This is a genomic window from Ochrobactrum sp. PL_is483, assembly GCF_055816855.1.
The window spans coordinates 1-46111 of record NZ_JBVPGS010000023.1; the positions used below are offsets into that span (position 1 = coordinate 1).

A 46111-nucleotide genomic window follows, 5' to 3' on the forward strand; every position below is an offset into this window, starting at 1 on the left:
GCCGCCGCACAGAACATCAAGAAGATCGCCATGGTCCTGACAAAGACGCCAAAGGCAGCCAGCGCATGAGCGGCTGCAGCCGTTTGCAACGCCTCGCCAGTGCAGGCACAAAACGCGACCCCTCCCAAAAACAAAACCCGCCGAAAAATATCGACGGGTTTGTCAGCGGTCTGGGCCCCGGTAACAACCGGGGCTTTCTTGCTGGAGCAAACCGGAACGTTCTGCCAGCGGCTGATATGTGATAGCTGCAAAAACCGGGCTGAAGTGGCCCGCATCGGTTTGTTGCGGTGAATGCATCCAACAGTCGGCCAATATGTTAACTGTCTGCATGCTTGGCGGAATCTGGCCTGAATGAAGCGGGAATCGATAAAATTGTTCTTTTGAGAGAAAAGGCTAAAGCGCCGATTGGATCCGATCAACCGCGCTCGGATGGTTGTCTATTATTCCAAAAGGGAGCATAAACAGGCGATTTGTATTAAAGTAATTAATGATTTAATTATTAATAGTATACTGAAATTACTATATTTTTTACTTTACTTTGCTTCGTGATTTTGACATATATATATTATTTTAGTTTCGAGGTGGATTTTTATTTTCCAAATTTTCGTGTTATTGATCGCCTCATTAGAGATATGGGTATCAATATTAGTATATTATTGGACAATCTATAATTAATCATTTCTCTTGAAACGAAGGTTAAGTTCTCTCTTATCATTTAAGGAAGATGAGAGAAATTTCTCAAGAAGGGTATATAATAGTTATGCATGTTTACAATCATCGTCATTCTCTGATCGCAATCGCTGCGGCACTTTTGCTCTGCTCCACGAGTTCAGCCGTGCTGGCGCGCGATCTTTCCAGAGGCAGTGCTGACGTCGAGCCGGGAGATCCGGTTGAAAACTGGATTTTGACCAACGGTGCGACCTTGAATGTGCATCCAGGCGGCGAAACTGACAGAATTCATGCCAATGCGTCGACGGTCAACATTGATGGTGGTATAGTTGACACTGAAGGCGGCGTTCATGGCGGGGTAGATCTCGAAAATGGAAGTACCGCTAATATTTCTGGTGCGAGGATTTCCTCTATCGGTGGCTTAGGGACTGTGTCAGCCTGGCACGGGTCTGTCGCCAATATCGCCAACAGCAATATTTTCAACAGCACTGCGAACGCCGTCTACGTTACTTACGGAACCGTGAATCTTTCAAGCTCCACCGCGCAGGGGACGTCCAACCCTGGTGTGGTGTTCACGAACGGCAAATTGAATGTCACAGATAAGAGCAGCCTTAAGGGCACTCAAGGTCTTTGGATTTTAACAGATCTACGTAATCGCGACCCTCTCGATATTGGGCGGAAGGCCGTTATCGATAATTCTACGGTTCAGGGGCAAGACGGCAGCGCAATTTTAGTGGAATCTCGCTATATACGTTCCAACACCAGTGCTGACATTCTGGTCGCCAATGGGTCTAAGCTGCTTTCCAGCAACGGGATTGCGCTGGAGGTAATAGGAGGCCGATGGTCAGACGGGACTCTTCTTCATTCTACTGTCAATTTCACGGTAGACAATAGCGCCATCGATGGCGATGTCGTTGTTGATGAACTTAGTACTGCGGACGTTACCCTTCGCAATAATGCGAGCCTGAAGGGGAAACTGTCGGGTGTCGGCAACCTGACGCTGAATTCGGGTGGAACCTGGAAGATGGTTGCCGACGGCGGCGTGACCAATCTTGCCATGAATGGCGGCGTGGTGGAAATCAGCGACGGGTCGGGCGACGCATTCCACACACTGACTGTCGGTACGCTGTCAGGTACAGGCACTTTTGCGGCGGGCACCCATCTCGGCGTAGCTGAGGGCGACAAGCTCGTCGTCACTGAGGCGGGCGGTGCGAATGGTGATTTCACGTTGCGTATCACGAACAGTGGCGCGGAGCCGACAGTGGAAAATGCGCTGACCGTGGTCGAAACCAATGGCGGCAATGCCAGGTTTGCCGTCGAAGGCGGCGCGGTTGATTTTGGAGCCTACAAATATTACTTGAACAAGGTCGGTGATAACTGGCAACTATGGGGAAAGAGGGGCGAGGGACCGGTTGATCCTGTCGATCCAGTGCGCCCGGCAGAGCTGTCAGAAAGTGCGAAGACGGTCATAAGCCTGGATGCCGCGGCGGCCAACATCTGGTATGCAGAAACCGGGACGCTGCGCCAACGCCTTGGTGACGTGCGCATGGGCAAGGGCGAAAATGGCCTTTGGGGGCGTTCCTATGGTCGTGATCTCAACGGCAATGGTGCAGGCGGCACCGATTTCGATCAGTCTGTCTGGGGTCTGCAAGCCGGTGCCGAACGCGAAGTCAATCTTGGGGGCTTGCCACTCATCCTTGGTGTCTTTGGTGGTTACTCGAATTCCACCGTTGATCTGGACGGCGGCTCCAAGGGCGAAGTCGATTCCGGCTATGGCGGTCTTTATGCAACGTGGCTCGGTAATGACGGGCTCTATGTGGACGGTCTTTTCAAAGTCAATCGCTTCGCCAACGATGCGCGCGTGGTGATGAGCGATGGCGCGGGCGCGCAAGGCGATTACAGCGCCACTGGCGTCGGTGGTCAGATCGAGATTGGCAAGACCTATGAACTTGCCTCCGGCTGGTATGCCGAACCATTCGCCCAGTTGTCGGCACTGCGCATCGGCTCGTTCGATTATACCCTCGATAACGACATGTCGGCGCATGGCAACGCCTATGGTTCGGTGCAGGGCCGCATCGGCGCCACCTTCGGCCGAAATCTCAAGCTGGATAATGGCGGTATTTTCCAGCCCTATGTTCGTGTGGCCGTGGCGCAGGAATTCGTGGACTCCAACAAGCTGCGGATCAATACGGTCGACTTCAACAACGCTTTCAACGGCACGCGCGGTGAAGTTGGCGTGGGGTTTGCCTACCAGCTGCGTGATGCGCTGAGTGTGCATGCCGACATGGATTTCTCCGGCGGCAAGGATATTTCCCGCAATTGGGGCGGCAATATCGGCGTAAGCTACAAGTTCTGAAACCTGGCTCCCAAAGCGGGAGCCAATTCCATCCGCGCGGCTCCGGCGGGGCGGGGCGATATGCCGAAGCGCGGAGACTTCCGGCGGCCCTTAAGCCGCCGGCAGAGATTGTTCCTATTTCGGCTTGACGTCCATCGCCAAAGTGTCTTCATCGGAGCGTGGCGTATAGGAAATCTTGTCCTTTTTCACGCCCCATGCCGACATGTTCACGGCAAGCGGCAGGTCCGGCCTGTCTGTCGAAACAAGCAGATTGGCCTTTTCAAGGAGAGCACCGCGCTTGGCCTCGTCCATTTCACTGCCAGCATCTTCAATCAGTTTGTCCATTTCCGGGTTGGAATATCCACGCGTGTTGAATGCGCCCAGTGATTTTTCCGGATCATTGGTATGCATCAGTGAAGAAAGCATGTAGTTGGATTCGCCCGTCAGCGTGCCCCAGGAGGCCATGTAAAGCGAATAATCTCCACGCGTCTTGGCCGGATTGAACACTGCCGCAGGAACGCCGCTGACATCGACCTGAACATTGATCGCGGCCAACAACTGGGCGATTGTCGGTCCCAGTTCCATCGGCATACGGTCATTGGCATAGTTCAGCGACACTTTGAAACCGTCAGGATAACCGGCATCTGTCATCAACTTGGCAGCCTTCTCGACGTCATATGCAGCCGAGGCGATATCCTTGTTGTAGCCGAAGATATTGGACGCCACCATTTGCGTCGGAACCGAGCCCATGCCTTCCAGCGCGACTTCCGTGATTGTCTGGCGATCAATGGCCAGATCGAATGCCTCACGCACGCGCGGGTCGAGGAACGGATTCTTTTCCAGTTTCTTGCCGGTCTTGTCCCAGACCATTGGCGTTTCCTTGCGGAAATCGAACTCCAGATAGGGAATATAGACGGACTCGTCCTTCACGACTTCCAGCTTCGGATCGGATTCCAATGCCGCAAGATCGGTCGAGGGGACCTTGGATATCAGGTCAACCTGCCCGGCCTTCAGCTGTGCGACGCGGGCGGCATCATTTGGAATTTCCTTGCGTACCACCTGGTCCCACGGCTGGACGCCACCCCAATAACCGTCGAACTTTTCCAGCACCAGATCCTGCGTGGGAGCCCATTTGACAAACTTGTAAGGGCCGGTGCCAATTGTAGCCTTGCCTGAATTGAAGCCGTCGGCAGCCGTTTCCTTGGTCGAATAATCTGCCGCAGCCTTGTGGGAAACAATAAACAGACGCACGAAATCATTTGGCAAAGTCGGCGCGGGTCCAACTGTGGTCACACGGACAGTCAGCGGATCAACCACTTCCACACCCTTCACCCGGCGAACATAAATGGTGGAAGGATTTGGCCCGGTGACATTGGGAATGCGCTCAATCGAGAACTTCACGTCCTCGGCGGTGAAATCCGAACCATCATGGAATTTGACACCTTCACGCAGCTTGAATTCCCACGTCGTCTCATCGACTGGTTTCCAGCTCACCGCCAGTGATGGCTCCACTTCAAGCTTGTTGCCTGATTTCAAAAGCGTGTCGAAGACATGCTTGGTCGCTTCGGCGTTCGCGGAGGTTGCCGTAAAATGCGGGTCCATCGAAGCTGGCCCGGATTTCGTCGCAATGACGAGATCGGCTGCCATCGCAGACAGCGGCATCATCAGTGTTGATGCCAGCAAGGCGGTGTTGAATATCGCGCGAATGGTCATCCTATTCCCCTTTTCTCATTGTATTGATCATCAGTAAAATCCGCGGCCAGCGGGCTTGCCCTTATCGGTCGGTACAGGCTTTCTCAGCTATCTTCGCCCTCGACCGCTTCAAAATCGGCAGCGAGCTGTTGCGGCCAGTTTTCAGAGGCCACCACCAGCTTGGTCAGAATTTCGGACAGGTTTAAACGTTCGGCGGGCGAAAGGCATTCGAGCATGATCCGCTCGTGATCCATCATCCGGCCCTCGACAGCTTCAACGGCGGAGCGCCCTTTTTCTGTCAGCCTTAATGCAACGCGGCGCTGATCAATGGGGTCGAGATCGCGGCTGATCATACCCAGCGTGTCCAGCTTGTTCACGGCGCGGCTCAACGTATTTTTCGGAAAGCCGGACGAGCGCACGACTTCGGTCAGGGTCAGTTCGTCGCTCAAGTAGAGCGACCAGAGCACAACAAACTCCGGTCGCAACAGGCCGAGCTGCTGCTGGATCAATCCGTAGACAGGATTGTTGAACCGCAACGCCAGATAGTTCAATCGGAAGGAAAGCCAGCACGGATTTCGCCAAAGCTTGGGATAAAGGGGGTCGCCTTCCGAAAGACTCGACAGCCCCGGTTCCTCCCTCCCGGCGCGCCCTTCATAAAGGGCTGTACGCAACAGATCGTCCATCGGCAAATCCTCGAAGATTTTCCAATTAGTACTATTTGGAACGATATTTAAAAATAATCTTGCGTCAACTCTATTTTTTTGTTCCTAATGGAACCGAATTAAAAATTAAAATATGGGGACGCCGTCGTACAGCCCTCTTCGCGAGGGGTAAGCGCGCACTGGTTGCCAATCGGAAAATTGCAGGAGACGAAAATGCGTATTCAGGACATGCATTGGTCGCAGGTCGAAGCACGTGTGAAGGAGGATGATCGCTGTGTGATCCCGATCGGGTCCGTCGAGCAACACGCCTATCTGAGCCTTGCGACTGATATGATTCTGGCTGAACGGGTCGCCGTGGAGGCAGCCGAACCAACAGGCGTGCCGGTGTTTCCTTGCCTGCCCTATGGGATGGCCTCCGGCTTCGCTGATTTCCCCGGTACAATTACGTTGACGCTACGGACCTACATCAATGTGATCGAGGATATTCTGAACAGCGCTTACCATGCAGGTTTCCGCCGCATCCTGATCGTTAATGGCCATGGCGGCAATACGCCGATCAACCCGCTCCTCTCGGAATGGATGAACAGCCATCGGGATAGTTCGGTCAAGCTTCATGACTGGTGGCGCGCACCGAAAACCATGGCAAAAGTGTTGGAGATAGACCCTGCCGCCAGCCATGCCAGCTGGATGGAAAACTTTCCGTGGACCCGTCTGGAAGGTGCGCCGGTCCCCAATTTCAAGAAGGAGCGCATCGATTTTGCCGCGTCCGCACGGGTCGATGCAGGCAGAAAGCGCGAGCGTATTGCCGAGGGCAACTATCACGGCGTCTTTCAGCGGCCCGATCAGGACATGATGGAAATCTGGAAAGTGGCTGTTGAGGAAACCCGCCACGAGATCGAGCATGACTGGCATTAGGGCGCCATACGTCCATCTGGGTGCACGAATGTCGTTCCAGTTTTAAACCCACGCATCGGCTTTCCAAAATCGATCCCGATTTTGAGCCGGTGCGACAGATCGGTTCCGGTCACCACGAAATCGCCGGAACCGGTCTGACTATTTGTTCTCGCATTATCCTACGCAAAACCGCTTCGCACTTTTGCGGGAAATGCTCTAACCAGAGAAAAGCCAATGGCCTCATTCATTCTGCGCAGGTCAGGACAGGCGCTCATCGTCCTGGTAGTCATGTCCCTTCTCGTGTTCATTGGCGTTTACGTCATCGGCAATCCCATTGACGTGCTTATCTCGCCGGATGTGACGCAGGAAATCCGCCAGCGGGTTATCGAGGAATATGGTCTCAATCAACCGCTCTGGAAACAATATGCCGACTTCGTCGCCAAGACCGTCAGCGGAGATTTCGGCAGATCATTCGTGTTCAACATGCCGGTCAGCGAATTGATTGCCCAGCGGCTACCCGCCACGCTGGAACTTGCCGTTATCGCCGTTTTGCTGGCCTCCCTGATCGGCATTCCTTTAGGCGTTTATGCTGGCTACAAACCGGACGGCATTGTTTCAAAGCTGATCATGGCCGGCTCGATACTCGGCTTTTCCGTGCCCACCTTCTGGATCGGATTGATGCTGATCATGGTGTTTGCGGTTCAGCTCGGTCTGCTGCCCGCTGGCGGCCGGGGAGCGACCGCCGATATTTTCGGAATTCCGTTTTCGTTTCTGACCCGGGATGGCTGGTCGCATCTCCTGCTGCCGGTTTTCAATCTGGCATTGTTCAAGATGGCGATGATGTGCCGCCTGGCAGCAGCGGGCACCCGTGAAATCATGACCACCGACACGATTAAATTTGCCCGCGCCGCGGGCATCCCTGAACATGTAATTCTACGCCGGCATGTCTTGAAACTGATCTCCATTCCGCTCGTTACGGTGTTCGGTCTGGAACTCGGCTCGACGCTTGCATTTGCTCTCGTCACGGAAACCATTTTCAATTGGCCGGGACTTGGAAAGCTCATCGTCGACTCCATCGCGTCGCTCGATCGCCCTGTCATGGTCGCCTATCTGATGATGGTCGCCATACTTTTTGTCGTCATCAACCTGTGCGTCGATCTGGCTTATGCAGCCCTTGATCCGCGACTGCGCCAGAAAGGTCGCTGAGATGACTGAAACACTATCAACTCAACCCATCGCTGCAACAGTCGGCACATCTCCTGTGAGGGAGTTCTGGCGGGCTTTTTCAAGAAACAAGGTGGCGGTTATCGCGCTGGCGGTGGTCACCATCATTGCATTGCTGGCCATATTCGCACCGTGGATTGCGCCGCAAGATCCCTACGACCTCAAGTCGCTGGTGCTGCGCGATGCGCGCCGTCCTCCGGGTTATGTGGGCGCTGGCGGCATGCACTATCTGCTCGGTTCGGACAGCCAGGGACGCGACCTGTTGTCCGCTATCATCTACGGCTTGCGCATATCGCTCGAAATGGGGCTGATCGCAGGCGCTATCGCCTTCAGCCTCGGCGCGGTTGTCGGCTGCTTTGCTGCCTATCTTGGCGGAAGGACAGAGACGTTCATCATGCGTCTTGTCGATGTGCAATTGTCGTTTCCCGCGATCCTTTTGGCTTTCGTGGTTGCGGCTGTGCTCGGGCAGGGGAAATGGCAGCTTATTCTGGCCCTCGTCTTCGCCCAATATGCCTATTTCGTGCGCACTGCACACGGCGCTGCCTCTGCGGAACGGCAGAAGGATTACGTGCAGGCCGCGCTTTCGGTGCCAATGAGCGGCTGGCACGTGGTGACAAGACATATCCTGCCCAACTCCCTGCCGCCGCTTATTGTCGTAGCGACTGTGCAGGTCGCGTCAGCCATCTCGCTTGAAGCAACGCTCTCGTTTCTCGGCGTTGGCCTTCCTCCGACGGAACCATCCCTGGGCATGCTGATCGCCAACGGCTTCCAATATCTTCTGTCTGGCCGCTACTGGATTTCCATTTATCCGGGCGTTGCACTAATCGTTCTGATCATGGCCATCAATCTCATGGGCGACCAGATCAGGGATATATTGAACCCGAGGTTGCGCAAATGACCGCTCTGTTACATGTCGATAACCTGCGAACCTATTTCGAGACCGACCGCGGCATAGTGAAATCCGTCGATGGCATTTCGTTCGAGCTAGGCAGGGGCGAGATCCTCGGCCTGGTGGGAGAATCCGGTTCCGGCAAGTCGATCACCGGCTTCTCGCTTATCGGACTGATCGACAAGCCGGGCAAAATTCAATCCGGCAGCTCCATCCGGTTTGAAGGCAAGGAACTGGTCGGACTGCCGGAAAGCCAGTTGCGCCGCTTGCGTGGTCGGGAAATCTCGATGGTCTTTCAAGACCCGATGATGACCCTCAATCCGGTTCTCAAGGTGATTGACCAGATCGCTATGGCGATCCGTGCCCATGAAAAGGCCTCGGATACAGAAGTGCGCCGCAGAGCCGTTGAAGCACTGGCCCGCGTGCGCATCGTTGAGCCGGAAAAGAAGGTCGATCAGTATCCGCACGAATTTTCTGGCGGTATGCGTCAGCGAGTGGCGATTGCCATCGCTTTGCTTCACAATCCGAAACTGGTCATCGCAGACGAACCGACGACAGCGCTCGACGTGTCTGTACAGGCTGAAATCCTGAAAGAGGTTAAGGCGCTCGTTGCCGAACTCGGTATTTCGATGATCTGGATCAGCCACGATCTCGCGACAATTGCCTCGATTTCGCAAAAGATAGCCGTCATGCGGCTTGGCAAGATCGTCGAGAAAGGGAATGTTGCCGATGTTCTGGGATCACCCCAACATCCTTACACAAAGGGACTGCTGGACGCCCTGCCGTCGCGAAAGCAACCCGGAGAGCTCCTGACCTCAAACGCAACCGAGAGCGTTGGGCATTTTTCTGCCGCGCAAGCAAAGATCGACAAGCCGGCCGAACCCAATCCGAACTTCGTGACCGCCAAGGATGTCACAATGGTTTTCCAAAAGCCGGTCGGTTCGCTTGGCCGTTTCGCGCAGCGGCTCGGTCTGGCGAAACCGCCGCACGCGGTCCGTGCAGTCCAGTCGGCAAATCTAACGATTGCGCGCGGCGAAGTGCTGGGTCTTGTCGGCGAATCCGGTTCGGGAAAGTCGACGCTGGGCCGCATCATTTGCGGCATCTCCACGCCCACAACTGGAAATGTTCAGGTAGATGGTCGCAAACTACGGGAGAATGAGCGCAAGATCGGGACGTCCGTCCAAATGATCTTTCAGGACCCCTTTGCCTCTCTCGATCCGCGCCGCACCATATTCCAGTCGGTTGCCGAGGGACCCATCGCCCACGGGTTTTGCACCAAGAAAGACGCACGAGATTACGTCAATGGCTGGCTGAAATCGGTTGCCTTCGATCCTTCCTTGGCCGACCGTTATCCTCACCAGTTCTCCGGCGGGCAACGACAGCGCATCGCCATAGCACGGGCGCTGGCAATGCAGCCGGAACTGATCGTTTGCGACGAACCCGTGGCTTCGCTTGACGTTTCGATTCAGGCGCAGGTTATCAACCTGCTGCTTGAACTGCGGAAAAGCCTCAACCTGACTTTGCTTTTCATCAGCCATGATCTGTCCGTGGTGCGCCATCTTTGCGACCGGGTTGTCGTCATGCACCACGGCAAGATTGTCGAGGAAGGCGCTGTTTCTGATATATTCGCCGCGCCACGGCAACCATATACGCGCATGCTGTTGGACGCGGTGCCCAAGCTTGCCTGGTGACAAGCACACCGGGTCCAATGACTACGTTGTTTGGAAACCATCTGGGCCGATACGGGCTGTGTCGGTGGCGGCTCCGATATCGAGAAACAGATCCGTCATGATTAGCATGCCCTGTCGCGCGATCGAAAGTAGCGCATGTTCGTTTGGTCCGTGCTGACAGCATTCGGCATAACTGTGCGGAACCCATATGGTGGGCAAACCAAGAATATCGGTAAACATGTCATTTGGCAGTGAGCCGGCCAGATTGGGTAAAATATGCGGCCGTTGTCCGATGCTTCGCGCAATTGAGCTGCAGACGAAAGTCACCCAGGGGTGATCGAGCGCGGAACGCGTCGCCTTGAATGCTTCGCCACGGCACGAGACATCTACCCTGTTGAAGCCGTGTGCATCCAGATGACGTCTAAGCGCAGGCACGATGTCGTCCATGTCCGTTCCGACCACGAAACGCAACTGGCCGACAGCTCGCGCCGTTGTTGAAATTGCCGATTGGGGTGCATCGATCGTTCCCGAAGACAGGGCAAGAACCGCGAAGGAATTCCAGCCAAAGACCCGTTCTGAAGGGGTCAGGGCTTCTTCGCCCCATTCGGGATCGTGCTGACGATAGGGTAGGTCTGCCAACGCAGCGCGTACCTCGTTCGACAGGCTGCCTGGACGCCACTCGGGAATTTTTATCTGGCCCCGGCTGTCCGTAATGCTTGCCAGAGCATGCGCCAGAATGATCCCGGGATCAGCCAGAAGCCCGCCAAAGTTGCCGGAATGATGATCCTCGTCTCGTAGCCGCACCGTCAAGTCGATATCAACCGCTCCCCGGGAACCCATGAAAACAGTTGGAATAGCAGGTGAAAGGCGCGGTCCATCGGAAGCGATCAATACATCTGCCGCGAGTTCGCCGCGCTTCATTTCAAGGAACTCTCGCAAGCCGGGAGAGCCGGTTTCCTCGCCCATTTCCAATATGAACTTGACATTGAATCCAAGCTTCCCCTTCGCCTTGAGCAGCAGGCCAAGGGCAGTGATGTTGATCAGATGCTGGATCTTGTTGTCAGCAGTGCCGCGCCCGTAGAGGCGGTCATCTTCCTGCACCAACTCAAATGGATGCAGGCCCGCGCGCCAGCGATGTGCTTCGCCGTTGCAGACATCCCCATGGCCGTAAACAAGGATGGTTGGCAGAGCCGCGTCCTCAAGATATCGGGCGATCATCAGCGGGGGACCGTCAGGCAGCGGATTATCGTAGACCGTCGTATCGAAGCCATAGCCTCGAAGCAGCGGGCTGATGTCGTCTGTCAGATAGGCGCGCAATGCATCTGGGGTGCCTTCGGATTGGCTGATGGAGCGGCGGGCCACCAGGCGCCCGAGGTCGCCTGCCAGTTGACCGCTTTCGACATAATTCAGGGCTTGGGCATGGTAGGCTTTTCGGGACGTCATAGGAGATACTCGGTGCTGGTAATAGGATTTGTAAGAACACAACAGGCTCGCCGGATCAATCCGGCGAAGCGAAAGCTTGTACTCAATCCCGCTCACAGAGGGGTGATATCGAAGCCGAACCATTTTTCAGAGAGTGCCTTATGGTGCCGAAACGCAATCGTCCTGGACATGGCGCGGCAATAAAAGGCGGTGCTCGATCAGCTGGAAGGTGTGTACCTACAATCGCTGAGGTCTCTTGGGGGAACCTTTCATCGACTTCGCAGCATCCGCCCGCAAACTGGAATCGATTTTTGGGCCGATGCACCAAACAGTCGAAGAAGACTTCTTTCTCCGAGTACGACGCAGGCTCTTTTTAGCGGTCTCTTACGCGCAAGATATGCGAAAAGGCCCCCGCGCGAGGGCGCAGGGGCGAATGGGTGCACAGATTAAAGGGAGGAAGCATCCGAGGGGAGGCGCTTCCCTGAAAATTAAACAAATGCAAATATTACTTTTTAGCCGACCTTAGAGCCAAATGTTCTTCGTTCTAACAATAGAAATAGAAAGCATCTTTTGTCATTGCAAATCAATCGCAACAAGTAGATGGAGAAAAGTTGGGACCATGAAATTTGCGATGGCAACGTCCTGACGAGAAGCCATGGTCTGTTGCAAACAGTCAGGCCATTTGCCACCTGGGATGCGGAAAGAAAGGTCGTTTTAACCCTTTGCTTTACCGAACCTTTTCTGATCTGGAAGAGCTCTATTGTTCCATAGTGCGGCGCAGGAACAATGCTTCGGCTATTGTAGAGAGGTCCTTGTGGCGGGCACTCAGCACGAATCCGGCAAAGCGCTGGCTATCCAGTCTTGGGTTCTCCGGCAGTGCGAATATAAAGGGTATGGCATCCAGTTCCAGTTGGGCGATGAGCGGGAGCACTGCGTCCGGCTCCAGCGCGACATCCATAACGACAGCGTCTACCGCCCCGGTTTCCAGATAATTCAGTGCCTGATTGGCAGTACTGACCGGGCCAAGCACTATAGCTCCGGCATTCACCAGTCTGGCGGCTGCTTCTTCCGATAGCAGAAACCCGTCTTCAAAAATCAGAATGCGCTTTCCCGAGAATAGACGCATAATATCATCACTTGACTTATTCATTAAAAACAGTTGGCCATGTCCAGGACCAAATGACAAGATGCCTCGTGCTGAATCCACATCACGAGCCACAGTGCGAGAGCGCGGGATACTGTGCCTGAACAACACTATCTAGGCTCCCTCCATGATATCGTGCAGTTTGTGACGAGCGCGGTGCAGACGGCTTTTCACCGTGCCTATCGAGCAATCGCAAAGCTCCGCGGTACGCTCATAGCTCTTCCCTTCCAACACCACCATCGCCAATACCCGGCGATATTTGTGGGGCAGGGTCGCCATGGCTGTCTGCACATCATGGGCTTCAAGGGTCAGTTCCTGCGATGCTTCGACCGAGGCTATTGGAGAGACACACTCGACGGCACCTGGTGCTTCGCGTTTCTGAATACGAATCCGGGTGCAGAATGTGTTGCGCATGATCGTAAAAAGCCACGATTTAAGCGGTGAATAGGGCGTATATTTTTCCCGGTTGGCCAGTGCCTTCATCAAGGTTTCCTGAACGAGATCTTCAGCATCTTCCTTCTGGCTGTAGAATGTGCGGGAAAAAGCGCGAAGAGCCGGTATCATCTCAACAAGCTGATCCGGCTGAAGCATGTAGTCGGAATCTGGGGTGAACGACATCGGTGTGGCCTTTCCGGATCAATGTCCGGGTTGAAAATGGGGCGGCACAAGGCCGCCCCTTTGGTAAGTTACGAATTCTTATGGCTCTGCTGGCCTGCCTTCACATGCTGTTCGTGGGTTCCGCCACGAGAAGATGACTGCTGCTTGTCGCCGCCTCCGCTACTTGCTTGCTTGCCGTCGTTCTTGTGGCTCTGCTGGCCGGCCTTCACGTGTTGTTCGTGTGTGCCACCTTGCGTGTGATTCTGTGCCATTCTCTTTCCTTTCAGTGGTTCCAAACCAATGATTTTGGGAGTTGAGTTTGTCGCGCGTGACATAAACCTAACCTTGGGGCCTGAAGGATGTTCCAAGAAAAATCCTGTAATAAACTTCACGTTTGGGAGGAGCGCCCGAACTCAGCAACTTCAGCGAGGTCCTTCAGGAATATCGCCCGTTCGCGGTCAAAACCGCTTCTGCCGCGTAAACGCAGCAGATAGGATGGGTGGATGGTCACAAAGATGCGACGGTTTTCGTGCTGCATGGGACGACCGCGCGCGGCTGCGATCTTGACGGGCTTGCCAAAAACGGCGCGTGCGGCGACTGCGCCCAGCGCCACGATGATATGCGGTGACACAAGTTCAATTTCCTGCTCAAGCCACCAGCGACAGGCTTCTATGTGGCTGGTCGACGGGCGCTGGTGGAGGCGTCTTTTGCCACGCTGGATGTGGCGAAAATGTTTGACCGCGTTGGTAATGTAGCACCGCTCGCGCTGGATGCCGACTTCGGCGAGGCAGGCGTCAAAAACCTGGCCCGCGGGACCGATCAATGGTCGCCCGCCGATATCCTCCTTGTCGCCCGGCTGTTCGGCGATGAAGAAAATTCGCGCCCCGACAGGGCCTTCGCCGAAGACCGTCTGTGTCGCATCCTTGTAGAGCTCGCAACGCCGACAAGTCCGCGCTTCGGCGCAGACTTGCTCAAGGTCAGGCGGGTGATGTGTCGTTGCCGGGGCCGGGATCGTCATTGCCGCCCCGTGGCGGAAGGCGGCGGTTGCGATTCCGTGGATGCCGGTGGTTTGCTGTTGTCATCCATGAAACCACGTCCTGGACGCATCTTTCCGTAAAATTCCACCACGCCCCAGACAATCATTGCCAGCAACAGGCTCGAAAGGAGGATCGTCAGGATACGCCGTCCATTCAAACCCTGACGAGCCCTGCGCGGATCTACCTCTTTCATCGGACGCTCCGCCTAGCCCCAGCGCTGACGTTCGCGTTCGATCTCGTCCGCCGTGTAGGGCGCGGCTGACGCATTGAAATTCTCCCATCCCTCTTCGAGATAAGCGTCTCGTCTCTGGCCTATATTGACGCGGCCCCAGTCTTCCAGAATGGCTTCGACCTTCCCGCGCTCGGCTTCATCGCAACGAACCGCGACCAGAGTGCTGCCTCGGCGAACGGCTTCGCTGTAAGCCTGCGCTTCTTCTTCGGGTACGCCGGTGTCGACGAGAGCCCCAACGATACCGCCCGTAACGCCGCCAGCTGTGGCGCCGCCGACCAGCCCGACCAGTGTCGCGGTGAGCCAGCCGCCCGCCACGACCGGGCCGACGCCCGGAATAGACAGGAGACCCAGTCCCGTCAGCAGTCCGGCACCGCCGCCCGCGACCGCGCCGATACCAGCACCGGTTTCGACGCCGGTAACGGCGCCATCGTCGCCTTTCAGCGCATCGCCAGCATATCGGCCGTCTGTGTTGTTCGAAATCAGGCTGATATTTTCAGAAGAAATTCCCGCTTCCTCGAGGGCACGGACAGCATCGGCCGCTTCATCATAGTTGTCGAATAGACCTGTGATATAAGCCATTTTCATCTCCTTTAATTCGTTTGCCGGTTACAGCCGGGTCACTGCGTGGTGATGTTTCCCTGGAAATCGAAAAGAACCTTGACGGGCTGGCCGTTGCGCGCAGCGTCGGCGCGCCAGACGCCGTCCTCACCGAGCTGAAGGTGCATGATGTTGGTGTAGCCTTCTTCGGTAAGGCGGTCCTTCACCTGATCTTCGGTAAAGCTGTTCTGCCCCGGCACGGGCGCCTTCGGGTTTTTCTCTCCGGGTGTCGTAACAGCGGGCGTTTGCGGCTCTGCGGAAGGGGCGGTTTGGGCAAACGCTGCCGGCGTGACCAGCAGGAAAAACGCGCCTGCGACATATCGAATAGACTGTTTCATCGGTGGCTCCCTTGTTTCTGAGAGACTGTCCCAACCAACGAGCTTGATGAATGTTCCCTCGGGAATGTTACCGTGGAAATTCAACGGGCACCGAGAACCATTTCCCTGATCCAGCGGGTCAGGAGCTGGTTGTAGGTTTTTTGATGGCGCTCTTCGGAGAGTGCATGGTCAGCGCCGTCCAACATCCGAACGGTCAGCGAACGGGCATTGATGAAGGCGGTTTGATAGCTCGCTACTGTCGGGTGCGGGACGATGACGTCATGCTCGGACTCGACCAGCAGCACATCGCCGCGAAATTCCCGCGCCTGCCGCAAGGCCCGGTTGTCGTCATAACTAACCAGTGCCGAGCGATAGGATTGCAGGTCCCTGCGATCGAGCCTTGCCTTGGGAACCTGCCAGAGTTCGTCACGATAAAGGGCGGGAGCTCTGAGCGCCAGCCAGCGGACGGGACGAAACTCGGTCAGCAATGTCGCGAGATATCCGCCGTAACTGCTGCCTACGACGACAATCGAGTCGTCCTCAACCATTTTGAGGCTGGCCAGACTGTCATAGGCCGCGATTGCGTCATCCAGGTTTTCACCGCGCGTTACTGTTTTATTGCTGGAGAGTAAATCCCCGTGGCCGCGCATATCGAAGGTGAGGCAGACGCAGCCGAGGGCAGATATTGCATTCGCCCTCTCGATATCGCGTTTCTGGCTGCCGGCCCAGCCATGAAGAAAGAGAACGCCGGGAATGGTGGTGTCTGGAGAGATTACAGTTGCGGCCAGTTCATACTGGTCGACACTGACGGCGGTATCGTTACGGATCATGATAGATTTTCTCGATTCTCGCATATTTATGCAGGGGCTGCCCGAGATCATCCCCACCGGAATAAACGATGAAATCGTCCTCCCGGAATGTTGGTGCTTCGTCGCGGCTCTCGTGCAAAACGGCCTGCACGGCGATAACGGTTTCATCCTGCATCAGTTTTTCCATCGCCAGAAGTTCGGCGGGGGAAGCGCCCCCCACACGCCACGACTGTTCCAGTACTCCACAACGCACGCCGTTTTCGGTTATCGGCCCGACAAGAACGTCATAGTTCCGGCGTGAAGCAACGAGTCCAAGATGCTCCTGCGCAGCCTCGTCGTAGCGCCGGGCATTCTCCACGACCTTGCGTGCTGTTGGCGATTGCAGAAGTTGAAGGAGCGCATCCCAGTCGCCACGCACCACGCGCAAGCGGCTGCCGGCATAAAGCTCATTCCCGGCTTTGTCGCGGGACGTATACTGACGGCCTAGATAGGTTGCGATATGGTTTTCAAGCCGGATCTGTCCGACGGAATAGGTGGTGGAATTTTCCACATCCTCTTCCAGAACCAGTCCTTTCGCGATATCGCCCTCTGAAACCGCGGCCAGAAAACAGTCGAGCGAACGAACCGTGTCGATGACGTTTTGGCCTGCACCGCCGGACGCGAATGGGTTCTTGAAGCGCACTTTATGCTTCTTCAGCGAGGTAGTTGCCGCGTCGAGGGCGTGGCGGTGTGAAAACACCGAGAAGCCCGGTAGAACGCAATCCTGCAAACATGCCGCGAAATGCCCCGTCCATCCTTCCGGCAGGTTGTCGTGGTCGTGCCAGTGCGGATGGCTAACGAGCTTGGTTGCCATGAAACCGCGGTGGACAATGCCGCCATAGAAGCGGTCTACGGTCATTTCCGGGTTCCCGTCCTGCCGGACGAGGGCAAAGGTCGGGATGAAAAACGTTTCACCGTTTTCATCGAAGCTCTGCCGGGTGGGGAGTAATTGTCGATCCGTCAGGGTACAGAGACGCGTAGCCAGCGCTTCCGCGCTGGCTACGGTATGGGGGCTGTCCGAAGCCCCTAGACGACGCGAATTGTCCGCATGGGATCATGACCTCGCTGCAGACCTTGAAGGTCTCTCGTCAAGCCGCTTCCGCACGGAGATTGGCGGAGGACTCGGCAAGTTTCGTGAGGTCCTTGTCCGTCTGGCCTTCTTCCTGCAAGGTCTGGTCGAGGATTTTCGCGACGTCCTTGTATCCAAGGGTTTCAGCCCAGCGTTTCAAGGTGCCATAACGGGTGATTTCATAGTGTTCCACGGCCTGGGCTGCGGATATGAGTCCTGCGTCCAGCGCCGGGCTGTTCGAAAATTCTTCGATGATTTCCTCGCCCTCGGCGATGATGCCTTCAATGGCATCGCAGGTCTTGCCCTGCGCACGCTTGCCGAGAATCTCGAAGCATTGCTGCAGGCGTTCCACATGACCTTCGGTTTGTTCGCGATGTTTTTCGAATGCGTTCTTCAGCTTTTCATCGGCAGCGGCACGCGACATTTTCGGAAGCGTTTTCAGAATCTTGCGCTCCGCATAATAAATGTCCTTGAGGGTATCGTAGAAAAGGTCTTCGAGATTGCGTTGCTTGGTGCTGGCCATTTCAGGCTCCTCCTATTGTTCCGAAACTGTCCTTGTCGTGTGGCTGAAAATCCCCACGACGGCACATCTAACTCCGCAGCCCTCATTTTGTTTCGCACCTTGGACAAAAATCAAAACGTCAGGGCTGTGTGGGCGAGCCGACCGGTGGTGTGGGGCTGTCCGGTGATACATCTCCCTTGTCCGACGTGATGAACAAGCTGCCCAACCCGAGCAGCGCCACCACAAACATCACGACGGCAAGCCATTTCAGAGTAATCATCGTTACTTCCCGTCTGCGTTGTCAGGATTTGGATTTGTGCTCAGGCTTCCCTTTCTGCTTGGTGGAAGCCATTTTCTCCAACTCTTTTTCACTCATGGATTTGGCCATTTCCTTGGACGCTCCACGCAGTTCGCTTTTGGCCTTGTCTCCGCGCTTCGCGGCCAGAGCCGCGCCGGCAGCCTGTTGCTGCGCTTTGGATTTCGCAGGCATTTTCACCTCCTGTGGTAGTCAATTCTGTTCGGGTCCACGGCTTTCCCGCCGCAGTTCGCGCGCGCTGGGGTTAGCCAGATCATTCGGGCGCTCGCCGTTGGGGCTGTCGAAATCGAAGTTCCTTTGCGGGTCGTCCGGTTGCGGCTGGCGCGGGTTGCCCGGTGCGTTCGATTGCTCATGTGTCGGTCGCGCCTGATGGTCGCGTGGTTCGTGCTCGGACGGCTCGCCCGCTCCGACGCGATCCTTATCGAAAAAAGGATATTTGATGCTTGAGGCATCGTAGAACATCGCGGTTCCTCCAGTTGGATGCCATGACGGCTGAACAGGCTCTCGAACCGACTTGCGGGCTTTTTGTTCCGTCAAAGGTGACGAACCAGCCGACGTCGCGGACAGATGATAGGGAACATGGGCAGCCTTCGACAGTTATCGAAGCTCTGAAGAGAGGAGTTTTGATATGGCCCAGACAAAGAAATGGTCGGCTGACGTAACCGAACACAGCGACGCGCTGGATCTGGAGCCGCATGTGTTCGAACAGGACGATCCGAAGAAAATTGCAGCTTCCCTGAAGCGCTCAGCCGACAAGAGCCGTAAGCGCAAGGCAGAGCCGTTTCGCTCGGCTATGTCCATGCTGACTTTCTACATCAACCGCGCGGGCAAGAATCTGCCGGAAAAACGCAAGCATGTGCTGGAAGCAACCAAAGGCGAATTACGCAAGGCCTATGGCAAGCCGGATCACGCTTGATGTTAGCTACTGGCGCTACTGGCAAAGGGAGAATTCGAATGAAAATCCATCTTGATGAAAACCGCGAATGGTTGATGTTCGTTCTGTCCGGAAATCCCGAACCGCCGGAGATACCCGAAAAGGAGCCGGATGGTATTCCGGTCGATCCGCCGGAAACCATTCCGCAACCGGACAAGGGGCCATTCAGCCCCGATGAACCGGAGCAGGTCCCGCCGCTTCCCTTGCCCGAACATCCGTCCCCCGGCCCGGTCAGTCCGGACCAGCCGACAATGCACGCCTTGTGGTGAGGAAGCGACGGTTTCAGGTGTTTCACTTCACCCGTCGTCCCCTTTTCGTCCCGCGTGCTTCGGCTCGCTCAGCGCATCGGAAAGGTTCTTACGGTCGGGGTCAGACAGGTGATGCCCAGCGGCGTCGCGCTTTTTTGCCGGGTCGTCAACGGCAGGTTCATAGCCCCGCGGCCGGTTTTCCGGTGGGCCTTCCCATTTCGGTTTCTGGTCGGTGGTGCCTGCTTTCGGGTCGTGTTTCATCGGAGCCTCCGTTTGCTGAAACTGACGGCCCAACCGTTCAAACGCCGGATTGTTTCATTAGATGCAGCGTGTCGGAAGGCAAGCGGCGGGATTGGGCCGATAAGTTTTGGAACAATTGGCATGGCTCATGGTTGGACCCTGGAGGTCCAAAGCGATGAAACGAGTTTTAGCGGACAAAAGTATTGGCGCTCGCACAAGGGGCGCAATTCAACGGGGGGAGACCGGCGACAAGGTTCCCGGTTTCGATCCGGCGGCTGCTCCAATGGAAACGGATGCGGAGGCAGGCGGCAACTCCCAGCCTCACGACGAGTCCCAACCGCTGCCCGCAAAGGCTGATGACAGCAACGCTTCCAGCCATGCATCCGGCTTGCGGGAATGGCCCTCTGAAGGCAACGTGCGAACCGCAAGCGGAAACGCATCCAGGGGGGAAGGCCCAGCCTATCTCGTCTGGTGGTTCATCATCGCGATGGTCGTCATTGGCTATTTCATAATTTCATGGGTGTGGCGATGAATGTGCAATCGAAACCTGAGCAAGACAAAAGGGTCGAGCCTTCGCGAACGCTTGGATACTTCCCCCGCTTCGCCTTGGTTATATTGGCGGTTCTGCTGCTTTTATTCCTTGGATGGAGCCTGACCGGAGGCGGATTGGTATCGCAGCAGCAGGGAATACAGACGCCGCCGGCGACGGATTCCGGCGAACAGCCGGGACAAAATCCGCCGCTTGAAAACCAGCGGCCGCAGACGGGTACGGGAGGCGACCAGCCAGTCAATCCGTCAGAAGGTCAGAATGGAGGCCGATGATGAACGAGCAACCAATCACCCCGCTTACGGACGATGAAGACGTAAAGTTTCTCGCGGAGAATTCGGATATTTCCCCGTTGCAGGCACGCCAGTTGATCGAACGTTTCGGCAGGGACAGGCAAAAGCTGCTTGAAGAAGCGAAGAAGTTTAAAGCGGAAGGATAGAACAATGGCTCAGATCACGCGAGATCACGACAAGATCCGCCGGTGGGCGGAAGACCGCAACGGGCGCCCGGCCATCGTGGATACAGGCAACCAAAGCGGTATATTACGCATTGACTTCGCGGAGAAAGACGAAAATCTGGAAGAGATTGAATGGGACGATTTCTTTGCCATATTCGACGACCGAAAACTTGCCTTCCTCTATGAAGATGCAGGCGACAGCCGCTTTAACAAATTTGTGGATGCAGAGCAGAATGCTTGAGGCGACCGAAATCAGGGAGAGGGTTCTGAATCCGGCACGATGTTCAGGTTAGCGGCGGCGGGTGCCTCCAGATGGCGGTCCCGATATCTCTTGTGAGCAAGCCGGGACGCCAGTTCGGCAATGTAGTTCAGATCCCTCAGGCCGTTCTGGTAAAGCATTATGATTGCCGTCGAAAGATCCGTGGCAGCATACTCCCTGTCGCTTTCTTCAAGAATAATTGCGGCGTGGGAAAAACAGCTGCGCATGAAGGTCACTTCTTCCGGCTTGTAGATACGGCTCGCTTCGTTGAAGAGCGGCATGCGATCCTCCTTCAGGATACCTCAACAATACGCTTCTCAATTATTTAAGATAGGCGTGCTTGATCACTTCATATTTCGATATTGCTTCGGCTCATGGCACCCGACCGCTTCCGTGTTCCGGGTGGCGTTCAAGATTCTGGCGGTTAAGGCAATCGAAAACGCGCTTTGCCTCCTCCTCGGTCAGTGCGATCTGCAAGCGGCCCTCGAACGTGATGGGGTGGCCCTTGAAAGCATCTATCACAGACCATGTGCCATCGCCGTTTTGCTGAAGTTTGTACCCGTTTTCTACCATGGTCGTCTCCCGTCGCGGCGTGTCTCCGGCAAACTTGATGGTTCCCCATGGTCGAATTTCCTGAGGCAACTCGGGTTCTGATGAAACCGACCCACCATTCATATAGATGCCGGAGAAAGGAGATTAACGAAACAATGGTTCGAATGGTTCCGTCCATGTTTGAATGTGCATCTGGTACATATCCGAAACCTGTCCGCCCGCCGGTCCGTAAGGTTGAAGGCGTTGCTGCTGGCATGGACACAAGCGCGGGACGGAAGCCAAGAATGGAGCTGGCCGTGTTGGCGGCTCCGGCTCTATTTTTCTTCCGTGTCCGATAACAGTATGCAAATTGGGATCGATACTTTGATTTCCAACCCGGTTGGCAGCCAGTTCCGATAAACTGTGGCGTTCAGGGCAGATGAAAGACCGGCTTCCAGACGCGTTCCAAATCCTTCCGCGCTTATCTGGCCGACTTTCCCCTCAACGCTTTCAGTCCAGGATAATCTGACCATTCCGCTCGTCTCCTCGACAAAAATGTCGAGGCGCCCTGTCATTGATGAAAGCGCTCCATGTTTGGCCGCGTTCGTTGCAAATTCGTGCAACAGGAGAGACAAATTTGTCAGCGACTTCCCGGAAACAGACGGGTTGGCTCCCGCAAGGCTGATATTACAGCCCTGATATGGATCAAGGATTGTATGTATAAGGGTCTGGATGGGAATAGCGGCCGACATGTCGGGATTTTCATCCCAGGCAGGCATCGTCAATTCGTGCGCTCTTGCCAGCGAAGACAGTCTGGACTGTACGCTTTGGCGAAATTCATCGACATTTTTCGCATCCCGCCCACTCAGCGATACGATCCCGTTTGCCAGTGCAAACAGGTTTTTAACGCGATGGTGCATTTCGCCCAATAATAGAAACAATTTTTCCTGCGCTTTGCGGCGCTCGGTAATGTCGCGGGCTATTTTGGAGGCGCCAACGATTACGCCTTGAGCGTTGCGGATCGGAGAGATTGTTAGAGAAATATCCAGATGCGTGCCATCCTTCTTCTTGCGGACAGTTTCGAAATGTTCGACACGCATTCCATCTCGGATTTGCGCCAGTATGGCGGGCTCCTCGTTGAGACGGTCTTCCGGAATAAGAATGGTGATGGGTTTTCCTATAACCTCCTCGGGATCGTAGCCGAACAAACGCTGGGCTCCCCGATTCCAGGTCTTGATATTCCCCTGCAGGTCCTTGCTGATGATTGCATCATCTGATCCATCTACAATAGCCGCGAGCCAATCACGCAAATCCAGTTCGGTATCGTAGAAATTCGTCTGCCAGGCGTAAGATCCGGTATAGGAGACGACGGGTATCTCCACATCTCTGCGCTGTCGATCATTATTTTCATTACTCATAATCGTCACCCGCGGAATCTCATTGTGGAGAATCTACTCTAATAAACTCCCAAAACGCAGTCGACCAATATGTTGGATATTCTGGCTGTTGCAACAATCACTTTGATATTGGAAATAGCGCTGGTGATTTTCAGCGAGACTTTTAATGAGCGATTTCAAGTGGCCGCTATGGGATCAGCTGCCGCGACCTTGAGCAAATGATGGCGCGCGGGGTGTGCCTGTTGATCATTCGACGATCTACCGCCGGCTTCAAAGGTTCGCGCCGGAGATTGAAAAGCGGTTGCGCTGGAACTGGCGCCAGCTGCAGTCAACCAGCTGGCGCGTTGACCTCACAACTTATAGGGTCACCGGGGCTCTTACTTTATTTAAGATTGGCGCGTGTGCCGCAAAAGTCGAACCTTAGGTGACGATATTTGTGTTGCTAAACAGGAGGTTTCTTTCCAACTTTCCAGATCGCGTCAAACGCCGAGGAAGGGACCCAAGATCACTGGAAAGCTATGGACAGCGACGTGCTGACGATAGCTGTGAAGAAATATGCTCGATTGCCATCTCAAGGCGCTCCACGACTTCAACTGCGCTACTCCGACTTTATTTTCCAATTCCATCGGGCTGAGATATCCCAATGTCGAGTGGCGACGCTTCGGATTGTAGAAGCGCTCGATGTATTCGTCCGCCTTTGCATCGTCTCGTCGAGATGGCGCGCATTTTTCCTAGCGTCTTCGCCACTGAACTGGTCAAATGATTCGAAACAGGATCTGGCCGACAAAGATGTTTCCCATTCGGCCCCGCCAGATTTTGTAATGCGCAAGCTTATCTGAAGGCGCTTAAGTATCGCGTTCTGTGCGTCCGTCGGCTAATTTTCTTCGCCAGCCGCTAGCAAACATCAGTTCTTCGTCTTTGAAACTTGTGCACGGATGCCGGTGGAATATTGAAGAAAGTCCGGCCCATCTCTTCGGATATCAGACCAAGCTCCGCGAGCAGTTCCGTCTTGACTGGACAACGCATCGCATAGGTAAACTGGTAGAATGAACCGGATTGAGCCAGATAGTGAAAACTGCCGCGCAAGATAGCTTCCACTTGCATGGGGTTCATTGCAAGAAGGCCCAGTCCGCTGATGATGCTTTTACAGGATGCAGGCGGTAAAAGGTTGAGGCTCGTGAGCCGGGTCGCGTCTGCCTGGATGATCGTTGAACGCGGAAAGCGCTTGCGCAATATGCTTACGAAATCGGGGTTGAATTCGATCAGGATCAGATCGCGGGGATCGACGCCGCGTTTGAGGAGAGCATAAGTGAATACGCCGGTTCCTGGTCCCAATTCGATGATGGGCCCCGTGTCTGGTTTGATTTCGCGTGTGATCAAGCGCGAAATGGACGGTCCCGACGGGGCAATTGCGGCAGTCAGCAGCGGGTTGCGCAACCAGGCTGCGAAGAAGGGAACGAAATCGGCGATTGGCATTTCAGCGGCTCCTCCAAGGAAATTGTTCTCCGGTCTGCCCGGCAGAACCGCTGAAATTTCCAAGCGCCACCTGTCAAAAGCCTGTCGCTCCGGCTGTTTGCCACCAATAAATCAGGTTCAGAAATTCTACTGGGCTGGCTGATGCCAGTCTCATGCCAGCCACAAATGTTACGTTGAGCAAATCTTGGCAAGAAAAGGCACGTTGGATGCGAATTCTGGTGGTGGAGGATGAAAGCGAACTGGCATCGATATTGGAACAAGTTCTGACATCCCAAAACATGGTCGCGGATATCGTCGCCACCTGCGGCGAAGCTGAACATATGCTTTCAGAAGATTGCTACGATGCGGTTATTCTTGATCGTCGCCTGCCTGACGGGGATGGATTGTCCGTGCTGCGGAGCCTGCGTGGGCGCGGCAATTCGGTTCCGGTTCTTGTTCTGACAGCTCACGGCGACCTGCCCGATCGCATCCACGGCCTCGATAGCGGTGCAGACGACTATCTTGGCAAGCCCTTCGCCTTCGATGAGCTGATGGCTCGGTTGCGGGCCATTTTGCGTCGCAATGGCGATCTTCGTCCAGACATTGTCCGGCTTGGCCGTGTATCTTTCGATTTCACTGCGCGTCAGGCTTTTGTCGGCGATGTTCCACTCACCATGCCACGCCGCGAATTGCTCGTGCTTGAAGCCTTGATGCGACGAAAGGGGCGCATGGTGCAAAGGCCGGTTTTGATGGAGGCAGTTTTCGGGATGAACGATGAGGTGGAACCGAACGCACTCGACACACATGTTTCCCGGGTGCGCCGCAAGCTGGCAGCGGCGGCGGCAGGGGTCACACTGAACGGCGTACGCGGTGTCGGCTATCTCTTGCGTGAGACCCCCTAATTGAGAGAGACTCCTCTTTCCTTAAAGTGGCAGCTGATTACGCGTATCGTTCTCGCCCAGGCAGCGATCGTTCTATGCGCGCTGGCGCTCTTCGTTGCATTTCTCTGGCTGTCTGGCTTTGTTCACGAACGTTATGATCGAGGCATAATCGACGTCTTGAAGGAGGCAGTAGCCCGTGATCCGGAAGGGCATCTGGCCTTGAGCAACACGCCTGAACTGGCGGTATTGCGTCGAGAGGAAAAATCCCTCTGGTTTGTTATTCAGGATGTTTCTGGCAACCAGCTTGCGGAAGGCACTGTGCCCGACGCCTACCGGCCATTTCGTGCTGCCATGCCGGATGTGCTTGAAGCCCGGCTTGGCGACGATAAAGCTGGATCACTCCGGCCCTATGCCCTCATAAGATGGGAAGATACACCCGTGGGGCGCGTCCAGATCATGGCAGGTACGGGAGGCCGGCTGACCTTTGGACGGCTGGCGGAAACGGTCGGGGAAGGGTTCAAGGCGCTCATTCTTCCCGGCCTTCTTCTCGCCGCGCTGGGAGCGTTGCTGGTCATACCGCTGGTGGTGCGTATTACCTTGAGAGGAACATCCGAAGTTGCTCTCAAAGCTGCACAGATTGAGCCTGAGCGGCGTGGAATTCGCCTGTCCGCAAAGACTGTTCCAGTCGAGCTTTCGCCGTTGGTGGAGGCTTTCAACGGCGCTCTGGAGCGCCTCGATAAAGGATATTCCCGCCAACAGCGTTTTTTGGCGCAGGCAGCCCATGAGCTGAGAACTCCCATCGCTATCCTCTCTGCCCGACTGCATGCCCTACCGGAAAGCGAGTTGAAATCTGGCCTCATGCGTGACGTGTCCCGGCTGGGAACCCTGGCGGGCCAGCTTCTTGACCTCCAGCGTCTGGAGGGGCAGGCGAGCAGATTTCATACCGTGGATATAGTCTCCGCTGCGCGGCAGGTAATTTCTGATCTGGCGCCCCTTGCTTTCGCGGCTGGCTATGATGTGACTTTCGATAATGATGCTGAAGTTATCAACGTCCTCGGCGATAGCCAGTCGATCGAGCGCGCCATCACCAACCTGTTTCAAAACGCGATTGACCATGGGGATAAGAGAGGAACAATTGCGATAAGCGTCATGAAACCGGCTGTGATTGAAGTGACCGATGAGGGTAGCGGCATTCCTCCAGATATGCGCGAAAGCATATTCGAACCGTTCACCCGCCTTGAGGATCAAGGTCCTGGCGCTGGCCTTGGTCTTAATCTTGTGCAGCAGATCATGGTGCTTCACGGTGGAAGCGTTGAGGTGGGCGAAAGTCATTCGGGCGGAACACGGATGAGGCTTGTGTTCCACCCAATTGGTGCAATGCCGACAGATGGTCCGAACCTGTGAATTGGCCTGCACCCTTCAAACGTGGGATCGTTAAAAGGGCGCTAGAAGCAATCGCCCGGCACGGGTTGAGAGCCATCAGCTGGGCTGCCGATTATCACCCCGATGCATGATCAGTTTCGCCCCAATCTTCCAGAACGCGATTTTTGTGTTACTGCGGCGGCTGCCACAACTGTCATTGATTGCCGGATCCGCGGGAATTCGAAAGCCGAAAGGCGGAAACGGAACGCCGCCGCGATCCAGCCAATACGCATCCAGGTTCGGCAGTTTCATTTTACGCCGTTTGGAGGCACGGTAATTGATCACGTGGCTGGAATTGTCGACGGCAATCAAATAGGCGGTGGCGCTGTGCGCTATCAATCCTTTCAGAACCAGCATGACTGCATCTTTCGGCCGCAACCCGCCGAGATCGCGGGTCGCGGATATGACCGTACGTTTGGCGTCCGGATGAGCGGCCCCTTGCAATCCACCGACAATGAGACTGTATGAATCGCCGGGACGGCGCACAAATACGAAGCTCGCCATGCACAGCAGCGCCTGATCTGCCGCGTCCACCAGACGCACGGTAAAAACGCCTTCGTGCCGGCTGCCGCATTGATCGGAAAGCAATAGCTGGAGCCGATAACGATGATCCCTGCCGCAAATGGTTCCAAGTTCGATTATTTTCCCCTGCCACAGTGCCTGCAATACATGCGGGCACAATAGCTGGCGCGCCAGTTCGAAGTGCTGGGTCAGAATGTTGAGCCGGGTTCGCCATGCAAGCCGGTGCACGAGAAAGGATGACAGGGACTTCCGGATAAGATCATCGTGAGGCGGAGCGAAAGTGTGCTGTTCCGTGAACTCGTCGAGGAACCGGAGCCAGCGGAAGGTCAGCCACGGCGACAGCATGCTTCTCGACAGGAAAGCCAGGGTTTTGCGAAACTTCAGCCGTGAAGCAATGCCGATAGTCTGCCGCAACATCGAATGGGAAGCTGCCAGATGTTTCAGGGGCACATTCTGATGGTTTGTTTCCGCATGGCTGGCCGAACCCGGTTCTGGTTGCCTTTGGGTGGGCGCGGAATGGGAAATCTGTTCTGCAAGCATGATCATGGTCCGTTGCGGCTGGGAGGTAGCGGGCCGGACTTTTCGTCAGCTATGTCAAGATTTTGTGGAGAATTTCCGTGTGCTCGGCGAGCGCTACGCCGCATGGAAATTAGTGTGCCGAAATGGCTCACGCTGGCGTCTATCGCCTCCGCCTGGGTGGAGATCCTTCGCCAGAGCCACATCATCACACACAGGACCAGCCCCCATGCGACGATGACATCGGATAGGAAGTGGGCGCCGAAGACAACCCGGTTGAAGGACACAAAGAACAGGATCGGGACCGCAATAACGGTTGCGGTGGGTCGCCACCGCACAGGCACGAAGATGATTACCGACAGTGTTGCGGCTGCGACGGCGGCCTCGCCGGAAGGAAAGGAGCAACTATGCCTGCAGGCCGCAGCATATTGCCAAACGGGAGAAAAATCGGCTGTCCCGCCAAACTCGACAATATTGCGCGGCCGGGCCCTTCCGATGATGTTCTTCAGAGACTGTACTGCAATCAATGGGCCGAGCAGAAAGCTCAGCAGCACGAACAGGGCCTTGTGCGGCGGGCAGAAGGCATATTTTTTTGGCAGGAAAGCATGAAGCCCGATGGCGAATACCATGAGCGGCAGAAGATAGACCAAACCCTGCCGGTTTATGTCGCGCACGCCCTTCAGAAATGGATTTTCGGATAGCGGGAAGCCATGTCCGTCAGCAAAGAGACGGGAAATGGTCAGATCGACTGACGGAAACACCACGAGGACGAAGCTTGCAGCCAGAACGGAAGGAACCAGCAGCTGCGTTTGCCATGAGGCGGTTTTGTAACGTCTGGTGACGCCGACCGCCGAATGGGATTCGCTTGAGCCTAGAACGGTTTCTTGCATGCCGACACCTCGAAAGAGTTGAACGACTGCGATTTGAAGGCCGATTATCAAGACTCTGCGAAGATCGAACCGGCACTGTGTTTAAAACCGGTCTCTGGATGGTGCGAGTATTGTTTGGAAATTGCACGTTGAGAATTTGCCGGTCATAGTCTGTGCAGGTTTTGCCCAAGATAACGATCTCAAGAACATTTGGAGCCGCTCGTGGATAACAGCCTCGTTCTTATTGTGGAGGATGAGCCGGAAATTGCGCAGATTTTGGATGCCTATCTGGTGCGTGAAGGCTATCGCACGGTGCGTGCGTCTGATGGCGAAACGGCGTTGCAACATCATGCGCTGCTGTCGCCGGATATCGTTCTGCTCGATGTCCGCATTCCCAAGCTGGATGGTTTTGCAGTGCTTGCGCGCTTGCGGCAGACCCGAAATACACCCGTTATCATGGTGACAGCATTGGCCGAAGATATCGACCGGCTCAGCGGTCTGCGTCTTGGTGCCGATGATTATGTCGTCAAACCATTCAATCCCCAGGAAGTGGTTGCGCGCGTCAAGGCGGTGCTGCGGCGTACAAAGGGCGATCAGGAGGAAACGCTGCGGCGGTTCGGTGCAATTGAAGTTGACTTCAATGCCTACGCGGCTTTCGTCAACCGCGACGGGGAGCGGATTGCTCTCCAGCTCACCCTCAGCGAATTCAGAATCCTTGCTTATATGGTCCGCCGCCCCACGCACGCCTTCGATCGCGCTGATATTCTCGATGCCTGCCTGCCGGAAAGCGATGCGCTGGTCCGCACGGTGGACACGCATATATCCAATCTGCGAAAGAAGCTGGAAACGCTCGGGCAGAAAGATTTCTTCCCCGCAGTTCGCGGCATCGGTTACCGTCTGGCGGATCCCAAATGAAACTACCCACGCTGCCGCTTGCCACACTGACCGCTATCATAATCGCTGCCATGCTTCTGCTCAGCGTCGGTCTGGCTTATCTGGGGGTCACTTCTTACGCCGCCTATCTTGAAGAAGGGGTGATCAAAAGTCTGCCCGCCAATGCCGCCCAAGCCTATCGGGACATGAATTCCGGCATCGTGCCCGAACCAGCAGCGATAAAGGAATTGTTCGCGCATCTCGATAGCCTTTCCGATCCGGTCGATTTTCAACTCTATATTTCCGTACTCGTCTGCGGATTGGTCTCTGCGCTTATTTGCAGCATCATCGGAATATATCTGGCCAGGAGGATCGCGCAGCCTCTGGAGCAGCTGACGCTGGTAGCGGAAGGGCTGAAGTCCGGAGATTTTTCCGTCCGGCTGAAGGAGTCGCACACAAGTACGGTCGAGGTTAAAAGCCTCATTGAAAGCTTCAACGCCTTGGCAACCAGCCTCGAAACTATGGAGGAGAGGCTACGCTTCAACAATATGGCTGTCGCACACGAGCTGCGCACACCGCTTACCATATTGCGCGGATCGATGCAGGGTATGGTGGATGGCGTTTTCCCTATGGATACGAAAACGGTGGCGAGCCTTTTGCTGCAGGTTGAGGGTTTGTCGCGACTTGTGGAAGACCTGCGCACCCTCTCGCTGGCGATAGGACAGAAACTCGTCATGGATCGCGAGCATTTTGTGCTGTCGGAGCTGGTGGAGACCGTGCTCGACGCAGCCAAGCCCATGCTTGAGGCAAGCAAGCTTGTCGTTGAAAGGGATTTGTCACCAAGGACAGCGGTCGCTGACCGCCAACGCATCCGGCAGGCCATACTCGCGCTTCTCGAAAATGCCTGCCGGTATGCTGCGGATGGCGGAATATTGCGATGCCAGACGGAACTGACTGCCGATGGTTTCATCGCCATCCGCATTCTCGACCGTGGTCCGGGGCTTCCGGAAAATATAGGTGATATAAGCGTTGCTCCGTTCTGGCGCGGAGATGCATCTCGTTCAAGGGCAACTGGCGGTACGGGGCTTGGCCTGTCTGTGGTACAGGCGATAGCGGCCGCCCACGGCGGCAAACTTGAACTCCGTAACCGGGCAGGCGGCGGCGCTATCGTATCCATTCTCATTCCAGAGAATTTTACGGAATGCTCTGCATGAGTGCGAAGTTTAGTGTGCAGCCTTTGTCCTTCCGCGAGCCACTGCTTTCGCGTGTATTGACGGTGGTAGAGCCAATGTCCCATTCGTTCTCATGCAAACGAAGCATTGGCGCTTAATCGGTGCTTGCTCACACTCTTTTGGGCCTGACCTCGATATTTACGGAAGAGGGGACAAATGGAAAGTCAGCTAGATTCCCCCAGACGAATCCGAGTAATCAGCATTGGATTATTGCTTGGCTTTTGGGGGCAGCGTCACCCCTGATATATGTGTCGTATCTGTCACCAAGCTGAAAAGAGCAATCCTTCTTCTCGCAAATCGTTGAACACGCAACGTTCCGGGCAAGAACAACTTTTCAAGATGCTCGGCAAGTAGTGGCGGTGATGGAGCAAACGGCTTTGCCTTTCTGTTCGGAAGGGCACATTGCACTGATGCGGAACATGCTGAGAAGAATGGCTAGGAGTTACACTCTCCCATTCGGGGCGCGATTTCCCATCGAAAGGTGGGCCTCATCCCGTTATGTCGTTATAGAACAGCTAATAGCGCCTCGGCTGCGTCTCCGTCTATGATCAGGCCGTTCACGATCCCGCTTTTGAGCAGTGCTTTGGCGGCGACGGCCTTCTCCTGCCCGGCGATCAGCAGGACCACCTGAACCTTCTTTAACTCGGCGAAGCTGAGAGCAATCGTGCGCTGGTTCATCTCGTGTTCGACTTGCTGCCCGTTCTCGTCGAAAAAGATGCCGTTGGTGTCGCCGATAGCTCCGGCAGCACGCAGGCTCTCCAGTTCGGATTTGCTCAACATGTTTTGGCGGCGCAGCAGAGAATCTTCTGTCAGTTCACCGGCACTGATGAAGCACACGGAAGCGGTGCGGGCAATTTCCAGCGCGCGTGCCACAGAGCGTTGGGAGATAAGAACTTTTCGATCTTCAGCGGAATCTGCGATGAAGGGGACAGGAAGGAAGAAGCCTTGCCCGCCCGTCCGCCGCGCCAGCATGTGCACAACTTCGAACGGATTATAGGCCGAGTTTGCGGTCAGCGACCCCATCACGGAAATGAAGCGCGCTTGCGGCGCACGTACACCGGCAAGTTGTAGCGTCATTTGTTCTATGGTTCGCCCCCATCCAGTGCCGATAGTCGCATCCTCATGGTCGGCGAGAAAGCTTTTCAGATAGGTGGCGGCTGCAACGCCGACAGCTCGGAATGATACCTGTTTGCGGATTTCAGAGGCTGTGTCGTCATCGGAGTGAAAGCCAAATGGGGGCGTTGAAATACAAAAATCCAGACCGTACTGGCCCATCAGCTCATTTTCCACGGGCAATGTGCCAGCGTTCTGATGGTCGATGGAGATGCTGACGAGACCGCTTTCGCGGGCCTCGCCTAGTATCTTGTTTACGCGTGCCCGGGTAAGGCCCAGTCGGGATGCGGTCGCCTCCTGGTTGAAACCTCCAACATAGTAAAGCCACGCCACGCGCACCATCAGGCTGTCTTCGGATTCGCTCATTTGTCTCTCTTTCGTTTTTTCATCCACATAATTACAAATGTATTTTCATTTGACATTTGTAATTATGTGGCACTTAATACCAATCGGTCCGGCGGACAAGAGCGCGAAAGGGCAGTGAGGTCAATCGGAAACGAAACTGGCGCAAGGCGACGGAATGGCGGTTCTGGAGGAACAGAAACAGATATTCGCCGATGCGACAGAAGGGGAGAAACAGCGAAGTGACGATGGCGTCTTTCGCGATGGTCACCATCCAGTTCGACGTCAAGTGAACTGAACGTGTCCGCAAGTAGCAATCAAAGTCAGATGTGGAATCAACCACATGGCTTTTGGGAGGAAAAAATGGGTTTCGGATGTTTCAAGAAAGCAGCGACTGTTACAGCTCTTGCCATGCTCATGGGCACGGCGAGCGCTTCGGCTACAAATGTAGCCTGGGTGCATTCCAATGCTGCCGCGCAGTCCGAGCAGCGCGCAAAAGCGGGCTTTGATGCCTGGCTCAAGGCGACGAACAAGGACTGGAGTATCAGCGTGCTTGACAGCGGTGGCTCCGGTGAACGCACGGCGTCGAACATTCAAGATGCGGCCTCTCGCGGGGTGGATGCGATCATCGTCAGCATGTCGGATTTGCGTGCTTCACGCGCTGCAATCGATTCCGCTGTTGCGGCCAAAATTCCAGTTTTCGCGATCGATAGCGGTCAAGTCGACGGTGTGGTGGTCGATGTAACCACCAATAATTGGGCAATGTCGGCTGACGTGTCGCCCTATTTGCTCAATGAAATGGGCGCCAAGGGTAATCTTATCTTCCTGCGTATGGCTGAGCACCATGGCACGCGCAAGCGCGGCGACGTGATGGAAACGGTGCTGAAGGAATACCCGGAAGTGAAGGTAATCGCCGAGCACAATATCGATTATACAGCGTTCTTCGAAGACACAACCAAGACTATGCAGGACTATGCATCGCGTTTTGGCGAAGAGATCAATGCTGTTTGGGCACCGTGGGATGAGCCCGCACAAGCTGCGATCAACGCGCTGAATGCTGCTGGTCTGAAGAATGTCAAAGTGATTGGCATTGACGGCCATCCGCAGGCCATCGAAGAAGTTTGCAAGCCCGACAGCCTGATGATTGCGACGGTCTCGCAGCCATTCGAAAAGATGGGCGCACAGACTGGCGAATGGATTGAAAGCATCGTGGTCAAAAAGGAAGACACAGCAAAGGTCATTCCGTCCAAAACCGTGTATCTCGATGCGCCACTCGTAACCAAGCAGAACTGCAAGGACTTCCTCCCGAAGTAGTGGGCAAGCCCCAAGTTGCCTGCTTCTGGCCGGAGCGCAACGTTCCGCGTTCCGGTCCCTTTACAGTAGATTGAATTCATTGGAGTTTTCCGATGGCCGTAAGCCTGTCGCAGATCGTTATGTCCTATCCAGGAACGCTGGCGCTGGATCAGGTGAACGCCGAGTTTCGGTTTGATGAGGTGCATGGACTGATCGGAGAAAACGGTGCTGGAAAGACCACTCTGGTCAGTATTCTTGGTGGTAGTAAAAGTCCGACTTCGGGTACAATCACCATTGATGGCACTGACGTAAAACTATCGAGTGCTGGGGATGCGCTACGCAAGGGCATTGCGCATGTATCGCAGGAAGGCAGTCTCGTGCCCGGACTGACCGGTGCGCAGAATATTCTGCTTGGTGATGAGCCTCGCCTGGGGCTAGGTGTCATTGACAAGCGCAGACTGTTGTCGCGTGCCTGCGAATTACTCAAGCGTTGGTTTCCGCAAGTTTCTATTGATCTTGACCAGCAGGTCGACATGCTGCCCATGGCTGACCAGAAGATCATCGAAATTGTTCGCGCATTGCGTGGCGATGTCCGGCTGCTCATCCTTGACGAGCCCACGGCCACTTTGCCTGCACGCGAAAAGGAAAGTCTCTGGGAGATTATCAGGGCTTTGCCGCGGCAAGGAGTTGGCATCGTCTTGATCAGCCATTTCCTCTCGGAAATTAAAGCACTGAGCGATAGAATTACGGTCCTGCGTGATGGCCGTCATGTTGCGACGCTTCAGGCCACTGAAGCGAGCGAAGCCGGGCTGATCGATCTGATGCTGCAACGCACTGGCAGCAAAACGGCGATGGTCTCGGAGGGAAATCAAAATCGCAGTTTCGGTCGCGTGGTTTTGGAAGTGAGTGACTGGCGTGCAGGTAATGTCGAAGTTGACAAATTTTCCATCCGTGCCGGTGAAATCGTCGGCCTGATCGGTTTGACCGGCGCCGGTCATTTTGGCTTCGCCCGTTCGCTCTATGCGGGGAGTGGCGTCACCCGCGGCATCTGCCGTTTTCAGGGCGACGTCATCGCCCGGATCGATGCGCGTACCATGCAGAAAAAGGGCGTCGCTCTGGTCCCCGATCACCGCATGGAATATTCGCTGATCGGCGAATGGGATGTGCGTGAAAACCTTGCCATGGTGCATCCGTCATTCGCGGCCTTGGGCGGTACGGGCGTGCTGTCGATGCGCCGCGAAGCACAAGAAGCCGACCGCACTATGCAGCTTTTGAACGTGAAGGCGCATTCGCGCAATCAGTTCGTGAAGGACCTGAGCGGCGGCAACAAGCAAAAGGTTTCTATCGGCAAGTGGTTGTACGGCGCAGACGACCACTACCGGTTGATGATTTTCATCGAACCCACCGAGGGTGTCGACATCGGGGCCAAGCGTGAAATTCATGCTCAGATGCGCCGGCTCGCCGACAAGGGCGTGGCAATTCTGGTCACGTCGTCCGACCTACTGGAAATTGCTGACGTGGCAGACCGCGTCATCCCGTTCGTGAACGGTTCTCCGGGGGCTGAAATTCCGCGAGAGGCCTTTTCCGAAGCGAAGTTCATTGCCGCAATGGCAGGAGTCATCCAATGAATACACAAAACCTCGCGGTTGCCCCGCAATCGTCGCGTCACGCGCAGAGCTTTGGCAAGAAGCTCAAGGGTGAATGGTTGCTGAAATATTCTACCCTCATTGTATTGCTTTTGCTGTTCGCCGGGTTCTCGCTGACGGTGGACCGCTTTCTGACAGCCAATAATCTGCTCAACATCCTCCAACAGATCGCCATGCTCACCATTGTTGGCGCGGGTCTGACTTTCGGCTTCGCAGCACGTGAAATGGACCTTTCCGTCGGTTACATGGTCGGCATGGCTGGTATTGCGGTACCGCTGCTGTTGGTTGCGGGCACGCCTTTGCCATTGGCGTTGCTGGCCGGATTGGGGGCAGGATTTGTTGTCGGTGCCGTCAATGCGGCGCTCGTCACCCTGGTCGGCGTACCCTCATTGATTGCGACGCTGGCGGTAGGCTCCATTCTGTATGGCATCAATTTTTTGATGACCGGCGGACGGGCGATTTATGGCGGTCTTCCGGCCAGTTATCTCTGGCTGGGACAGGGGCAGCTCTTCGGCGTTCCCGTGCTTGCCTATGCCATGGTCGTTGTGGTTTTCGTCGCCTGGTTCCTGATGGAGCGCACTGTCTTCGGTCGTTACATTTACGCTGTCGGCGGCAACCTCAAGGCTGCGGAGCTGTCAGGCGTGAACGGTCGCTTCTATCGCGCCGCTGCCCTGATCGTCTGCTCGATTTTCGCAGCCGTTGCAGGGGCGCTTCTGGCAGCGCGCCTCGGCTCCGGCCAGCCGAATGCTGGCGAACGCTATCTCCTCGACGGTTTAGCTACGGTATTCATCGGCATGACCATGTTCCGTCCCGGTACGGCAACGATTGCCGGAACCTTCTTCGGCGCGCTGTTTATCGGCGTCATCAATAACGGCCTCAATCTGATTGGCATGGATACGTATATCCAGAGCATCGTGAAGGGCCTCATCATTCTCGTAGCGGTCGCGGTTGTCTCGCGTACCACCAAACTAAAGCTCCTGTGAGGGCATCGAACCGGACATCATGAAACATTTGCAACAGACAGGTCTGTCGGAGGCGCACGTGCAAAATCCGAGTAACTCCAATCTTCTCGAACTCTATCGAACGATGCGCCGCATCCGCACCTTTGAAGAACGCGTTGGCGAACTCTTCGTGCGAGGTCAGACGGCAGGTTCGATGCTTCACCTTTCCATTGGCGAAGAAGCAGCTGCCGCCGGTGTGTGTGCCGCCATGCAGCCGCAGGACACATTTACAACGCATCATCGCGGCCACGGCATCTTTCTGGCCCGCGGCGCTGATCCCAGGCAGATGATGGCTGAAATCGGCGGCAAGGAAACCGGATATTGCCATGGCAAGGGCGGCTCCATGCACATTGCCGACATGGCACTCGGTCATCTTGGGGCCAACGCTATCGTGGGCGGTGGTATCCCATCTGTGGTCGGTGCTGGACTGTCGAGCAAATACCTGAAGAAAAATTCCGTTTCGCTCGCATTTTTTGGCGACGGCGCAATGCAACAGGGTATTCTCTATGAGAGCATGAACATGGCCGCCCTATGGGGTCTGCCGGTGGTTTTTGTCTGCATCAACAATCAGTACGGCATGGGAACGCGCGTCGATCAGGCGACCGCCAACACTGCCTTTGATCAGCGTGCCCACGCATTCGGCCTCAATGGAAGGGTTGTCGATGGCATTGATGTTGAGGAAGTCAAGCATGCGGCCCAAGGGTTGATCGATGATGCGCGGCTCGGCAAGCCGGGTTTCCTGTCGGTCACCTGCTATCGGTTCTTTGGCCATGCGCGCATGGATAAGAGCCCATACCGCGCAGAGGCGGAAGAACTCGAAGGTCGCAAGAAGGACCCTGTGAAATTTACGCGGGACCAGCTCCTAACCTCCGGTTTCGCGCAGGAGGCCGCACTTGACGCCATGGATAGCGATATTGCGGCTGAGATGGACGCCACCATCGATTTCACCGTCGAATCCAAGGCGCCGCCGCTAACTTCCATGTTCAAGGATGTGTATGCCGTAGGCGAGCCTGAGCCCGAACCTGTCCGCACCCGTATCGACCGCGTACTTTCCAAGGATGAAGCATAATGGTTGCCATGACTTACCGCGACGCGCTGCGCAAAGCGCTGGATGACGCCATGGCGGAGGACAACACCATCGTCGTGATCGGCGAGGAGGTCGGGCGCTATGGCGGCGCCTATGGCGTTACGAAGGACCTTATCGGGAAGTACGGTCCTGAACGCCTGATCGATACGCCAATATCCGAACCGGCTATTGTTGGTGCGGCGGTCGGGGCTGCGATGACCGGGCTGCGGCCAGTTGCCGAGCTGATGTATATCGATTTTCTTGGCATGACGATGGACCAGCTTGCCAATCAGGCAGCAAAGATACGCTACATGTTCGGTGGGCAAATCGGCGTGCCGATGGTGCTGCGCACCCAAGGCGGCACCGGGCGTTCTGCAGGTGCCCAACATTCCCAGAGCCTTGAAGCATGGATAATGCATACGCCAGGTCTGCGCCTTGCCATGCCCGCCACGATCCAGGATGCCTATCATCTACTGCGCCAGAGCCTGACGAAGCCTGATCCCGTGGTCTTCATCGAGCACAAGGCGCTTTATACCCGCAAGGAAGAAGTCGATCTCGACGCCGAGCCGCTCGAATGGGGTAAGGCTGCGGTCCGTCGTACCGGCAAGGATCTAGTCATTGTCACCTATTCGCGCCAGCTTCATTATGCACTCGATGCCGCCGAGAAGCTTTCCACGAAGGGGATCGAAGCGACAGTCATTGATCTGCGGACGCTTAATCCGCTCGATTTCGACACAGTGCGTGAACATGTCGAGCGTGTCGGCAAGGCAATGGTGGTGTCCGAAGGCGTCATGACTGCCGGTGTCGCCGCGGAACTCGCTGCTCGCATTACCGAGGAATGCTTTGACTATCTCGAACAGCCGGTGGTGCGTGTCGCCGGTGAAGATATTCCAATTTCGGTTTCGCAAGAATTGGAAACCGGAAGCGTTCCAACACCCGATTTCATTCGTTCCGTTGCCGAGAAGATGCTGTCATGACTGAACGGATTCTCAAAATGCCACGCCTTGGCGAGACGATGGAGGAAGGCAGGATTGTCGGCTTCCTCGTCAAGCCAGGGGACAGTTTCAAACGCGGGGATTCCATAATCGAAATCGAAACGGACAAGACCGTGGCTGAGTTTCCAGCCTTGGGTGACGGTACGTTGAACGAATGGATCGGCACTATTGGTGATCAGGTCATGGTTGGTGCGCCGTTGGCGCGTATCGATATCGGCGATGGTCCCGACTGGACGGATGAAGGTGGCGAAAGCGCGCCTTCTCCTGAAGAACCGGCTGCGTTGCACCCCGCACGCGCAGCCGGTTCGCAGAACGAACGCGTTGTCACCGACCTCGATATGCCTCGTCTTGGTGAAACGATGGAAGAAGGCCGTATCGTTCGCTGGCTGAAAAACGCAGGCGAGAGCTTTGAACGCGGCGAAGCCGTGCTAGAGATCGAGACAGACAAAACCGTCGCGGAGTTTCCGGCGCTGGCGAGTGGAACGCTTGTCGATATCTTGCGCGGGGAAGGCGAAATGGTCACGGTGGGCGAGACCATAGCCCGTATTGAAGTAGCCGCTGCAGATGTCGCAACGCCCGAAGTGGCGGTTCTAAAGGCTGAGCCAATCCCGTTTGAAGCCAAAACGTCGACTGCCAGGCAGGCGACTCCGGCAAGAGAGGGCGGGCGGGTTCGGGCCACGCCGCTTGCTCGCAAAGTTGCGCGCCAGAATGGCGTCGACATCAGTTTGCTTTCGGGCAGTGGTCGCCGGGGACGGATCGAGAAAGAAGATGTGCTGGCCGCGTCGAGCAATTCGAAATCGAACAGCGCTGTGCACTTTACCGATCTTGCGAATGGCCGTGTCGCCTATCTGGATCAGGGGCCGAAAAATGGCCGCACAATCCTGCTGCTGCACGGTTTCTCTGGTGACCGGACGACCTGGACCGGTATTGCATCGGGTCTGCGCCGGGCGAATTTCCGGGTAATTGCGCCCGATCTTCCTGCTCACGGACTAACGACCATCAACGCGACGAACGCGGATGAACTCGGCGCATTCCTGCCCGCATTCCTCGACGCTCTGAGGGTTGCCGAGGTCGATGTCGTTGCGCATTCTCTGGGAGCAGTCGCAGCTACACAATTTACGGCTGCGCATGTAAGCCGTGTTTCGAGCTTGACGATGATCGCCCCTGCCGGCCTTGGTTCTGACGTGGACGGAGGATTCATTTCTGGCATGGCCCATGCAACAACGGCAGGCGAAGTCAGCCATCTGCTGCGTCGTATCGCTGCCAAGCCCGTCGAGCTTTCGCCGGAACTGGTTGCGGAGTTTGCAAAAACCATGGCCCAAGGGCGTCTCAAGGCGCTGGCAGCAGCCATTGTTGGCCCTTCAGGGCAAATGACCGACATTGTTCCGGCACTGGAAAAGCTTTCTCGCGCGAAACCGGTACGTGTTCTGGTTGGACTTCTGGATCGCATCATCCCATGGCAACAGGCGACGACACTTCCGCCTTCAATCGCGGTGCATTTTCTCAGCCAGTCTGGCCATATGCCGCAATGGGATCAGGCGAAGGACGTTCTCGATCTGATTTTGAATTCCATCGGAGGTGCCCATGACTGAGGACGTCAGGCTTCGTCTCAAGACAGCGCAGGCACGGCTCGGCGCTTTTGCGAAAGCTGCGCCCGAATTGATGACTGGCTTCGCCAAGGTCAGCAAAACCGCAACCGCTGCCGGCGCGTTCTCGTCCGCCCAGCGCGAATTGATCGCTGTCGGTATTGCCGTCGTGAAGGGATGCGAAGATTGCATCTATTACCACGTGGATGCAGCGATCCGGCACGGAGCAAGCGAGCAGGAACTGGTCGAGGCGCTTGAGGTAGCCGTTGAAATGGGCGGCGGACCGGCTGTCATGTATGCGGGCAAGGCGCTGGAAGTCTTTCGAGGCCTGAGTTGAAACGTGCGCGATGAGGTATGCGAAGACGGGAGGAGTTTTCGCATCTGCCTCGGGAGGAGTTGAATGACTTATTTTCTCACCGCCGATGGAGGAACGGAAAGTGTCCGCGCGCGGGTTTACGATCTTTCGGGCACGTGCCTTGCAAGTGCCGCAGTTCCTTATGAGACCAAGTTTTCCAGCGGCGCTCGTGCCGAGCAGAACCCCGAAGACTGGTGGTCAGGCTTTGTAAAGGCTGCGCGCAAGGCCATTGCGGATTCGTCCGTCGATCCGTCGGCCATAGAAGCGATCACGCTGGCCACGACCAGCTGTACGGTCGTGGCTCTGGACGTGGACGGAAAGCCGCTGCGTCCATCGATCATCTGGATGGACGTTCGAGCAAGTGCCGAGGCCGATGCTGTCCTCGCCACTGCGGATATTGCCCTGCAGGCCAATGGCGGTGGCCGAGGACCGGTTTCGGCGGAATGGATGATCCCGAAAGCACTGTGGCTCGCGCGGAGTGAGCCTGAGATATTCGAAAAGGCAGATACGATCTGCGAGTATCAGGATTTCATGACATTGCGCCTGACCGGCGAAAAAGCCGCCAGTCTGAACAATGTGTCGCTCCGCTGGCACTATTCGACGGATCGTGGCGGTTTCCCGGTCACACTTCTGGAGAAACTTGGCCTCGGTGATGTACTGCAGAAATGGCCTTCTCGCGTGGTCGCGCCCGGAGAGGTCATCGGAGGGCTTTGTGCATCCGCCGCTTCCGAACTTGGCCTCTCGCAGAGCGTAAAGGTAGTGCAGGGGGGCGCCGACGCACTTATCGGCATGATAGGACTGGGCGTGGCCAAGCCCGGTCAGCTTGCGCTGATAACCGGCTCGTCCCACTTGCAATTTGGTGTTGCGGACAAACCTTTGCACGCGCCGGGCATATGGGGCAGCTATCCCGATATGGTCTATCCCGGACGCTACATTATCGAAGGTGGGCAGACGTCCACCGGCTCGATCATCGCATGGCTCGGACGCCTGATGAACGGGACCATGGACATGGAAGCGCTCAACGCCAAGGCGGCTGCGCTGGAGCCGGGCGCTGAAGGGCTTCTGGTACAGGATCATTTTCAGGGCAACCGCACGCCCTATACCGATGCCTTGTCTCGTGGTGCAATCGTCGGACTGACGCTGGCGCATGAACCGCATCATATCTTCCGTGCCATTATGGAAGGTATCAGTTTCGGCACCCGTAGCATTCTTGATGCCATGGCTGAAGCCGGTTATCGCGGCCAGGAAATCACCGTCGGCGGCGGTGCGAGCGCGTCACCGCTCTGGCTGCAAATCCATGCCGACACTGCGGGCTTGCCCGTCTGTGTGCCGCAGTCACGCGATGCGCCTTCAGTGGGGGCTGCGGTACTCGCTGCGCATGGAGCAGGCCATTTCGCAACCATCGATGAGGGTATTGCCGCCATGGTGAAGCCTGGCAAGCGCATAGAGCCGCGTCTGCGCGAGATGGCTCTCTACAATGAAATCTATCAGCAATACCGGGCGCTTTATCCGGCATTGAAAGCGGTTCGGGCTGCCTGAGGCATTTTTGCGGGAGGACAGAATGCTCAAGGATTTTCAACTGACTGGTAAGCGCGCTGTCATAACCGGCGGCGCAAGGGGTATCGGGCGAGCCATTGCCGAGCTTCTCGTTGAAGCCGGCGCGACGGTCATCATTACCGACCGCGATGAAGCGGCTGCCAGGCAGACGGTCGCGGAACTCACCGTCCGTCGTCCTTCTTCTGCGAGCCTGTACATTCTGGATGTCACCGATCGTGACGCAGCGGAACGAACAGCCGAAGCTATTGCTGCCGAGGTCGGTGTACCCGACATTCTGGTCAACAATGCGGGCATTGTTCGTAACGGCCCGGCGAGTGAAACGTCCGAAGCAGACTGGCGCGCTGTAATCGACGTCAATCTTAACGGCGTCTTTTATTGTGCCCAAGCCTTCGGCAAGCGCATGGCAGCTGTCGGGCGCGGCGCTATCGTCAATATTTCTTCAATGTGCGGCGAGATCGTCGTCTATCCGCAGCCGCAGGTTGCCTACAACGCCGCTAAAGCCGGAGTAAACCTCATTACCAAGTCTTTGGCTGTGGAATGGGCAAAGCAGGGCGTTCGCGTCAATGCGGTTGCACCCGGCTACACCGCGACGGAACTGACACTTGCTGGCCGCAGCAATGAGGAATGGTTCTCAACCTGGATGCGCATGACGCCACAGGGACGGCTGGGAGAGCCGAGAGAGATCGCGAATGCCGTTCTGTTTCTGGCCTCCGATGCTGCAAGTTTTGTGACCGGCACCGTGCTTGCCGTGGATGGCGGCTATACCGCGCTTTGATTTTGGGAGGATGACATGACAGAACAGGCAAGAATCGCCCTCGTTACCGGTGCAAGTCGCGGTATTGGCCGAGCCATTGCAATCGGCATGGCCAAACGTGGCTTCGATGTTGCTATCAACGACATCGAGCGCCAACAGGATGCCTTGCAGGAGGTGGCACGCGCGATTGAGGCCACAGGCGGGGAGGCTCTGCCCCTCTATGCCGACGTGAGCAACAAAGCCGACGTAGAAGCGATGGTCAGCAATGTTGTTGATGTGTTCGGTCGCATCGATGCTCTCGTAAACAATGCCGGGATTCTGATCGCCGGTGACGTCGAGCATCTGAAGGAAGAGCACTGGGATAGTGTGCTTGATGTCAACGCAAAGGGTACGTTTCTGGTCGTTCAGGCAGCGCTTCCTCACATGAAACGGCAGAAATACGGTCGTATCGTCAATATCGCCTCCATCGGCGGCAAGCACGGTGCGCCCGAACAGGCCCATTATTCCGCATCCAAGGCTGCCGTCATGGGCTTCACCCGCGTTCTGGCTCAGGAGGTTGGCACGTATGGGATCACCGCCAACTGCATTTGCCCTGGGATTATTCTGACGGACATGGGACGGGTCAACCTCGATGATGCCGTCGTGCGCCAGGCGTGGCAGGAGAAGACGGCGATGCGTCGTATCGGCGACCCGGAGGACGTCGTTGGTCCGGTCGCATTTCTGGCATCAGATGATGCCGCTTTTGTTACAGGACAAAGCCTCAACGTCGATGGCGGTATAGTGTTCAGTTAGAGGAGCATTGGAAACGACAAGCTTCTTGAGGCAGTCGGCAAGCCCGTATCGCGAAATGATTCACTTCGCTTACTCGTCAGAAAGAGAAGTATCCAGAATTTTCTCGATCATTTCGGTGGCGAGCTGCACAAACATATCCGTTTTCTTGCGCGTCTGATCGAGGCAAGCTTCGAGCCACAAACCATCCAGGATGGCATGGACACAAATGGCGGCGCGCTCGATCTCCGCGGGCGTAAGCTCTCGCCCTTCGGCGGTGAAAACTTCGGCGAGAAGCGGTTCGGTTGCCCGGCGAAGATTTGCATAGCTTTCATCGCGCACCGCCGTAATCATAGGGTCCACGCGATTCTGGCTGATGAACGTCGCCCAAAGCGACAGCATCCGCTCATCGGAAGCTTGCCCTTCCAGTGTTGCCTTGATGAATTGCAGTAGCCGCTGCTGCGGTTTCCCCTCTCGCCCTTCCAATATTGCCATGCTGGAGGCGGTGATCAGCTCCATCGTGCGCCGATAAGCTGCGACAATGAGATTGGCCTTGTTTTCAAAGTGGTGGCGTATCAGCCCGTTTGTCACGCCCGCGCGAGCCGCAACGGCACGCACGGTCGTCGCCTGAATGCCGACCTCGGCTATACATTCCAATGTCGCTTCAACCAACTCGCGGCGGCGTTCACTTTCTGGGGCGCGTTTGAACAAGCCTGTCATGAAGCGCAAATTCTCCTTCGGCTACATCTGTCGCATATACAGCGGCAAAGGCAAGGACGGCGTCCGTAATTATGCACTTGCATAATAACTTTGGATATGTATAGCTTCCGACATAGGCGATTGCCCAACAAGAGTGCCGGCAAGGCAGCAGGGGAATACGATCAGGCGGAGGAGCATTTTCAGTAAAAGTGCGAAGCGATGCGCGGCGGCAAAGGTCGCGGCCCTGCCCTGCAAACCTGTCAATGCCTCCCGGTCGATCGGCCAAGCTGAAAACCTCACCCGACACGCCATCGATAGTCATGAACCGGCAAGGGCGGACCCCAGGGTCCGATTTCCGGAACAATGGAACAATGCCCATGCGCGAGCCACGTTACGATATATTGTTCGAACCCATAAAGATTGGTCCGGTCACCGCGCCCAACCGCTTTTATCAGGTGCCGCATTGCAGCGGCATGGGGCATCGCTATCCTGACGCCGACCGCCATATGCGCCGGATGAAGGCAGAGGGCGGCTGGGGTGTCGTCGCCACGCAGGAAACCGAAATCCACCCCACCTCCGATATCACCCCGTCCAATCAGGGCAGGCTGTGGGACGACAAGGACATTCCGCGCCTTATCCAGTTGACCGATGCCGTGCATGAACAGGGAAGCCTCGCAGCGATCCAGCTCGTGCACAACGGCATCCATATCGCCAACCGCCTGACGCGGCTTTCGCCGATTGGACCGTCGGATATCATGGTCGATGTGGAAGATCCGGTTCAGGCGCGTGCCATGGATAAAAGCGACATAGCTCAATTTCGCAAATGGCATCGCGATGCCGCATTGCGCGCCAAGCGCGCGGGCTTCGACATCATTTATGTCTATGCCGGTCATGACATGACCCTGCTGCAGCATTTTCTGCTTAGCCGTTACAACAAGCGCACTGATGAATATGGCGGCAGCTTTGAAAACCGCCTCCGCCTTTTCCGGGAGGTAATCGCTGATACGCGCGACGCCGTGGGCGATAAATGCGCCATTGCGGTGCGTTTTGCTGTTGAGGAGTTTTTGGGCGCCGATGGTCTGACCCACGATGGAGAAGGGCGCGATGTTGTAGCGGCGCTTGCCGACGAACCCGATCTCTGGGACGTCAACCTCTCCAACTGGTCGAATGACAGCCAAACCTCCCGGTTTTCGCAAGAGGGCTTTCAGGAGGAGTTCGTCTCCTTTGTAAAACCTCTCACCTCAAAACCCGTTGTGGGGGTAGGGCGTTATACGTCTCCCGACGCGATGGTGCGTGCGATCAAAAAAGGCATTTTCGATCTGATAGGCGCGGCTCGCCCGTCGATTGCCGATCCCTTCCTGCCAGCGAAAATTCGCGATGGCCGCATCGACGACATACGCGAGTGCATCGGCTGCAACATCTGCACGGCCAGTGACAACACGGTGGCACCGATGCGCTGTACGCAAAACCCGACCATTGGCGAAGAATGGCGCAAGGGCTGGCACCCGGAAATTATCCCGCCTCTTGAGGCGCCGCAATCCGTACTCGTCATCGGCGGCGGACCCGCCGGGTTGGAAGCGGCGCGAGCCACGGCGCAGCGCGGCGCGGATGTGATGCTGGCTGATGCGGCACAGGAATGGGGTGGCCGCGTTGCGCAGGAATGTCGCCTTCCTGGCCTCGCTGCCTGGGGCCGCGTGCGCGACTGGCGTCTTGGCCAGTTGCGACAGGCGCCCAACGCGCAACTTTATCTCGATAGCCGGCTTAGTGCGGAAGATGTTCTTTCTTACGGCGTCCCGCATGTGGCGATTGCTACCGGCGCGCGCTGGCGTAACGATGGAGTTGGCCGGGTTCATCGTGGCCCGCTCGATTATCTCGCCGAGGGTGCGATTGTCAGCGTCAACGCGCTGCTCGAAAACGGCGTGGATGCGCTTGCGAACGATGGGCCGGTGGTGATCTTCGATGACGACCGCTATTATATGGCGAGCGTTCTCGCAGAACTCATCGCAGCGTCGGGACGAGCCGTGACTTTCGTCACTCCTGCCGCGATTGTCGCGCCCTGGACCGAGCACACGCTTGAACAAGGTCGCGTGCAGCGCCGCCTGATTGAAAGGGGCGTCGAGCTTGTCCCGTTGCATCAGCTTGCTGGACGGAGGAAGGATGCGCTTGATATTGCCTGCGTTTATTCCGGCAAAATCCGCACTGTCGATTGCGCGACACTGGTTCCGGTCACGTCGCGCCTGCCAAACGATCAGCTCTGGCATGATCTGGTAGCCTTGAAACATCAATGGATGGATCGCGGTTTGGAAACGGTCGAGCGCATCGGTGACTGTCTTTCTCCGGGCATCATTGCTGCGGCAACCTATGCAGGGCATGGTTATGCGAGAAGCCGCAGCCAACTGTCGCCGGAAGACAATTACGATATTTACCGGTGAGGAAT

General features: G+C 56.0%; 52 protein-coding genes and 3 pseudogenes. 28 read left to right on the forward strand and 27 right to left on the reverse strand.

All coding sequences use genetic code 11. From position 1 onward, the window contains the following. Together AC0TNJ_RS03265 and AC0TNJ_RS03270 are read left to right on the forward strand one after the other, a co-directional pair. A partial coding sequence (locus AC0TNJ_RS03265; protein WP_473770209.1) for a hypothetical protein occupies positions 1-242 on the forward strand: 242 nt, incomplete at its 5' end. Between the two features lie 518 nt (positions 243-760). Next, positions 761-3025, forward strand: a complete 2265-nt coding sequence (locus AC0TNJ_RS03270) for an autotransporter outer membrane beta-barrel domain-containing protein (RefSeq protein ID WP_473770210.1) — start codon at positions 761-763, stop codon at positions 3023-3025. Positions 3026-3139: 114 nt separating this feature from the next. On the opposite strand, the gene AC0TNJ_RS03275 is transcribed toward AC0TNJ_RS03270, so the two are convergent. After that, the gene (locus AC0TNJ_RS03275) at positions 3140-4717 is read right to left on the reverse strand and encodes an ABC transporter substrate-binding protein (RefSeq protein WP_473770211.1); all 1578 of its coding nucleotides are present in this window, start codon (positions 4715-4717) and stop codon (positions 3140-3142) included. Positions 4718-4800: 83 nt separating this feature from the next. Further along, a complete protein-coding gene (locus tag AC0TNJ_RS03280) occupies positions 4801-5379 on the reverse strand; it encodes a MarR family winged helix-turn-helix transcriptional regulator (RefSeq protein ID WP_473770212.1) in 579 nt (192 codons plus the stop codon). Between the two features lie 192 nt (positions 5380-5571). On the opposite strand from AC0TNJ_RS03280, the gene AC0TNJ_RS03285 reads away from it, so the two are divergent. The 4 genes from AC0TNJ_RS03285 (at position 5572) to AC0TNJ_RS03300 (ending at position 10056) form a co-directional block, all read left to right on the forward strand. Then, the gene (locus AC0TNJ_RS03285; RefSeq protein WP_473770213.1) at positions 5572-6273 is read left to right on the forward strand and encodes a creatininase family protein; all 702 of its coding nucleotides are present in this window, start codon (positions 5572-5574) and stop codon (positions 6271-6273) included. A 213-nt stretch (positions 6274-6486) separates the two neighbouring features. After that, positions 6487-7458, forward strand: coding sequence for an ABC transporter permease (locus tag AC0TNJ_RS03290; protein WP_473770214.1), 972 nt, complete (start codon positions 6487-6489; stop codon positions 7456-7458). 1 nt (position 7459) lies between these two features. Beyond that, positions 7460-8374 carry an ABC transporter permease gene (locus AC0TNJ_RS03295; protein WP_473770215.1) on the forward strand — a complete coding sequence of 305 codons (915 nt, stop codon included), beginning with the start codon at positions 7460-7462 and terminating at the stop codon, positions 8372-8374. After that, the gene (locus AC0TNJ_RS03300) at positions 8371-10056 is read left to right on the forward strand and encodes a dipeptide ABC transporter ATP-binding protein (protein WP_473770216.1); all 1686 of its coding nucleotides are present in this window, start codon (positions 8371-8373) and stop codon (positions 10054-10056) included. Before AC0TNJ_RS03295 ends, AC0TNJ_RS03300 begins: the two co-directional genes overlap by 4 nt. 21 nt (positions 10057-10077) lie before the next feature. On the opposite strand, the gene AC0TNJ_RS03305 is transcribed toward AC0TNJ_RS03300, so the two are convergent. From AC0TNJ_RS03305 to AC0TNJ_RS03370, 14 genes and pseudogenes are all read right to left on the reverse strand, one after another. Then, positions 10078-11478 carry a M20 family metallopeptidase gene (locus AC0TNJ_RS03305; protein WP_473770217.1) on the reverse strand — a complete coding sequence of 467 codons (1401 nt, stop codon included), beginning with the start codon at positions 11476-11478 and terminating at the stop codon, positions 10078-10080. A 736-nt stretch (positions 11479-12214) separates the two neighbouring features. Beyond that, entirely contained in the window at positions 12215-12583 is a 369-nt protein-coding gene (locus AC0TNJ_RS03310; RefSeq protein ID WP_122000811.1) for a transcriptional regulator, read from the reverse strand. A gap of 132 nt (positions 12584-12715) precedes the next feature. After that, a complete protein-coding gene (locus tag AC0TNJ_RS03315; RefSeq protein ID WP_473770218.1) occupies positions 12716-13219 on the reverse strand; it encodes an RNA polymerase sigma factor in 504 nt (167 codons plus the stop codon). A 68-nt stretch (positions 13220-13287) separates the two neighbouring features. After that, entirely contained in the window at positions 13288-13470 is a 183-nt protein-coding gene (locus tag AC0TNJ_RS03320) for a hypothetical protein (RefSeq protein WP_473770219.1), read from the reverse strand. Positions 13471-13586: 116 nt separating this feature from the next. After that, complete coding sequence (locus tag AC0TNJ_RS03325) at positions 13587-14216, reverse strand: UdgX family uracil-DNA binding protein (protein WP_473770220.1); 630 nt, start codon at positions 14214-14216, stop codon at positions 13587-13589. Next, complete coding sequence (locus AC0TNJ_RS03330; RefSeq protein WP_473766977.1) at positions 14213-14428, reverse strand: hypothetical protein; 216 nt, start codon at positions 14426-14428, stop codon at positions 14213-14215. Before AC0TNJ_RS03330 ends, AC0TNJ_RS03325 begins: the two co-directional genes overlap by 4 nt. A 12-nt stretch (positions 14429-14440) precedes the next feature. Next, the gene (locus tag AC0TNJ_RS03335; RefSeq protein WP_122000806.1) at positions 14441-15046 is read right to left on the reverse strand and encodes a hypothetical protein; all 606 of its coding nucleotides are present in this window, start codon (positions 15044-15046) and stop codon (positions 14441-14443) included. 38 nt (positions 15047-15084) lie between these two features. Further along, positions 15085-15402: a PepSY domain-containing protein gene (locus AC0TNJ_RS03340; RefSeq protein ID WP_473770221.1), complete on the reverse strand. Its 318-nt coding sequence runs from the start codon at positions 15400-15402 to the stop codon at positions 15085-15087. Positions 15403-15482: 80 nt separating this feature from the next. After that, complete coding sequence (locus AC0TNJ_RS03345) at positions 15483-16211, reverse strand: alpha/beta hydrolase family protein (RefSeq protein ID WP_473770222.1); 729 nt, start codon at positions 16209-16211, stop codon at positions 15483-15485. Then, a pseudogene (locus AC0TNJ_RS03350) lies at positions 16201-17238 on the reverse strand (DUF3182 family protein); the annotation flags it as partial. The pseudogene AC0TNJ_RS03350 and the gene AC0TNJ_RS03345, both read right to left, overlap by 11 nt. Positions 17239-17317: 79 nt before the next feature. Further along, the gene (locus tag AC0TNJ_RS03355; RefSeq protein WP_121980902.1) at positions 17318-17821 is read right to left on the reverse strand and encodes a YciE/YciF ferroxidase family protein; all 504 of its coding nucleotides are present in this window, start codon (positions 17819-17821) and stop codon (positions 17318-17320) included. Between the two features lie 118 nt (positions 17822-17939). Continuing rightward, positions 17940-18080 carry a hypothetical protein gene (locus AC0TNJ_RS03360; protein WP_473770223.1) on the reverse strand — a complete coding sequence of 47 codons (141 nt, stop codon included), beginning with the start codon at positions 18078-18080 and terminating at the stop codon, positions 17940-17942. A gap of 21 nt (positions 18081-18101) precedes the next feature. Then, a complete protein-coding gene (locus AC0TNJ_RS03365; protein ID WP_006471823.1) occupies positions 18102-18290 on the reverse strand; it encodes a DUF3008 family protein in 189 nt (62 codons plus the stop codon). An 18-nt stretch (positions 18291-18308) separates the two neighbouring features. Beyond that, positions 18309-18578: a hypothetical protein gene (locus AC0TNJ_RS03370; protein WP_122000802.1), complete on the reverse strand. Its 270-nt coding sequence runs from the start codon at positions 18576-18578 to the stop codon at positions 18309-18311. A gap of 166 nt (positions 18579-18744) precedes the next feature. On the opposite strand from AC0TNJ_RS03370, the gene AC0TNJ_RS03375 reads away from it, so the two are divergent. Continuing rightward, complete coding sequence (locus tag AC0TNJ_RS03375; RefSeq protein WP_473770224.1) at positions 18745-19032, forward strand: DUF3175 domain-containing protein; 288 nt, start codon at positions 18745-18747, stop codon at positions 19030-19032. A 38-nt stretch (positions 19033-19070) separates the two neighbouring features. After that, the gene (locus tag AC0TNJ_RS03380; RefSeq protein ID WP_473770225.1) at positions 19071-19319 is read left to right on the forward strand and encodes a chitin-binding protein; all 249 of its coding nucleotides are present in this window, start codon (positions 19071-19073) and stop codon (positions 19317-19319) included. Between the two features lie 27 nt (positions 19320-19346). Here AC0TNJ_RS03380 and AC0TNJ_RS03385 read toward each other — a convergent pair whose 3' ends face one another. Beyond that, complete coding sequence (locus AC0TNJ_RS03385) at positions 19347-19559, reverse strand: hypothetical protein (protein ID WP_473770226.1); 213 nt, start codon at positions 19557-19559, stop codon at positions 19347-19349. Positions 19560-19713: 154 nt separating this feature from the next. Between AC0TNJ_RS03385 and AC0TNJ_RS03390 the strand changes: the two genes are divergently transcribed. From AC0TNJ_RS03390 to AC0TNJ_RS03400, 3 genes are all read left to right on the forward strand, one after another. Then, positions 19714-20070, forward strand: a complete 357-nt coding sequence (locus AC0TNJ_RS03390; RefSeq protein ID WP_473770227.1) for a hypothetical protein — start codon at positions 19714-19716, stop codon at positions 20068-20070. 289 nt (positions 20071-20359) lie between these two features. Beyond that, a complete protein-coding gene (locus AC0TNJ_RS03395; RefSeq protein WP_473770228.1) occupies positions 20360-20524 on the forward strand; it encodes a hypothetical protein in 165 nt (54 codons plus the stop codon). A 4-nt stretch (positions 20525-20528) separates the two neighbouring features. Further along, on the forward strand, positions 20529-20783 hold the full coding sequence (locus AC0TNJ_RS03400; RefSeq protein WP_473770229.1) for a hypothetical protein: 255 nt from the start codon (positions 20529-20531) through the stop codon (positions 20781-20783). 11 nt (positions 20784-20794) lie between these two features. On the opposite strand, the gene AC0TNJ_RS03405 is transcribed toward AC0TNJ_RS03400, so the two are convergent. From AC0TNJ_RS03405 to AC0TNJ_RS03415, 3 genes are all read right to left on the reverse strand, one after another. Continuing rightward, positions 20795-21082 (reverse strand): hypothetical protein, encoded by a 288-nt coding sequence (locus tag AC0TNJ_RS03405; protein ID WP_473770230.1) that lies wholly within the window; start codon positions 21080-21082, stop codon positions 20795-20797. Positions 21083-21173: 91 nt separating this feature from the next. Beyond that, a complete protein-coding gene (locus AC0TNJ_RS03410; protein WP_473770231.1) occupies positions 21174-21374 on the reverse strand; it encodes a hypothetical protein in 201 nt (66 codons plus the stop codon). A gap of 293 nt (positions 21375-21667) precedes the next feature. Continuing rightward, a complete protein-coding gene (locus AC0TNJ_RS03415) occupies positions 21668-22750 on the reverse strand; it encodes a PAS domain S-box protein (RefSeq protein ID WP_473770232.1) in 1083 nt (360 codons plus the stop codon). A gap of 69 nt (positions 22751-22819) precedes the next feature. On the opposite strand from AC0TNJ_RS03415, the gene AC0TNJ_RS03420 reads away from it, so the two are divergent. Together AC0TNJ_RS03420 and AC0TNJ_RS03425 are read left to right on the forward strand one after the other, a co-directional pair. After that, positions 22820-22951 (forward strand): hypothetical protein, encoded by a 132-nt coding sequence (locus AC0TNJ_RS03420; RefSeq protein WP_473770233.1) that lies wholly within the window; start codon positions 22820-22822, stop codon positions 22949-22951. Then, a pseudogene (locus tag AC0TNJ_RS03425) lies at positions 22915-23102 on the forward strand (IS6 family transposase); the annotation flags it as partial. The gene AC0TNJ_RS03420 and the pseudogene AC0TNJ_RS03425, both read left to right, overlap by 37 nt. Positions 23103-23325: 223 nt before the next feature. On the opposite strand, the pseudogene AC0TNJ_RS03430 reads toward AC0TNJ_RS03425, so the two are convergent. After that, a pseudogene (locus AC0TNJ_RS03430) lies at positions 23326-23439 on the reverse strand (IS3 family transposase); the annotation flags it as partial. Positions 23440-23623: 184 nt separating this feature from the next. Continuing rightward, the gene (locus AC0TNJ_RS03435) at positions 23624-24166 is read right to left on the reverse strand and encodes a class I SAM-dependent methyltransferase (RefSeq protein WP_473770234.1); all 543 of its coding nucleotides are present in this window, start codon (positions 24164-24166) and stop codon (positions 23624-23626) included. A 245-nt stretch (positions 24167-24411) separates the two neighbouring features. Between AC0TNJ_RS03435 and AC0TNJ_RS03440 the strand changes: the two genes are divergently transcribed. Then, positions 24412-25086, forward strand: coding sequence for a response regulator transcription factor (locus AC0TNJ_RS03440; RefSeq protein ID WP_473770235.1), 675 nt, complete (start codon positions 24412-24414; stop codon positions 25084-25086). Continuing rightward, positions 25087-26469, forward strand: coding sequence for a sensor histidine kinase (locus tag AC0TNJ_RS03445; RefSeq protein ID WP_473770236.1), 1383 nt, complete (start codon positions 25087-25089; stop codon positions 26467-26469). A gap of 75 nt (positions 26470-26544) precedes the next feature. Here the strand turns inward: AC0TNJ_RS03445 and AC0TNJ_RS03450 are convergent, their stop codons facing one another. Both AC0TNJ_RS03450 and AC0TNJ_RS03455 read right to left on the reverse strand, forming a co-directional pair. Continuing rightward, entirely contained in the window at positions 26545-27555 is a 1011-nt protein-coding gene (locus AC0TNJ_RS03450; protein WP_473770237.1) for a DUF535 family protein, read from the reverse strand. Beyond that, the gene (locus AC0TNJ_RS03455; RefSeq protein WP_473770238.1) at positions 27552-28415 is read right to left on the reverse strand and encodes a phosphatase PAP2 family protein; all 864 of its coding nucleotides are present in this window, start codon (positions 28413-28415) and stop codon (positions 27552-27554) included. The genes AC0TNJ_RS03450 and AC0TNJ_RS03455 overlap by 4 nt, the downstream gene beginning before the upstream one ends. Positions 28416-28616: 201 nt before the next feature. Between AC0TNJ_RS03455 and AC0TNJ_RS03460 the strand changes: the two genes are divergently transcribed. Together AC0TNJ_RS03460 and AC0TNJ_RS03465 are read left to right on the forward strand one after the other, a co-directional pair. Beyond that, entirely contained in the window at positions 28617-29309 is a 693-nt protein-coding gene (locus AC0TNJ_RS03460) for a response regulator (protein WP_122000984.1), read from the forward strand. After that, the gene (locus tag AC0TNJ_RS03465) at positions 29306-30481 is read left to right on the forward strand and encodes an ATP-binding protein (RefSeq protein WP_473766995.1); all 1176 of its coding nucleotides are present in this window, start codon (positions 29306-29308) and stop codon (positions 30479-30481) included. Before AC0TNJ_RS03460 ends, AC0TNJ_RS03465 begins: the two co-directional genes overlap by 4 nt. 522 nt (positions 30482-31003) lie before the next feature. Here the strand turns inward: AC0TNJ_RS03465 and AC0TNJ_RS03470 are convergent. Then, complete coding sequence (locus AC0TNJ_RS03470; RefSeq protein ID WP_473770239.1) at positions 31004-31978, reverse strand: sugar-binding transcriptional regulator; 975 nt, start codon at positions 31976-31978, stop codon at positions 31004-31006. 73 nt (positions 31979-32051) lie between these two features. Then, positions 32052-32264, reverse strand: coding sequence for a hypothetical protein (locus tag AC0TNJ_RS03475; protein WP_473770240.1), 213 nt, complete (start codon positions 32262-32264; stop codon positions 32052-32054). Between the two features lie 53 nt (positions 32265-32317). On the opposite strand from AC0TNJ_RS03475, the gene AC0TNJ_RS03480 reads away from it, so the two are divergent. The 10 genes from AC0TNJ_RS03480 (at position 32318) to AC0TNJ_RS03525 (ending at position 42999) form a co-directional block, all read left to right on the forward strand. Next, positions 32318-33268, forward strand: a complete 951-nt coding sequence (locus AC0TNJ_RS03480; RefSeq protein ID WP_473770241.1) for a sugar ABC transporter substrate-binding protein — start codon at positions 32318-32320, stop codon at positions 33266-33268. 92 nt (positions 33269-33360) lie between these two features. Beyond that, positions 33361-34875: a sugar ABC transporter ATP-binding protein gene (locus AC0TNJ_RS03485; protein WP_473770242.1), complete on the forward strand. Its 1515-nt coding sequence runs from the start codon at positions 33361-33363 to the stop codon at positions 34873-34875. Beyond that, on the forward strand, positions 34872-35876 hold the full coding sequence (locus tag AC0TNJ_RS03490) for an ABC transporter permease (protein WP_473766999.1): 1005 nt from the start codon (positions 34872-34874) through the stop codon (positions 35874-35876). The genes AC0TNJ_RS03485 and AC0TNJ_RS03490 overlap by 4 nt, the downstream gene beginning before the upstream one ends. A 58-nt stretch (positions 35877-35934) precedes the next feature. Beyond that, positions 35935-36963 (forward strand): thiamine pyrophosphate-dependent dehydrogenase E1 component subunit alpha, encoded by a 1029-nt coding sequence (locus AC0TNJ_RS03495; protein ID WP_473770243.1) that lies wholly within the window; start codon positions 35935-35937, stop codon positions 36961-36963. After that, entirely contained in the window at positions 36963-37937 is a 975-nt protein-coding gene (locus AC0TNJ_RS03500; RefSeq protein ID WP_473770244.1) for an alpha-ketoacid dehydrogenase subunit beta, read from the forward strand. The genes AC0TNJ_RS03495 and AC0TNJ_RS03500 overlap by 1 nt, the downstream gene beginning before the upstream one ends. Further along, positions 37934-39547 carry an acetoin dehydrogenase dihydrolipoyllysine-residue acetyltransferase subunit gene (locus AC0TNJ_RS03505; protein WP_473770245.1) on the forward strand — a complete coding sequence of 538 codons (1614 nt, stop codon included), beginning with the start codon at positions 37934-37936 and terminating at the stop codon, positions 39545-39547. The genes AC0TNJ_RS03500 and AC0TNJ_RS03505 overlap by 4 nt, the downstream gene beginning before the upstream one ends. Beyond that, a complete protein-coding gene (locus tag AC0TNJ_RS03510; RefSeq protein WP_473767003.1) occupies positions 39540-39878 on the forward strand; it encodes a carboxymuconolactone decarboxylase family protein in 339 nt (112 codons plus the stop codon). Before AC0TNJ_RS03505 ends, AC0TNJ_RS03510 begins: the two co-directional genes overlap by 8 nt. Positions 39879-39941: 63 nt before the next feature. Further along, positions 39942-41435 carry an FGGY-family carbohydrate kinase gene (locus tag AC0TNJ_RS03515; protein WP_473770246.1) on the forward strand — a complete coding sequence of 498 codons (1494 nt, stop codon included), beginning with the start codon at positions 39942-39944 and terminating at the stop codon, positions 41433-41435. A gap of 22 nt (positions 41436-41457) precedes the next feature. Beyond that, positions 41458-42228, forward strand: a complete 771-nt coding sequence (locus AC0TNJ_RS03520) for an SDR family NAD(P)-dependent oxidoreductase (RefSeq protein WP_473770247.1) — start codon at positions 41458-41460, stop codon at positions 42226-42228. Between the two features lie 15 nt (positions 42229-42243). After that, positions 42244-42999 carry an SDR family NAD(P)-dependent oxidoreductase gene (locus AC0TNJ_RS03525; protein ID WP_473770248.1) on the forward strand — a complete coding sequence of 252 codons (756 nt, stop codon included), beginning with the start codon at positions 42244-42246 and terminating at the stop codon, positions 42997-42999. A 69-nt stretch (positions 43000-43068) separates the two neighbouring features. Here AC0TNJ_RS03525 and AC0TNJ_RS03530 read toward each other — a convergent pair whose 3' ends face one another. Further along, positions 43069-43695: a TetR/AcrR family transcriptional regulator gene (locus AC0TNJ_RS03530; protein ID WP_473770249.1), complete on the reverse strand. Its 627-nt coding sequence runs from the start codon at positions 43693-43695 to the stop codon at positions 43069-43071. 350 nt (positions 43696-44045) lie between these two features. Between AC0TNJ_RS03530 and AC0TNJ_RS03535 the strand changes: the two genes are divergently transcribed. Next, positions 44046-46106: an oxidoreductase gene (locus tag AC0TNJ_RS03535; protein ID WP_473770250.1), complete on the forward strand. Its 2061-nt coding sequence runs from the start codon at positions 44046-44048 to the stop codon at positions 46104-46106. Positions 46107-46111 lie beyond the last annotated feature (5 nt).

What these genes read in the sequence shown, in the direction of transcription:
- AC0TNJ_RS03525 (WP_473770248.1), top strand. Translation starts at nt 42,244, where the DNA reads ATGACAGAACAGGCAAGAATCGCCCTCGTTACCGGTGCAAGTCGCGGT.
- AC0TNJ_RS03335 (WP_122000806.1), bottom strand. Translation starts at nt 15,046, where the DNA reads ATGGCTTATATCACAGGTCTATTCGACAACTATGATGAAGCGGCCGAT.
- AC0TNJ_RS03305 (WP_473770217.1), bottom strand. Translation starts at nt 11,478, where the DNA reads ATGACGTCCCGAAAAGCCTACCATGCCCAAGCCCTGAATTATGTCGAA.
- AC0TNJ_RS03535 (WP_473770250.1), top strand. Translation starts at nt 44,046, where the DNA reads ATGCCCATGCGCGAGCCACGTTACGATATATTGTTCGAACCCATAAAG.
- AC0TNJ_RS03275 (WP_473770211.1), bottom strand. Translation starts at nt 4,717, where the DNA reads ATGACCATTCGCGCGATATTCAACACCGCCTTGCTGGCATCAACACTG.
- AC0TNJ_RS03405 (WP_473770230.1), bottom strand. Translation starts at nt 21,082, where the DNA reads ATGCCGCTCTTCAACGAAGCGAGCCGTATCTACAAGCCGGAAGAAGTG.
- AC0TNJ_RS03325 (WP_473770220.1), bottom strand. Translation starts at nt 14,216, where the DNA reads ATGACGATCCCGGCCCCGGCAACGACACATCACCCGCCTGACCTTGAG.
- AC0TNJ_RS03330 (WP_473766977.1), bottom strand. Translation starts at nt 14,428, where the DNA reads ATGAAAGAGGTAGATCCGCGCAGGGCTCGTCAGGGTTTGAATGGACGG.
- AC0TNJ_RS03515 (WP_473770246.1), top strand. Translation starts at nt 39,942, where the DNA reads ATGACTTATTTTCTCACCGCCGATGGAGGAACGGAAAGTGTCCGCGCG.
- AC0TNJ_RS03440 (WP_473770235.1), top strand. Translation starts at nt 24,412, where the DNA reads ATGCGAATTCTGGTGGTGGAGGATGAAAGCGAACTGGCATCGATATTG.
- AC0TNJ_RS03300 (WP_473770216.1), top strand. Translation starts at nt 8,371, where the DNA reads ATGACCGCTCTGTTACATGTCGATAACCTGCGAACCTATTTCGAGACC.
- AC0TNJ_RS03465 (WP_473766995.1), top strand. Translation starts at nt 29,306, where the DNA reads ATGAAACTACCCACGCTGCCGCTTGCCACACTGACCGCTATCATAATC.
- AC0TNJ_RS03285 (WP_473770213.1), top strand. Translation starts at nt 5,572, where the DNA reads ATGCGTATTCAGGACATGCATTGGTCGCAGGTCGAAGCACGTGTGAAG.
- AC0TNJ_RS03280 (WP_473770212.1), bottom strand. Translation starts at nt 5,379, where the DNA reads ATGGACGATCTGTTGCGTACAGCCCTTTATGAAGGGCGCGCCGGGAGG.
- AC0TNJ_RS03355 (WP_121980902.1), bottom strand. Translation starts at nt 17,821, where the DNA reads ATGGCCAGCACCAAGCAACGCAATCTCGAAGACCTTTTCTACGATACC.
- AC0TNJ_RS03365 (WP_006471823.1), bottom strand. Translation starts at nt 18,290, where the DNA reads ATGCCTGCGAAATCCAAAGCGCAGCAACAGGCTGCCGGCGCGGCTCTG.
- AC0TNJ_RS03400 (WP_473770229.1), top strand. Translation starts at nt 20,529, where the DNA reads ATGGCTCAGATCACGCGAGATCACGACAAGATCCGCCGGTGGGCGGAA.
- AC0TNJ_RS03480 (WP_473770241.1), top strand. Translation starts at nt 32,318, where the DNA reads ATGGGTTTCGGATGTTTCAAGAAAGCAGCGACTGTTACAGCTCTTGCC.
- AC0TNJ_RS03290 (WP_473770214.1), top strand. Translation starts at nt 6,487, where the DNA reads ATGGCCTCATTCATTCTGCGCAGGTCAGGACAGGCGCTCATCGTCCTG.
- AC0TNJ_RS03310 (WP_122000811.1), bottom strand. Translation starts at nt 12,583, where the DNA reads ATGCGTCTATTCTCGGGAAAGCGCATTCTGATTTTTGAAGACGGGTTT.
- AC0TNJ_RS03345 (WP_473770222.1), bottom strand. Translation starts at nt 16,211, where the DNA reads ATGATCCGTAACGATACCGCCGTCAGTGTCGACCAGTATGAACTGGCC.
- AC0TNJ_RS03505 (WP_473770245.1), top strand. Translation starts at nt 37,934, where the DNA reads ATGACTGAACGGATTCTCAAAATGCCACGCCTTGGCGAGACGATGGAG.
- AC0TNJ_RS03370 (WP_122000802.1), bottom strand. Translation starts at nt 18,578, where the DNA reads ATGTTCTACGATGCCTCAAGCATCAAATATCCTTTTTTCGATAAGGAT.
- AC0TNJ_RS03320 (WP_473770219.1), bottom strand. Translation starts at nt 13,470, where the DNA reads ATGGCACAGAATCACACGCAAGGTGGCACACACGAACAACACGTGAAG.
- AC0TNJ_RS03510 (WP_473767003.1), top strand. Translation starts at nt 39,540, where the DNA reads ATGACTGAGGACGTCAGGCTTCGTCTCAAGACAGCGCAGGCACGGCTC.
- AC0TNJ_RS03490 (WP_473766999.1), top strand. Translation starts at nt 34,872, where the DNA reads ATGAATACACAAAACCTCGCGGTTGCCCCGCAATCGTCGCGTCACGCG.
- AC0TNJ_RS03395 (WP_473770228.1), top strand. Translation starts at nt 20,360, where the DNA reads ATGAACGAGCAACCAATCACCCCGCTTACGGACGATGAAGACGTAAAG.
- AC0TNJ_RS03340 (WP_473770221.1), bottom strand. Translation starts at nt 15,402, where the DNA reads ATGAAACAGTCTATTCGATATGTCGCAGGCGCGTTTTTCCTGCTGGTC.
- AC0TNJ_RS03455 (WP_473770238.1), bottom strand. Translation starts at nt 28,415, where the DNA reads ATGCAAGAAACCGTTCTAGGCTCAAGCGAATCCCATTCGGCGGTCGGC.
- AC0TNJ_RS03450 (WP_473770237.1), bottom strand. Translation starts at nt 27,555, where the DNA reads ATGATCATGCTTGCAGAACAGATTTCCCATTCCGCGCCCACCCAAAGG.
- AC0TNJ_RS03315 (WP_473770218.1), bottom strand. Translation starts at nt 13,219, where the DNA reads ATGTCGTTCACCCCAGATTCCGACTACATGCTTCAGCCGGATCAGCTT.
- AC0TNJ_RS03500 (WP_473770244.1), top strand. Translation starts at nt 36,963, where the DNA reads ATGGTTGCCATGACTTACCGCGACGCGCTGCGCAAAGCGCTGGATGAC.
- AC0TNJ_RS03410 (WP_473770231.1), bottom strand. Translation starts at nt 21,374, where the DNA reads ATGGTAGAAAACGGGTACAAACTTCAGCAAAACGGCGATGGCACATGG.
- AC0TNJ_RS03385 (WP_473770226.1), bottom strand. Translation starts at nt 19,559, where the DNA reads ATGAAACACGACCCGAAAGCAGGCACCACCGACCAGAAACCGAAATGG.
- AC0TNJ_RS03415 (WP_473770232.1), bottom strand. Translation starts at nt 22,750, where the DNA reads ATGAGTAATGAAAATAATGATCGACAGCGCAGAGATGTGGAGATACCC.
- AC0TNJ_RS03420 (WP_473770233.1), top strand. Translation starts at nt 22,820, where the DNA reads ATGTTGGATATTCTGGCTGTTGCAACAATCACTTTGATATTGGAAATA.
- AC0TNJ_RS03375 (WP_473770224.1), top strand. Translation starts at nt 18,745, where the DNA reads ATGGCCCAGACAAAGAAATGGTCGGCTGACGTAACCGAACACAGCGAC.
- AC0TNJ_RS03295 (WP_473770215.1), top strand. Translation starts at nt 7,460, where the DNA reads ATGACTGAAACACTATCAACTCAACCCATCGCTGCAACAGTCGGCACA.
- AC0TNJ_RS03470 (WP_473770239.1), bottom strand. Translation starts at nt 31,978, where the DNA reads ATGAGCGAATCCGAAGACAGCCTGATGGTGCGCGTGGCGTGGCTTTAC.
- AC0TNJ_RS03520 (WP_473770247.1), top strand. Translation starts at nt 41,458, where the DNA reads ATGCTCAAGGATTTTCAACTGACTGGTAAGCGCGCTGTCATAACCGGC.
- AC0TNJ_RS03270 (WP_473770210.1), top strand. Translation starts at nt 761, where the DNA reads ATGCATGTTTACAATCATCGTCATTCTCTGATCGCAATCGCTGCGGCA.
- AC0TNJ_RS03380 (WP_473770225.1), top strand. Translation starts at nt 19,071, where the DNA reads ATGAAAATCCATCTTGATGAAAACCGCGAATGGTTGATGTTCGTTCTG.
- AC0TNJ_RS03530 (WP_473770249.1), bottom strand. Translation starts at nt 43,695, where the DNA reads ATGACAGGCTTGTTCAAACGCGCCCCAGAAAGTGAACGCCGCCGCGAG.
- AC0TNJ_RS03390 (WP_473770227.1), top strand. Translation starts at nt 19,714, where the DNA reads ATGAAACGAGTTTTAGCGGACAAAAGTATTGGCGCTCGCACAAGGGGC.
- AC0TNJ_RS03360 (WP_473770223.1), bottom strand. Translation starts at nt 18,080, where the DNA reads ATGATTACTCTGAAATGGCTTGCCGTCGTGATGTTTGTGGTGGCGCTG.
- AC0TNJ_RS03485 (WP_473770242.1), top strand. Translation starts at nt 33,361, where the DNA reads ATGGCCGTAAGCCTGTCGCAGATCGTTATGTCCTATCCAGGAACGCTG.